Below are 50,962 nucleotides of genomic sequence, written 5' to 3'. Positions count from 1 at the left end.
GCCGCACCGCCGCACCGCCGCGCCAACTCATCACCTCATCACGACAAGGAGCACCCGTGACGACCACCTGGGTCGACATCCCGCAGGACAGCCCGTTCGGCCTCGACGCCCTCCCCTACGGCTCGATGGACACCGGCGACGACTTCGCGCACCTCGGGGTGCGCATCGGTGACCAGGCCCTCGACCTCACGGAGGCCGTGACCGAGCTGCCCGGCGAGTGGTCCGACGTCGTCGAGGAGGGCAACCTCGACGTCCTGCTCGCAGCGGGACCGGAGGCGTGGGAGCGGCTGCGCGCCGACATCCAGACGTGGCTGTCCGACGAGGCCCACCGACCCGTCGTCGAGAAGTACCTCGTCGACCTGGAGGGCGTCACGATGCTGATGCCGTTCACCGTCGGCGACTACGTCGACTTCTATGCCTCCGAGAACCACGCGTCCAACATCGGCCGGATCTTTCGCCCCGACTCCGAGCCCCTCACGCCCAACTGGAAGCACCTGCCGATCGGCTACCACGGCCGCTCGCAGACCGTGATCGTGTCGGGCTCGGACATACCACGGCCGCAGGGCCAGCGGCGGACGCCCGACGGCGACGTCGTCTTCGGCCCGTCGATCCGCCTCGACATCGAGGCCGAGCTGGGCTTCGTCGTCGGCGTGGGGTCAGAGCGCGGATCCTCCGTCGCCGTGAGCGAGTTCGACCAGCACGTCTTCGGCGTGACCCTTACCAACGACTGGTCCGCCCGCGACATCCAGGCGTGGGAGTACGTCCCCCTCGGTCCCTTCCTCGGCAAGTCCTTCGCCACGTCGATCAGCGGCTGGGTGCTGCCGCTCGCGGCCCTGAAGGACGCTCGCATCGAGCCGCCAGCGCGCGACGTGCCGCTGCAGGACTACCTCAAGGACGTCCCCGACCAGCCCTGGGGCCTCGACATCGACATCGAGGTGCAGCTCAACGGCGAGGTCGTCTCCCGCCCGCCGTACGCCCAGATGTACTGGACCGGTGCGCAGATGCTCGCCCACACCACCATCAACGGCGCCTCCGTGCGCACCGGGGACTTCTACGCCTCCGGCACCATCTCGGGCAAGGAGGTCGACCAGCGCGGCGCCCTCATCGAGATGACCTGGGGCGGGCGCGACCCGATCACCTTGTCCGACGGCTCCACGAGGACGTTCCTCGAGGACGGCGACGAGATCGTGCTGACGGCCACCGCACGCGGGCGCGACGGCCGCCGCATCGGCCTCGGCGAGTGCCGCGGCCGCATCACCCCTGCCCGCTGACCTCTCCACCCTGCGGGGGAGCCGTCCCACGGATCTCGTCCGCGAGACGGATCCCCCGCCCAGGGTGGGGCCCTAGGTTCGAGTCATGGACAACACGCCGACCAAGACCACCAGCAAGACCACCAAGCAGAACGCCATGACGATCGCCCTCGCAACGGCCATCGGTGTCGTCCTGGCGATGACCACGGACAACTGGAGCCTGCTGGCCATCGCCGTGGCCGTCGGCTGCGTCTTTGCCGGGCTGCCCCTCGTCGGGCGCCGCAAGGACCAGCCCACCGACGCGCCCACCGAGGGTCGGGACGACTCCACCCCCACCCCGCTGCGCAGCTGAACGCCGCCCTGCGCCCGCTGCCCGCCGCCTTACCCGCACCGGCCCAGGCTGCGGGCGCTCCGGCATACCGGCCGCTTGGCGTCAGGTCACGGTCAGGACACGCTCAGCCTCAGGTCCCACTCCGGACGAGACCATATGCGCGTCGTTGCATAGTGTGTGCCGACGTCGCGCCCGCGACCGCCCGTCATCACCACGGCGGCCCCGATCTCGCACGAACGGACCCCCATGAACGCGATCCACGACGGCATCCTCGTCGCCAACGACAAGCTGACCTGGCTGCTGATCGTCCTGCTGGCGGCCGCCGGCATCCTCTTCACCCTGTGGAGCAAGGGCGCCCAGTTCCGCCGCTTCGGGACGATGGTCAAGGTGGCCATCGGCTCGCGCAGCGGCGGCGGGGAGGGCATCTCCAGCTTTCAGGCCTTCTGCATCTCGCTGGCGTCCCGCGTCGGCACCGGCAACATCGTCGGCGTGGCCATCGCCCTCGCGCTGGGTGGTCCGGGCGCGATCTTCTGGATGTGGGTCATGGCCTTCCTTGGCATGGCCACCGCGTTCGTCGAGGCGACGCTCGCCCAGCTCTACAAGGTGCCCCACACCGACGGCACCTTCCGCGGCGGCCCGGCCTACTACATGCAGCGCGGGCTGAAGTCCCGCCCGATGGGCATCGCCTTCGCCATCTGCCTGATCTTCACCTTCGGCCTGGCGTTCAACATGGTGCAGGCCAACACGATCGCCGGCGTCGTCGAGGGCACGTGGGGCATCCCCACCTGGATCACCGCGATCGTCCTGGTCGTCATCACCGCGGCCATCGTCCTCGGCGGGCTCAAGTCCGTCGCCCGCGTGACGGAGTACATGGCGCCGCTGATGGCGCTCGCCTACTTCCTGCTCGCCCTCACCGTGCTGGTGCTCCGCATCGGCGAGGTCCCCGACGCCATCGGCGACATCTTCAAGGGCGCCTTCGGCCTCGACCAGGCGCTGGCCGGCACCGCCGGCGGCATCGTCGCGGCGATGCTCAACGGCGTGAAGCGCGGGATGTTCTCCAACGAGGCGGGCATGGGCTCGGCCCCGAACGCCGCGGCCGCCGCCACCACCTCGCACCCCGCCCACCAGGGCATGGTCCAGGCGCTCGGTGTCTTCATCGACACGATCATCGTCTGCACCTCGACCGCCGTGATGATCCTGCTGGCCGGCCCCGAGGTCTACACGCCCGGGGTCACCACGCGCGACCAGGCGGCGACGCTCACGCAGACCGCCCTGGCCAGCGAGCTCGGCTCGTGGGTCGCCCCTGTCATGGCCTTCCTGATCTTCGTCTTCGCGTTCAGCTCGGTCATCGGCAACGAGACCTACGCCGAGGTCAACATGGACTTCATGCGTGGCGGCAAGGTCGGCGCGTTCGCGATCCGACTGCTCACCATCGGTGCCGTGGCCTGGGGCGCGCTGCAGAGCCTGGCCTTCGTGTGGGACCTGGCGGACCTGGCCATGACCTTCATGGCGGTGCTCAACCTGGTCGCCCTCATGGCGCTCGGCAAGCACGCGATCGCCGCGCTGCGCGACCTCGAGTCCAACCCGGACCCGGTCAACGCGGGCTTCGACCTCGACGACAACCCCTACATGCCGGACGACGTCCCCGGCGAGGTGTGGCGCCTTCGCCCGGGTCACGCGCCCGGCCAGTGGTTCGCGCCCAACGACGTCCACGAGGACGCCGACGTCTGACGGCAGGGCCCGAGGCGGTCGTCAGCACGTCCCGTCCGGGAGCGCCCCCTTGACGAGGAAGGTCTTGCCCTCGTCGCGCGACTCCAGGTCGTAGACGATCGCCTCGCGGCTCTGCCCCCTGGGCTTCGGCTTGCGGTCGAGCCCCACGGTGACGTCCTTGCCCTTCTCGTCGAGCATGCGGACGTCACCGACGCTGCACACGCGCATGGAGGTCACCGGCCGGGGCCAGATGGAGTACTGCACGCGCTTTATCGACTCGAACCTGCGCTGGCCGACCATCCGGTTGCCGCCGGCCTCGATGCTGCGGCTCATGGCGTTGTGCTGCTCGAGATACTCCGGGGTGAGGAAGTCCGCCGAGGCCACCGGCCCGTCGACAGGGAGCTTCTCGAGCTTGCGCAGCGCGGCCTCGGAGGCGGTGAAGGCGTTCTGCAGGGCCTCCTCCGAGCCACCGGCGGCGGCCTTCTCGGTGCTGCACCCGGCGGCCCCGAGGGCGACGGCGGCGAGGACCCCGACGACGACGTCGGCGCGAGGGCGGCTGAGGCGGTGCGTCATGGCTGCGATCTCCCGGGGTGGAGGGCGGAGCGCTGGCCTGCAGCGCCCACGGGCACGGTGCGTCGTGACGCTATCGGCCCGCCCGCCGTCCCACTACCCGTGAGTAACTACGCCACCTGCCTGCACCACTCCAGTCGCTGTGCGTCGCCATACGACCACTTCCCGGCTCCAGGACCTCCCTCAGGTAGGCACATCCGCCCGGGTTGGCACGCCAGGCCGATGTGACGACCTGAGGTAGTCACACCAGCCCGGGTCCGGCAGATCGACCCGGCTTCGACACATCGACCGGCCTTGGGAACATCAGCCTGGGGGACTAAGGCGGGTCGATGTGACTACCTGAGGTAGGTCTAGATGTCGACGGTGAGCTCGTGGCGGGGGTTGAGGTCGTCGGGGCCGCCGTAGTCGCCTCCGGGCGTGACGATCGTGCCCGCCTCGCCCTCGATCATGGCGGCCACGTCCTGCAGCCGGCCGATGCCCGCGAGATCACCGGTGAGCTCCACGAACCGGCACACAGCCTCGACCTTGGGGCCCATCGACCCCGCGGGCAGGTCCATCGCCCGCAGCATCCCCGGCGTCGCGCGCGTGATCGGCCGCTCGTCGTCCGTGCCGAAGCCCTCGACCACGTGCGCCACGTCGGTGAGGATGAACAGCGCGTCCGCCTCGAGCGCCTCGGCGAGCCGCCCGGCGGTGAGGTCCTTGTCGACGACCGCCTCGACGCCCTTGAGCTTGCCCTTGTCGTCACGGATGACGGGTATGCCGCCACCGCCCGCACAGACCACCACCGCACCCGACGACAGCAGCAGCCGGATGATGCGGGTCTCGACGATGCGCTGCGGCGTCGGCGAGGCGACCACGCGGCGCCAGCCCTTGGTGTCCTGCTTGACCTCCCAGCCGCGCTCCTCGGCCTTGGCGCGCGCCTCGGCCTCGGTGTAGGTCTCGCCGACGAACTTGGTGGGGTCCTTGAACGCCGGGTCGTGCGCCATGACCAGGGTCTGGTTGACCATCGCGGCGACCTGGCGGCCGGGCAGGGCGTTCTGCAGGGACTGCAGCAGCCAGTAGCCGATCATCCCCTGCGTCTGCGCCCCCAGGGCGTCGAAGGGGAAGGGCTCGGACAGGTTGGGGTCGTTGGCGGACTCCAGCGCCAGCACCCCGACCTGCGGGCCGTTGCCGTGGGTGATCACCAGCTCGTGCTCCTCCGCGAGCGGCGCGAGGGCCCGGGCCGCGGCCTTGGCGCGCTCGAGCTGCGTGGACGCGTCGGGCTTCTCGCCCCGCTCGAGCAGGGCATTGCCGCCGAGGGCGACGACGATGCGCACGGGTCAGTCCCCCAGGGTGGCGACGAGGATCGCCTTGATCGTGTGCATGCGGTTCTCGGCCTGGTCGAAGACGATCGACGCGTCGGACTCGAAGACCTCGTCGGTGACCTCGAGGGCCTCCATGCCGGTGGCCTGGAAGATGTCCTCGCCGACCTTGGTCGCGCGGTCGTGGAAGGCCGGCAGGCAGTGCATGAACTTGACCTGCGGGTTGCCGGCCGCCTCCATCGTGGCCTGGTTGACCTGGTAGTCCTTGAGCAGCGCGATCCGCTCGTCCCAGACCTCCTTGGGCTCGCCCATCGACACCCACACGTCGGTGTAGAGGAAGTCCGCGCCCGCCACGCCCGCCTCGACGTCGTCGGTGATGGTGATGCGGGCGCCCGTCTTGTCCGCGATCCCGCGCGCCATGGCCACGACGTCGGAGGAGTTCTGCAGCGTCGTGGGCGCCACCATGCGCACGTCCATCCCGGCCAGCGCGCCCGACACCAGCAGCGAGTTGCCCACGTTGTTGCGCGCGTCGCCGAGATAGGCGAACGCGATCTGCGACAGCGGCTTGTCCGAGTGCTCCGTCATCGTCAGCTGGTCGGCGAGCATCTGGGTGGGGTGCCACTCGTCGGTCAGGCCGTTCCACACCGGGACGCCCGCGAACTCGCCGAGGGTCTCGACGAGGGCCTGCGCGGAGCCGCGGTACTCGATCCCGTCGTACATCCGGCCGAGGACGCGGGCGGTGTCCTTCATCGACTCCTTGTGCCCGATCTGCGAGCCGCTCGGCTCGAGGTAGGTGACGCCCGCACCCTGGTCGTGGGCCGCCACCTCGAACGCGCAGCGGGTGCGCGTCGAGGTCTTCTCGAAGATCAGGGCGATGTTCTTGCCCCGCAGGCGCGGCTGCTCGGTGCCGGCGTACTTGGCCGCCTTGAGGTCCGCCGACAGCTTCAGCAGGTGCCGCCACTCGGCGGGCGTGAAGTCGACCTCCTTCAGGAAGTTGCGGTGGCGCAGGGTGAACGACATCAGATGTCCTCTCGCTCGATCGGGCAGCTCATGCAGCGCGGGCCTCCACGGCCCCGGCCGAGCTCGCTCCCCTTGATGGTGACCACCTCGACACCGTTGTCGCGAAGGTGGTTGTTGCTCGTGACATTTCGCTCGTAGGCGATGACCACGCCGGGACGGACGGTGAGCACGTTGCACCCGTCGTCCCACTGCTCGCGCTCCGCGGCCGCCAGGTCCTGGTCAGCCGTCAGGGTGCGGATGTCGTCGAGGCCGATCGCTCCCGCGATCGCCTTGTGCATGTCCTCGGGCGCGTGCGACCGGACCTGCAGCCGGCCCGGCTCGTCCCCGGGGGTGAGCGTGTAGGCCGGGAGCATCCCCAGCCCGGCGTACTTGGTGAACGTCTCCTCGTCGACCATCGACATGACGGTGTCGAGGTGCATCATCGCCCGGCCCTGCGGCATGGCGATCGCGACGACGCTGGTGGCGGCGTGCGCGTTGAACAGCTGCTGCGCCAGGCGCTCCACCGCCTGCGGGGTCGTGCGCTCCGACATACCGACGAGGACCCCGCCTCGCCCCAGCACGTGCACGTCGCCGCCCTCCATCGAGGCGAGCCCGGTGCCGAGGCCGTCCGACCAGCGGGTGAGGGAGTGGTCGCCGCCGGACAGCTCCGGGTGCCAGTGATAGATCGCCTCGTAGTGCAGGGACTCGCGCACCCGCGCCGTCATGCGCATCGAGTTGATCGACACCCCGCCGTAGACCCAGCAGGTCGTGTCCCGCGTGAACAGGTGGTTGGGCAGCGGCGCCAGCACGAACTGGTCGCGCCCCATCGAGTGCAGGACCAGCGAGGCGGGCTCGTGCGGCATACGGCCGAGCATCTCCTGCTTGGTGATCCCGCCGATGAGCACCGAGGCGAGCTCCCCGGAGCCCATGCCGGACAGGACCTCGAGCATCGGGTCGATGGCCTGCGGCCCGAAGACCTCGTCGTCGAGGAGGTGGTCGAACAGGAACTGGCGCGCGGCCGGGTGCTCGAGCGTCTCGGTGAGGATGTCCTGCAGGTAGAGGACCTCGACATCGAGGTCGCGCAGCGCCTGGGCGAACTCGTCGTGCTCCTTCTGCGCCTCCTCGAACCACGGCAGGTCGTCGAAGAGCAGGGCCTCCTTGTTGCTCGGCGTGAGGCGCGCCAGCTCACGGTCCGGGCGGTGCAGCAGCACCCGGCGGAGCTGGCCGACCTCGGAGCCGACATAGGCTCTGCGCTCGCTCGTCATCTGGGTTCCCTCGCTCGCTGGTTCTGGGTGGGACGCCCCGGCTCGAAGGCTTGCCCGCCGTGGTCCGCCCCTATCAAAGCGCAGAGCGGGCCCTGGGCCTACACCGGGGAGGGTGCCGATCTCGCTGGTCAGAGCGGGTGGTGAGTGTTCATGCTGCACCGGGTCGAGCGGCATACGGTATGCCGCAGATAGGTATGCGCGGCAGCGAATCCCGCCAGATGACGGGCACCCGGACGTGAGTCGACCGCCAGGCAGGCATACGGTGTATGCCGTGCCTCACCCATCGGCACGCTGGCCCCCGACGGCGTGGGCCACCGCACGACCCATCAGAGAGGAAGGCCACGCATCATGGCCACGATCGACGAGACCACCCCAGCACCGAGCAGACCCTCGTCGAGGGACGACCGAGGATTCGTCGGGCACCCGAAGGGCCTGGCCTGGTTGTTCCAGGTCGAGTTCTGGGAGCGCTTCTCGTACTACGGGATGAAGGCCATCCTCTTGTACTTCATCGTCGACACGGTCGCCAAGGGCGGTCTCGGGATCAAGCCGACGACCGGTGAAGCCATCGTCGCGACCTACGGCGCCGCGGTCTACCTCCTGGCCATCCCCGGCGGTCTGGCCGCCGACCGGCTGCTGGGCGCCTGGAGGTCCACGCTCTACGGCGGCATCATCATCATGGTCGGCCACATCTGCCTGGCCCTGCCGACCGTCGCCACCGCGTGGCTCGGCATCTGCCTGGTCGCCATCGGCACCGGGTTCATCAAGCCCAACCTGTCGACCATGGTCGGTGAGCTCTACGACCGCGACGACCCCCGCCGCGACGGCGGCTTCCAGATCTTCTACATGTCGATCAACATCGGCGCCTTCCTGTCCCCCCTCATCGTCGGCTTCCTGCAGGGCCGCTGGGGCTACCACGTCGGCTTCTCCGCCGCGGCCGTCGGCATGGGCTTCGCGATCCTGTCCTTCATCGCCGGCAAGAAGGCCCTGCACGGCATCGGCTCCACCGTCCCCAACCCCCTGACTGGCAAGGACGGCGCCCGCGTCGGCGGCGTCGCCGTCGCCGTGGTGGTGGGCACCGCGGTGCTGTACCTCCTGTTCAACGCCCTCGAGGGCGGCGCGACCACCGCGGCCATCGTCGACACCGTCGCGGCGCTGTCGATCATCGCGGCCGTCGCCTACTTCGTGATGATGTTCCGCAGCCCCAAGGTCGACGCGACCGAGCGCAGCCACCTCGCGGCCTACATCCCGCTGTGGGTCGGCGGGGCGCTGTTCTTCATGATCTTCGAGCAGGCCGCCGTCAAGATGGCGAGCTTCGCCAAGAACAACACCCAGCTCGAGGTCGGCGGCCTCACCGTCAACCCGGCGTGGTACCAGTCGATCAACCCCTTCGCGATCGTCATCCTCGCCCCGATCGTGGGCTGGTTCTTCACCCGTCGCGCCGGCCGCTTCCCGCAGACGCCGGCCAAGTTCGCGCTGTCGGTCGCCCTCATCGGCCTGTCCGCCATGGTGATGGGCTGGGCCTTCGGCACCTGGACCGGCGGCTCCGCGCTGGCACCGTTCTACTTCCTCGGTCTCGTCTTCGTCATGCAGACGGTCGCCGAGCTGTTCCTGTCCCCGGTCGGTCTGTCGGCCACGACGATGCTGGCCCCCAAGGCCTTCGCCAGCCAGGCCATGGCGCTCTGGCTGCTGACCTCGGCCGTCGGCCAGGGCATCGCCGCGCTGCTCATCAAGGGGATGGCCGGCCTGTCCGACGCGGCCTTCTACTACACCCTCGGCGGCATGACGCTGGCCTGCGCGGTCATCCTGTTCGCGCTCGTGCCGTGGACGCAGCGCAAGATGAAGGACGTCGAGGACATGCGGCGCGAGGCCTCCGACGCGGCGCGCGCAGCCCGGGCGCACTGACGGCGCCCCACCCGCAGCGGCGCTCGCTAGAGTGCCGCCCATGCGCAGGCTGACCGAGCGGCAGGAGCACCTGGTCGAGGTGCTCCTGCTGCTCGGTCTGTCCCTGGGCTCCTCCGCGATCTACTCGATCCTGCGGATCATCGAGCGGACGACCCGCGAGGTCGCCCTCAACCAGCAGACCTCCACCCTCAACCAGTCGGTCACACCCGACCGCCCCTGGCTCGACCTCGCCTACCAGCTGACCGGGATCGCCCTCGGCGTGGTCGCCCCCGCGATGGCGGTCTTCCTCCTGCGCCACCGCCGCCCACCCGCCGACCCGCGCATCGGGTGGGACCGGCGTGAGCCGGGCCGCGACGCCGCGCACGGCGCCCTCCTGGCGGCGGGGATCGGCATACCAGGTCTGGGTCTGTATCTCCTCGGTCGCCACCTCGGGATCACCACCGAGGTGGTCGCGGCCGACCTCACCTCGACCTGGTGGACGATCCCGGTCCTCGTGCTGGCGGCCCTGCAGAACTCCGTGCTCGAGGAGGTCGTCGTCGTCGCCTACCTCCTCGGGCGACTGCGCCAGGCCGGTATGCCGGACCGCCTGGCGCTCGTGCTGTCCGCCCTCCTGCGCGGGAGCTACCACCTCTACCAGGGCTTCGGGGCGTTCCTCGGCAACGCCGTGATGGGCCTGGTGCTGGGCGCCTACTACCAGCGGCGCGGCCGGGTCATGCCGCTCGTCGTCGCGCACACGCTGCTCGACGTGGTCGCCTTCGTCGGCTACACGCTCGCCAAGGGCCGTCTCGGCTGGCTCTGACCCTCTCGGCACGCTCCTGGCTCGTCGCACGCCGGTAATCGATGCAGGACTAACGTCACATCACCCGAATGCCCTCCAATAGTTACGCTTCCGGCGCACCGCGACCTGTGCGTCACGGACGGCGTCGGGTGCAGAACCCGTCGCACGCCCGACGCCCGCAGTCCTGGGAGGTGTCCCGTGTCGCAGACCTACGGCCGTCACCGCGGCAGCTCCAGCGACCGGGTGGGCAACGTCGCCGCCGCCATCATCGCCCTCGCCGCCCTCGGCGGGGTGGGGGGTCGTGGCCGTGCAGGGGCGCGCCGGCTCGGGGACCGGGGACGGTCGGGGAGCCACGGCCGGGGGTGCAGGGGCCGACGGGTTCGCGGCAGGCCGAGGTCCGCACGTGCGACGACGCCACCACGATCTATGCCTCCCCCGCCCTGACCGACGCCCTCGCCCAGGTCGCCGACGACTATCGCGTCGCGCAGCGATCGGCCTGCGCCCGGGTGGCGGTGCAGCAGGCCGCGGGGCCCGCCGCACTCCCCGGGCTGCTCTCCTCGGACCGGGCCGCGCTGTGGCTCGCCCGGTCCGAGGGGGACGTCGCCGCCCTCCCCAGCTCCGTGAGGCGCACCGCCCCGCAGCTGGTCGCCAGCACCCCCGTCGTCCTCGCGATGCCCTCGGCCATGGCCGACACGGGCACCTGGGGCTGGCCACCCGGCCGCTCACCCCCGACGCCTGGCGTTCGTGGATGCTGGGGCGGTCGACCTGGGCCCAGACCGGGCACCCCGAGTGGGCGTCCTTCTCGATCCGTATGGCGGACCCGGCGACCAGTCCCACCGCTGCCATCGGGTTCGGAGCCATGATCACCCTCGCCAACGGCGGGCCGCTCGCCAAGGCGCCGGACTACGCGGAGCCGAGCGACAAGGACCTCGCCGTCATCAAGGTCGAGCACCGCATCACCTCGCTCGCCGGCAACGACGGGGACGTGCTCCCTGACCAGGACGACACCCTCTCCGAGGTGACCTCCCGCGCCTCGGCCTATGTCACCACCGAGAGGGCCGTCGCCGCGGACAACGCCGTGGACCCGACGGTGCCGCTGGCCGCCGTCCCCCTCGCCGGCGGCGCCGCCTCCGTGCCGCTGTCGGTGCTGGGGGTGGGAGCGACCGCCGACGACGCTCCGGGCGCTGCCTCGGCGCGGGGGTTCCGGGCCTACCTCACCTCGGCGTCCGGCCTGGCCGCCCTGCGCGCGGCCGGCCTGAGGGCGCCCGACGGCGCCGCGCCCACCGATCACCCCGCCGGCGTCGCCTATGCCGCGCCGCTGCGTCCCGCCGCCGTGCCGCTGCCCGTGCTGCAGCAGACCGTGCAGGCCTGGCGGGGCATGCACTCCCGCATCTCCTCGATGGTGCTCGTGGACGCCTCGGGGTCGATGAACCAGCACTTCGCCGGCGGGGCGACGAGCCGCATCGACCTGGTCCGCGGCCTCGCGGGCAACGTCTACCAGACCGCGTCGCCCCGGGCCCGCTCCGGCGTGTGCTTCTTTCACACCTGCAACGAACTCGGGACACCCCTGATCGAGCGCCCCACCGACCTCGCCGTCAACGAGAGCGCCGACGCCGGCCGCCAGCACATCGACGTCGTGGTGCAGGCCATGAGCAACGTCACCATCAAGGGTGGGACGCCCCTCTACCAGGCCGTCCGCGAGGCCTACGCCTACACCCTCGACGAGTACGACCCCGGCTACGTCAACCAGCTCGTGATCCTGTCCGACGGCGCAAACCGCGACACCACCAGCCCGGACACGCTCGGCCAGCTCCTCACCTACCTCAACGAGGCCAAGGACCCCCAGCGACCCGTCAGGATCATCTGCCTGGGCTACGGCGCCGAGGCAGACATGGGGGCGTTGCAGGCCATCGCCAGCGCCACCGGTGGCCGTGCGGCCCAGGTCAACAGCCCGTCCGAGATGAAGGCGGCCGTCAACCTGGCGCTCTTCTCGCTCTGACCCCCGCCGCGCGCCTCCGCACCCGTCACGGTGACGGCACAACCTGGCCCCCAGCTCACAGATGCGGGGCCCGGCGTCGGGCATGACGGAGGCCCGGCCCCCGCGTGGGGAGCCGGGCCTTCGTCGTGGCTACCTGTCGTCGAGCAGGGCTCGACGGGTCAGATCAGGCTGATCAGCGACCGACCTTGCCGTCGTTGTCGCGGTCCAGCTTGTCCTTGATCTTGTCGCCGAGGCCGACCTTGCCGTCGTTGTCGTTGCCGACCCCGTCACGCAGGCCACCCTCGCGGACGCCGCCCTCGCGCTCGACCTCGATCTCCTCCTTGCGGACGTCCTCGGTGACGCGCTGCTGCTCGGTCACCGTCTCCTTGCCCAGGGAGACCTGCTCCTTGGCCACGACGTCCTTGTCGACGACGACCTCGTCGGCCTTGAGGTGGACCTCGGCGGTCTCGTCGCCACCGATGCGGCCGCCCTCACCGTCACGGATGGGGGTGCGCTCGACGCGGACCTCCTCGTGGGTCACCGGGACCGTGACCGACTCGCGCTCGGTGCGGACGTGCTTGCGCAGGCGCACGCGGCCGGCCTCGCGCTCGCGGGTCCCGACCCGCAGCTCCTCCTCGGAGCGGGTCATCGTGTTGTCGCCCTGGGTGCGGTCGCGGTCGGCCAGGGGACGACCAGCGGTCGCGTCGGCGTCGCCGTCAGCGCCGTGGTCGTTGCGGCCGGCAGTGGCGTCCGCGTCGCCGTCAGCGCCGTGGTCGTTGCGGCCGGCAGTGGCGTCCGCGTCGCCGTCAGCGCCGTGGTCGCCGCCACGGGTGCCGGCAGCGGCGTAGCCCTCGTCGTAGTCGTGGCCGTAGTAGCGGTAGAGCTCGCGCTCCTCGTCGGCGTCCAGGTGACGGTCGGCGTCCACGCGGGGGGCGTCCTTGACCTTGTCCTTGGAGAACGGGACGCGGATGGTGTCGCCATCGACCTGCGCGTCGTCGAGCGGGATGAAGGTGTTGGACGTGCCGAACAGGCCGGTGTTGACGGTCACCCAGGACGGGTTGCCGGTGCGGTCGTCGTTGTAGACGTCGCCGACCTTGCCGATCTTGTCGCCGTTGTTGTCGACGACGGTGCCGTTGAGGACCTGCTCGATGTGCTCGTTGGAGAACATGGTGGGGTTCCGCCTTTCGTTGGTTACCAAGTGCCGGATGACGCCGTCGCCGTGGACGACGGTGCCCCGCTGCTCGTAACTTGCCCAGGCCCGTCAGGCGGCAAACCCCCGAGTCCAAAAAATCTCGATACGGTCACGTGGCCACGTCTGCGCAGGTCACTGGCCTGCGGACGGCGCCCGAGGCGCCGCGAGCACGGGCGGCGGCGGCTCCGAGACGGCGCGGACGACGGGCCTCAGGTCCAGCCACCACTGGTCCTTGGGACGACGGTGCGCCATGTCCATGAGCTCGAGCATCCGCGCCATGGGCGTGGCCTGCACCCGGCCCGCGACGAGGCCGACCAGCTGCGCCTCGCGGCCCCCTGCGGCGAGCTGCTCGGTCAGCAGGTCCACCGCGTGCGCCACGAGCCGCGTCGCCAGCACCCGGTCGAACGGCGAGGGGTCGCCGCCCTGCTGCAGGTGACCGAGGACCGCCTGGCGCACGTCATACCTCTCCTGCCCCTCCTGGTCGAGGAGACGGGCGAGGAAGTCCGTCGTGTACTGCTCGCTCGCGCGCTCGTTGCGGATGGCGAGGTAGAGGCGGCGTCCGGCGTCGAAGGAGGAGCGCAGGCGGTGCACGTCGTCCTGCAGGTCGTCGAGGGTGATGCCCTCCTCGTGCAGGTAGACGCGCTCGGCGCCGCTCGCCAGCCCGCTCATCAGCGCGAGGTAGCCGCAGTAGCGCCCCATCGTCTCGACCACGAAGCAGCGCCGTCGCGCGGAGGCGGACTGCTTGATCCGGTCGACGGCCTCGACGATCGCGTTGAGCGCGGTGTCGGTGCCGATGGCCAGCTCGGACCCCGGCAGGTTGTTGTCGATCGAGGCGGGGACGCACACCACCGGGATGCGGAAGGCCGGGTACCGGTCCCGCTCCTCCCACAGGCGGTGCGCCCCCTGGTAGCCGTTCCAGCCGCCGACGACCAGCAGCGCGTCGACGCGGGCGGCTTCCAGGCTGCGACCGATGGCATAGAGGTCCTCGATCTCGGGGACCGTGCGGCGGATCCCCAGCTCGGCACCCCCGATGGAGGTCCATCCCTCGACGTCGCCCCAGGTCAGCTCCTCCACCTGGCCGTCGCGCAGGCCGGGGAAGCCGCCGCGCACGCCGAGCATCGTGTGCCCGCGGTCGATCCCGAGGCGCACGGCGGCGCGGGCGGCGGTGTTCATGCCGGGGGCGAGCCCGCCGGCGTGCAGGATCGCGACGCGTCGGGGCGACTCGCCCTCAGCCAGGGCGGGGACCGGCGGTTCCGACATCTCGGTGAAGACCTGGGTCATCTCGGTGAACGACCCTCCCCGCAGCCGCATCGCCTCCGCGTAGTCGCCACCGGCGATGGCCGCCGGGACCTCCCGGGTGCGCTCGACGGCCTCCATGAGGGGGACCTTGGCGATGCGGTTGCCCCGTATGCCGACCACGTGGGCCACCGACCCCGGGGTCGCCGCCAGGACCTCCTCGGCCGCGGCGTAGCCCAGCCAGGTCGACGCCCACCGGTCGAAGGCGCTGGGCCGGCCACCCCGCTGCACGTGCCCGAGGATCGTCACGCGGGTGTCCTCGTCGAGGCGTTGCTCGATCGTGTCGCGCACGTACGCCGCCGTGATGGGGTTGCCCTCGCGGTCCTGGGCGCCCTCGGCCACCACGACGATCGAGTCCCGGCGACCGGCCGCGCGCCCGCGCCGCAGCTCGGCGCACATGCGGTCCTCCCAGCCGTCGGCGGGCGGGTTCTCGGGGATGAGGGCGTAGTCGCAGCCGCCCGCGATGGCGCTCATCAGCGTGAGGTAGCCGCAGTGCCGGCCCATCACCTCGACCACGAAGCTGCGCTGGTGGCTGGCCGCCGTGCTGGCGATGGCGTCGATGGCGTCGACGATCCTGTGCAGCGCGCTGTCCGCGCCGATGGTCATGTCGGTGCCCACCAGGTCGTTGTCGATGGAGCCGACGAGCCCGGCGATCATCAGGGCGGGGTGCGCGTCCGCGAGCGCCTGGTCGATGCGCCCGGTGTCGGCCAGCTCGGCGAGCAGCCCGGGCCACTCCTGGCGGAACAGGTCGAGCCCGCTCAGCGAGCCGTCCCCACCGATGACGATGAGCCGGTCGATGCCGCGCTCCACGAGGTTGGCGGCGGCGCGCAGCCGGCCCGCGCGCTCGCGGAAGTCCTTGCTGCGGTAGGTCCCGATCATGGTGCCGCCGCGGTGCAGGACGTTGCCGACGTCGTCCCAGCCGACCTGGCGGATGCCGTCGCCGCCGTCGACCATGCCCTGGTAGCCCTCGAAGATCGCGAAGACCTCGGCCCCGAGGTGAAGGGCGGTGCGGACGGCGCCGCGCACCGCGGCGTTCATGCCCTGCGCGTCACCGCCGCTCGTCAGGACGGCGATGCGGGGGACGGTCTCCACGGGGCTACCTCCGGCTGCGTGCGCGACTGGGCTGACGGTCCACGTCCACGACGGGGCGGACGGTCCTCGCCTCCATCCAACCGTGCCCGCCCGGGCGCCGCGCCCCGAGGGGGGTGATACGCGTTCGTCCGGGCTGGTGAGGCCCACTAACCTGGGACCCATGGTTGCCCCGATCGACGCCCTCGCCCCGGCCGTGCAGTCCGCCCTCGTCGCCGCGTTCGGCGAGGACGTGCGAGGGGCGGACCCCGTGGTGCGACCCAGCCAGTTCGCCGACGTGCAGGTCAACGCCGCCATGGCCCTGGCCAAGCGGCTCGGTCGCAAGCCGCGCGACGTCGCCGACGCCATCGTGGAGCACCTCGAGACGGGCGACCTCATCGCGTCCGCCGAGGTCAGCGGACCGGGCTTCATCAACGTGACCTTCAGCGACGCGTGGATCGCCCAGCAGGTGCAGGCCGCCCAGGCGGACCCGCGGCTCGGCGTGGCCACCCAGCCGGCCGAGATCATCCCCATCGACTACTCCGCGCCCAACGTCGCCAAGGAGATGCACGTCGGCCACCTGCGCACGACGATCATCGGCGACTCGCTCGCCCGCACCCTCGAGCACCTCGGCCACACCGTCATCCGGCAGAACCACGTCGGCGACTGGGGCACCCCCTTCGGGATGCTGGTCGAGCACCTCCTCGAGGTCGGCGAGGACTCCCCCGAGGCGCACGTCGTCGAGACCGACCCCAACGCGTTCTACCAGACAGCCCGCGCGAAGTTCGACGGGTCCGAGGACTTCGCGACGCGCGCCCGTGCCCGGGTCGTCCGGCTGCAGGCCGGCGACCCCGAGACGCTGCGGCTCTGGGGCAAGCTCTACGACCTGTCCAAGGTCTACTTCAACAGGGTCTACTCCACCCTCGGCGTGACCCTCACCGACGCCGACCTGGCCGGCGAGTCGTCGTACAACGAGGACCTCCCCGGCATCTGCGCCGACCTCGAGGCCAAGGGCATCGCGACCATGGACGACGGCGCGCTCGTCGTCTTCCTCCCCGGCTTCACCGGCCGCGAGGACAAGCCCGTCCCGCTGTTCATCCGCAAGTCCGACGGCGGCTACGGCTACGGCACCACCGACCTGGCGACGGTCAAGCACCGCGTGGAGGACCTGCACGCCGACCGGATCCTGTATGTCGTGGGCGTGACCCAGAGCCTGCACCTGCAGATGGTCTACGAGACCGCGCGGCAGGCGGGCTACCTGCCGAAGGACCCCGCCGAGGTGCAGGTCGAGCACGTCAAGATCGGCTCGGTCCTCGGCGAGGACCGCAAGATCCTCAAGACCCGGTCCGGCGCCCCCCTGCGCCTCATGTACCTCCTCGACGAGGCCGTGCAGCACGCCCGCGCCTACATCGACGAGGCGCGCCCCGAGCTCCCCGAGCAGGAGCGGGCCGACATCGCGCGGATGGTCGGCATCGGGGGCGTGAAGTATGCCGACCTGTCGGTCGCCCACGACTCGGACTACGTCTTCGACCTCGACCGGATGCTCGCGCTCACCGGCAACACCGGCCCCTACCTGCAGTACGCCACGGCCCGGCTGCGGTCCATCCTGCGCAGCGCCGGCGTGGACCCCGAGGCGCAGGACGCCCCCGTGCTCGTCACCGAGCCCGCCGAGCGCGAGCTGGCCCTCAAGCTCCTCGACCTCGACGGCGTCCTGGCGCAGGTCGGCGCGATCTACGAGCCGCACCGCCTGTGCACCTACCTCTTCGAGCTGGCCCAGACCTTCTCGTCGTTCTACGAGGCGTGCCCGGTGCTCAAGGCGGACGACGAGCAGACCCGGGCGTCGCGCCTGACGCTCTGCGCCCTCACGCTCCGCACCCTCGTGCAGGGCCTGGACCTGCTCGGCGTGGAGGCTCCCGAGCGCATGTGACCGACCCCACGTGGGGCGGGCTCTCGGCATACGGCCCAGTCCCCCGCAGGGGGCAGGGTGAGGTTAGCCTGTGTGCCATGGCTCACAAGCGCCCCCACGTGGTGATCATCGGATCCGGATTCGGCGGGCTCTTCGCCGCCCAGGAGCTCAAGGACGCCGACGTCGACGTGACGATCGTCGGCAAGACCGTCTACCACCTGTTCCAGCCCCTGCTGTACCAGGTCGCCACCGGCATCCTCAGCCCCGGCGAGATCGCTCCCAGCACGCGCGAGGTGCTCAAGGGCCAGCGCAACGCCAAGGTCATCATGAGCGAGGTCACCAGCATCGACGTCGACGCCCGCACGGTGACGGCCGAGGCGCTGCAGCACGAGACGACCCTGCACTACGACTACCTGATCGTGGCCGCCGGCGCCGGCCAGTCCTACTTCGGCAACGACCACTTCGCGGTCTACGCCCCCGGGATGAAGACCATCGACGACGCCCTCGAGCTGCGCGCCCGCATCTTCGGCGCCTTCGAGGTCGCCGAGCTGTCCGAGGACCCGGCCGAGCGCGAGCGGCTGATGACCTTCGTGGTCGTCGGGGCCGGACCGACCGGCGTCGAGATGGCCGGACAGATCAAGGACCTTGCGACCAACACCCTCAAGGGCAACTTCCGCTCCATCGACTCCACGCAGGCCCGCGTGATCCTCATCGACGGGGCCCCTGCCGTCCTCGGGGCGTTCGGCGACAAGCTGTCCAGCCGCGCCAAGGCCGAGCTCGAGCGCATCGGCGTGGAGGTCATCCTCGACGCCCTGGTCACCGACGTGAACTCGGAGTCCGTGACGTACAAGCGCAAGGACGGCTCGACCGAGCGCATCGGCGCCGTCTGCAAGGTGTGGGCGGCCGGCGTCCAGGCCAGCCCCCTCGGAGCCACCCTCGGCAAGCAGACCGGCGCCGAGGTGGACCGGGCCGGCCGCATCTCGGTCAACCCCGACCTGACGCTGCCGGGGCACCCCGAGATCTTCGTCGTCGGCGACATGATGAGCCTCGACAAGCTGCCCGGCGTCGCGCAGGTCGCGATCCAGGGTGGCCAGCACGCCGCGCGGACCATCGCCTCCGAGCTGGGCGGCACCCGCGACACCTCGCCGTTCCAGTACAAGGACCGCGGGTCGATGGCCGTGATCAGCAAGTTCGGCGCCATCGCGAGCATCGGCAAGATCAAGCTGACGGGCTTCCCGGCGTGGCTGGCCTGGCTGTTCGTGCACCTCATCAACATCGTGGGCTTCAAGCACCGGGTGACGACGCTGATGCACTGGGCCATCGCGTTCCTGTCCACGGGTCGGGCCGAGCGCACGACCACGCGCCAGCAGCTCGTCGGACGCCTCGCGGTGAGCCAGCTCGGCAGCCAGTTCCAGCCGACGATCGGCGGCGTGCGCCTGCCCCTCGAGCAGCCCTACGACCCCGAGGCCGCCGACCGCCGCACCCGCTGACCCGCCCCCGGCCGAGGCATCGACCGGCCTACGTCCCCCAGGCGGGTGTGACGGAGGCCGGTCGATCTGTCTGCGGCCCCGCCGGGCGCAACGGGCGGGCTCCAGCGCTCGTGGCGGGCTCCAGCGTTCGTGGCGTGCTGCAACGTGCCACCCACGCGGTAGATCGCCACCGACGCTGGAGGCCGCCACCCAGGAGGGTGTGGCCGAGGACCGTGGTCAGACGGGGCGCTCGGCGCCGCGGCGCTCCTCGAGGTGCTTCATGGCGGGCGTCGCCAGCACGCCGTGCACCATCACGCTCACCACGATCGCAAAGGTCACCGTCGCCCACAGCGCCTTCTGCTCCGGCCACTCGTGCTGAGCCGTCGCGAAGGCCATGTAGAACACGGAGCCGATGCCGCGGACGCCGAACATCGCGGTCACGACCTTCTCGCGCGAGCCCAGCTGCTTGGTGCCGATCAGCGAGACCCAGCCGCACAGGGGGCGGATGACGAGCACGAGGGCGACGGCGACGAGCATGCCCTGCCAGCTCAGCGCCGACAGCTGCCCCGACGACAGGGAGGCGCCGAGCAGCAGGAGGATCAGCAGCGTCAGCACGGACTCGACGTGCTCGATGGCGTCGTGGAGCCGGCCGTGGTACTCGTGGCCGCGCTCGGCAGCGCGCAGCGTCACCGCGCAGACGAACACGGCGAGGAAGCCGTAGCCGTGCAGGACCTCGGCCAGTCCGTAGACGGTGGCGACCAGCGCCAGCCCGAGCATCGGCTCACCGACGTCCGCGAGGCGCAGGTTGTCCCACTGCGCGCGGAACGCCACCTTGCCGAAGACCCAGCCGCCCGCCAGCCCGACGAGCGCGCCGATGGCGATCTTGCCGACCAGCTCCATCCCGATCCAGTGCCAGCCCCACTCCGCGACCGGCCCCTTGGTGGCGAGGAACAACGCGAACCACACGAACGGGAAGGCCAGGGCGTCGTTGAGCCCGGCCTCGGACGTGAGGGCGAAGCGCACCTCGTCGTCCTCCTCCTCGGGGCTCTCCTCCTCGCCGCTGACGCTCGGCCCGGCGACCTGCACGTCCGACGCGAGCACCGGGTCGGTGGGAGCGAGCACGGCGCCGAGCAGGATGGCGGCGGCCGGTGACAGCGCCAGCGCCCACCAGCCGAGCAGTGCCACGGCAGCGATGCACAACGGCATCGCTATCCCGAGCAAACGCCAGGTCGGTCGCCAGGCCCTCCAGGCGAACGGCCGGTCGATGGCCAGGCCGACGCCCATGAGGGAGACGAGGACGCAGACCTCGGCGACGTGCTGGGTGATGGTCTGCTGGAAGACGGGCGCGATCGGCTCGTCGCCGGGCAGGAACCAGCCGACGGCGATGCCGACGAACAGCACCACCATCGGGGCGGAGATGGCGCGCTCGCGCAGGAGCCTCGGCAGGAAGGCACCGAGCAGCAGGCCGATCCCCGCGACGAGATAGACGACCCCGGTGACCACCTCAGCCGCGCCAGGTCAGCGCGGGCAGGCCGGACACACCAGGCCGTATGGCGCACACCCCGCCGGCCAGGGGGTCGTCGCCATCGTCGAGGCCCTCTCTGGAGGTGGTGATGTAGAGGGTGCCGAGGTCGTCGCCGCCGAAGGTGCAGGCGGTGACCTGCCGGGCGGGGACCTGCACGACCTCGTCGAGCCGTCCCTGCGGGGTGTAGCGGCGCACCTCGCCGTCGCCGTTCATCGCCATCCAGACCCCACCCTCGGCATCGACGGTGAGCCCGTCGGGGCTGCCGTCCGGACCGAGGTCCACGAGCGTGCGGGGGGCCTCGATGGCGGCGGTCCCGTCATACGGGAAGGAGATGACCCGGTGGGTGGCGGTGTCGGCGTAGTAGCCGGTCGCGCCATCGGGGCTCCAGACGATGCCGTTGGAGACGGTGACGGGGTCGAGGGCCACGTGCGCGGACAGGTCCTCGTCCATGACGTAGAGGGTGGCGGCGTCGGGCTGCTGGTCGTAGGCCATCGACCCGACCCAGAACCGGCCGTCCGGGTCGCAGCCGCCCTCGTTGAGCCGGATGCCGTCGGGCACGAAGGTCGGGCCGACCGTGAGCTCGGTCAGGTCGTCGCGCCGGGTGCTGGCGACGGCCCGCTCGAGCGCCAGGACCGCGCCACCGCCCTCGCGTGGGCGCAGGCAGGCGACGACGGTGCCGACGTGGGTGCGGGTGGGCTCACCGTCGGGCCGCAGGGTCATGACGTCGCCGGCGAGCATGTCCACCCACCGCAGCCCCCACGAGGGCCACCAGACCGGCCCCTCGGCGTGGTAGCAGATGGGATCGGTCACGGGGTCGGCGCGCATGGGCCTCACCCTAGGCGAGCGCGTGCGGGCTGCGGGTCCTACGCTGGCGAGATGGTTGACCAGATCGCTGACAGCACGGCTGGCGAGGGGCACGAGCTGGCTGCGGAGGCCGCCGTCGAGCGGGCGCGGGAGCTCGCGGCGCGGCCCGGGCGCCGGGTCCTCGGCATCACCGGGGCCCCGGCCGCCGGCAAGTCGACGCTCGCGGAGCTGGTGGCGCAGGCCGTGCCGGGCGCCGTGGTGGTGGGGATGGACGGGTTCCACCTCGCGCACAGCGTGCTCGAGGCCCGCGGCGACGTCGCCGACAAGGGCGCACCGTGGACCTTCGACGCCGAGGGGTATGTCGCACTGCTGCGTCGCCTGGTCGCGGAGCCCCCGGTCGCGGTGTGGGCGCCGGAGTTCCGCCGCTCGGTGGAGGACGCCGTCGCGGGCGCCGTGCTGGTCCCGCCCGACTGCCCGTTGGTCGTGACGGAGGGCAACTACCTGCTGCTGCAAGAGGATCCGTGGACCGCCGTGCACGTGCTCTGCGACGAGGTGTGGTTCGTCGACGTGCCGGAGCGGCTGCGCGTCGAGCGGCTCGTCGACCGGCACGTGCAGTTCGGTCGGACCCGCGACGCGGCGCTGACCCGCGGGACGGAGGGCGTGGACGCCGCCAACGCGCGGCTGGTCGCGGCGACGCGCGGGCGCGCGGACGTGGTCGTGGTGCTCGAGTGAGTGATGGGGCGGGTCCACGCGTCATCTGCGTGGGGCTGACGACGCTCGACGTCGTGCAACGCGTCAGCGAGCCGGTCGTCCTGGGCGGCAAGTCCCGCTCGGACGCGGTCGAGCTCGTGGCTGGAGGTCCGGCGGCCAACGCCGCAGTGACGGCGGCGGCGTTGCTGCACCGTGGTGCTGTGACCCTGATCAGCGCGGTCGGGACAGGCGTGGCAGCCGACGTGGTGCGGGCGGACCTCACGGCGTGCGGGGTGCGCCTCGTGGACCTGGTGGCGCCGGATCACGGTGGGGCGGGCGGTGCGGCGCGTGGTCCGGCACGTGGTCCGGCACGTGGCGGGGTCGCCGGTGGGGACGGTGGCGCCTGGGCGCTTCCGGTGGCCACCTGCGTCGTCCACGCCGACGGGGAGCGGACGGTCGTCTCGCCGGGCGCGCAGAGTTCCACGTGGAACCTCTCCGACGAGGCGCGCGACGAGATCGCCCGCGCCGCAGCCGTGCTCGTCGACGGGCACCACCCGGTGGCCGGCGAGGCCGCGTTGCACCTGGCCCGGGCCGGACGCGTGACGACGGTGCTGGACGCGGGCAGCGTCAAGGCCCACGTCGAGGGCTGGCTGCGGCTGGTGGACGTGGCGGCGGCCTCCTCGGCATACGGCCGTCAGCTGGGACTGCACCCGTCCGGCACCCTGGACCACCTGCTCGAGTCGGGCTGCGGCACCGCGCTGGTCACCGACGGGCCACGAGCGGTGCGCTGGCGGTCCGCGCGAGGAGGGAGCGAGGGCGCGGTGACGCCGCCCGCGGTCACGGCCGTCGACTCCCTCGGGGCGGGGGACGCGTTCCACGGGGCGCTGGTGGCGGCGCTGGCGCAGGGGCAGGCGCTGCCCGGCGCGGTCGGGCTGGCCTGCCGGGTGGCCGCGGTCCGGGTGTCGCACGCGTCGTCCCGTGGCTGGCTCGCCGACATCCCGACAGCGCTGGGACCACGCCCCTGAGCGGACCTGCCGGCGGCGGGATCATCAGCCTGGGGAACGACGGCCGGTCGATGTGACCGCCGCCGGTAGGTTGGGGAGGACGTCCCGACCAACGAAGGAGCAGCCATGTTCACCGGCATCGTGGAGGAGCTCGGCTCCGTGGAGGCCGTCGAGCTCGGCGCGGACAGCGCCGTCCTGACGGTGCGCGGCCCCCTGGTCGTGAGCGACGCGACGCACGGCGCCTCGATCGCCGTCAACGGGGTGTGCCTGACGGTGGTGGCGCACGACGAGGCGACCTTCAGCGTGGACGTGATGCGCGAGACCCTCGACCGCTCGAGCCTCGGTGCGCTGCAGGCGGGCTCGCCCGTCAACCTCGAGCGCGCGATGCCCGCCGGGGGCAGGTTCGGGGGGCATGTGGTGCAGGGGCACGTGGACGGGACCGCCACGATCGTGCGCCGCGAGCCCGGGGACCGCTGGGAGGTCGTGACCTTCTCGCTGCCGCCGGAGCTTTCGCGCTATGTCGTCGAGAAGGGGTCGATCACGGTCGACGGCATCTCCCTCACGGTGAGCGCGGTGGACGACGCGACCTTCGCGGTGTCGCTGATCCCGACGACGCTCGAGCTGACCACGCTGGGCCGCAAGCAGGTCGGGGACCCGGTCAACCTCGAGGTGGACGTGATCGCCAAGTACGTCGAGCGCCTCATGACCCGCTAGCCGCTCGCCGCTACCTACGCGCCCCTCGCCACTCCCCGCTCGTCAACAGCCGCTAGCCCTCCTCGGCCAGCGTCGACGCGTTGAACCGCACGGCCTGAGCCCCCCCGATGGCCGCCTCGAGGCGCATCCGCAGCAGGGCCGTGTCGTTGGACGACAGCGCCCGCCACTCCGGCGCGTCCCGGTGCGGACCCACGGCGCTGAGGTGCCGCCACAGCTCGGTCGCGGACGCGAGCGCGGCGTCGACCCGGGCAGGAGCGGGTGCCGGCCCCTCGTCCGCCCACCGCTGGCGCGGGCCGAGCGCCTGCTGCAGACCCGCGATCCGGCCGCGGACCTGGCCGGGCACGGTGCACGCGAGGTCCTCGTCGTAGAAGCCCGCACCCTCCGACCGCGCGTGGTCGAACCCCTGGGCGAGCGCCTCGGCGTCGCGCTGGTCGTCGGCGTCCGGCACGACCAGCCCGCGGCGGGCGAGCTCGACCGCGATCAGCCGGTCCTGGTGGTCGTAGACGCTGCTGACCTCCGCCCCGTCCTCGCCCTGGCGGGGGGCGCCACGTCCGTCGAGGACCCACCCACGGGTGCCCGGCGCGTGCCGCAGCGTGACCGGTGACCCCGTGGGCGCCAGCCGCTCGAGCGCCTCGTGGGCCTCGTCCGCCAGGCACTGGACCCCGCCGTCGGACGTCCGGCGGGGTGCCTCGACCCCGGCGAGGCGCACCAACCGCCGGTTGCGCATCGTCGTCACGTCGAGGACGTCCCCGCTCTGGGCGCCCACCACCCGCAACCGCTCACCGTCCGGCGAGCTGGTGATCCCCCCGCTGACCAGGCCGTATGCCGTCGCCGACGCCAGGCCTAAGCCTGCGAGGACAGTGAGGACCCGCAGGCCCCATCGACGTCGGCGGCCGGGCCTGGTCATCTGGTCCCTCCATGGCGTGGGTCGGGGACGGGGACGGGGGTCAGACCTGGCGGACGGCCTCGAACGGCGCGCGCGACGGCATCCGGTGCAGGATCGCCTGACGGACGAAATCCTTGGCGGTGCGGGCGGCGTCGAGCGGCGACGCGCCCTTGGCCAGCTCGGCGGTGACGGCGGCGGCGAGGGTGCAGCCGGCGCCGCTGACGGCCAGGTCGCCGATCTTGGGCGCCCTCAGCACCTCGAGGGTGGTGCCGTCGTAGAACACGTCGATGGCGTCGGGCCCCGTGAGCCGGACGCCCCCCTTGGCGAGGACGACGGCGCCGGAGCGCTCGTGGATGGCGCGGGCGGCGGCGACGAGGTCGTCCTCGCTCTCGATGGAGTCCATCCCGGACAGGGCCATCGACTCGAAGTGGTTGGGCGTCACGAAGGTCGCGAGCGGCAGCACCTGCTCCTTGAGCGCGGTGTCGGTGTCGAGCGCCGCGCCGGGCTCCTGCCCCTTGCAGATGAGCACCGGGTCGAGGACCAGGTTGCGGGGCCGCGCCTCGCGCAGGACGCCGGCGACGGTCTCGATCGTGGCCGGCGTGCCCAGCATGCCCACCTTGATCGTGTCGATGTCGTATGCCGCCAGCTCGGCCTCCAGCTGGTCGGCGATCACGCCCGGGTCCACCGGCACGAACCGGTGCCCCCAGTCGGCCTTGGGGTCGAAGGACACGATGCACGTGAGGGCAGCGATGCCGAAGGTGCCGAGCGCCTGGAAGGTCTTGAGGTCGGCCTGGGCTCCAGCGCCGCCGGTCGCCTCGGACCCGGCGATGGTCAGCGCGATGGGAGCGGCCTCGGCCGCGGCGACAGCGTGAGGTGTGGTCATGCCCACAGTTTCTCACCGACCGGCGCCGCTGCGGGAGCTCAGCTCGCGTCGGCCTCGAAGCCGTTCTCGTGCTCCGGGTCGGCCGCGATCTCGACCAGCCGGGCGCGCAGGCCTCGGTCGAGGTCGTGCCAGCGCATCCCGCGCACCGCACCCTCGAGAGCCTGCAGGGACGTGGCGTCGTCGAACAGGCCCTGCTCGCGCATGTCACGCCACACGGCCTCCGACCCCCGCTCCCGCAGGGTCTCGGCGTCGGCGACCCCCACGGCCCGCAGTGCCGCGGCCAGCTTGGGACCGATGTTGGGCAGCGCCTCCACGCGCGTTCGGCTCCCGCTCACCATGTCCCCCATCGTTCCCGTGATTACTCTCAGCAGTCATCGTGCACAGACTCTGACCTGCGCCGATGGCTCTGACGTCGTCATCAAACTATCACTCTGCGTGATGTATGTGGTGCGTCGCCGCGCCCATCGGCCCCACCGCGCGGCCCTCGGTCGCTCCTGGCGCGCCACCCGCAGCCGGCCGCAGCGCGAGCTGCTGGCGCGATCCGCCCGTCGTGGAGCATTTCGGACAATTGACGTCCGGGACATCACTCAGGGTATCCGCGCGCATTCTTTGCGTCATTGTCAGGAGTGCATTGCTGGCCTTGTGTCCCAATTGCGCAGCCGCTGCGGCGCGCATTGTTCGAGGGGCGGGTCCGGGCTAGTCATTATCTCTACCAACACACGGTGACTGGACCATTACGTATTGCGACGGCCCCAGTCCTGGATCCTCCAGACGAGACGTTCATGCAGGTAGACGGCTTGTGAACGATGCCGGTCGCGGCCCGGGAGCGGTCACACAACGTGCTTGCTTCCTGACTAACCGCAATAGTTGATACCTGCTTCGGATCATTTGCCATTGATTTCTGAGATGCCTCGTGAATTCCCTCGTTGAATTGCTGTCAACGGGGGGAGCCGCACAGAACACCATCCGAGACCACGCTCGGCCCGGCGGCACAGCACATCAGACATCCAGGAGCGCCGACGCTCCGTCAGAAAGGAACGCACCATGAACCGCACGCTCACCACCGGCCGTATCGTCATCTCCGGCGCCTTCGCCCTGAGCGTCGCCCTCGGCAGCGCCGGCACGGCCATGGCCACCGGTCACGACGGGGCGACCCAGCCCACCAAGCAGAGCTCCGCCAAGCAGGACCAGCCCCAGCAGACCACCCCGCACGCCGAGGAGGCCGACGGCAGCGACCACGGCGCCACGGGCAAGCCGGCCAAGGACGACCCCAACCCCGACAAGGGCAAGGACTGCGTCCAGCACGGCAACCACGGTGGCATCAACGAGGACCACTGCGGTGCCGCGGACCGTCCGGACGGCCCCGGCACGGAGACGCCCACGCCGTCCGAGCCCAAGCCGGAGACCCCGAAGCCCGAGTCGCCCCAGCCGGAGACGCCCAAGCCCGGCGACACCACGCCCGAGACGCCCAAGCCCGGCGACACCACGCCCGAGACGCCCAAGCCCGAGGACACCACGCCCGAGACGCCCAAGCCCGAGGACACCACGCCCGGCGACGACTGCAACATCTGCAAGACCGTCACCCCGCCGGCCCCGGTCGTCGTCCCCGTCTGCGGTCCGGACAACGACCAGGTCACGCTCCCCGACGCCAAGGGCGTCGTCTGGGAGCCCGGCGAGTGGAGCAACGGCACCCTGGTGGTCAAGGCGGTCTCGGCCGACTGGTACACCTTCCCGACCGGCGACCTGATCGTGCACACCATCAAGGACGCCAACGTGCCGTGCGGCACCACGCCGACGACGCCTCCGGTCGAGGACTGCGACAACACCTGCCCGACCCCGACCACGCCGACCACGCCGGCCACGCCGACCCCGGAGAAGCCCGTCACCCAGACGCCTGCCCCGGTCAAGCCCACCCCCGTGACCCCGACCCCGGTGAAGGTGAAGCCGGTCGGCCACACGCCGGTCGTCGTCACGCCCGTCACCCCGTCCGGTGTCGTCGTGACCGAGACCCCCGCCAAGGCCACGGCCAACGGCGCGCCGGTCTTCAACTCCGGCGTCGAGGGTGACGAGTCCGGTCTCGGTGCCGGTGCGCTCGGTGCCGGCCTGGCCGTCGCGGCGGGCCTGATGATGGTCCCCGCCGTCCGTCGCCGCCAGAGCGCCTGAGCGCCTGAGCGCCTGAGCGCCTGAGACACGGCATACGGCACAGCACGCTGGGAGGCGACGTCGCGTCCCAGCCGGGTGGCGAGGCCCCCGGCTCCCCTGGGAGCGGGGGGCCTCGCCCCGTGCAGGCCACCGCGCCACCACTCGAACCACCCACTCTCGCAAGGGTGCACGACACCCATCGACCACGGACCAGGAGGACGGCATGACGGCCCGACGACCGCGGCTGGCCGCGACGGCCGCCGTCGCGCTCGGCCTGCTGCTGACGGGGTGCGGCGGCGAGGGAGGCCCCGCGGCCACCCACCACCGCACCGAGGTGGCGGCGAGCAGCCCGACCGCCGCGAGCTCGTCCTCCACCGCGTCGGCGACGGGGACGGCGGCCACGACCGGTGGAGCCGCGGTCACCACGAGCGCCGGCGCCGCGACCAGCACTCCCTCGGCCGGCTCGTCGTCAGCGGCCAGGTCGGCCGCGCCGGCCGGGACCTCCACGGGCCGCGGGACGTCCGCCTCGGGACAGCCCGGCGCGCGGACCGTCGACGACGGCTCCCGCACCCTGCGCATCCCCGTCCTCGGGGTCGACGCCCCGGTCACCGGGTGCGCCACCGAGGACAACACCGTCACCCCGCCCAGCGACATCGGCGCCGTGTGCCGGTGGACCGGCAGCCCGGACTTCGGGGCGACGCGGGGCACGACGATCGTCGTCGGCCACTCCACGCGCAGCGACGCCACGGTCGGCGCGCTGGAGTACGTCCGCGAGCTCAAGACCGGTGACACCCTCACCGTCGCCGGGCAGGCCTGGCGGGTCGTCGAGGTCGTGCCGGGTGTCGACAAGCACAGCCTTCCGGCATGGATCGTGGACCGTGCCGGACCCCGCCAGCTCGGTCTCGTCACGTGCGAGACCACCAGCCGCACCCGCAACGACCTCGCGAGGCTCGTCCCGGTCGGCTGACTGGCGGACGCGCGCGCCCCGGGTTCCTTTCCCCGGGGCGCGCACTCGTCCTACACCCGGTCCGGTGCTGCGCCACAGCCCGTCCACAGTCCGCTGCCCTAGCGTGATCCGGTCGAGAGGACCCGCATGACCAGCCCTTCCCCCCGCGCCCTGAGCTCCACCGCCCTCGTGCGCGCCCGCCTCGCCGGCATGACCGGCCTGGCTGCGGCGTGCGCTGCCCTGACGAGCCTGTATGCCGTGGCCGTGTGCACCGTGCGCGGCCAGGCCTGGGACCACCGCATCTGGTGGCACCTGCACGAGCTGTCCCCCGTCGGCGCCCGACGCGTCGCCGAAGCGCTCGGGGTGATCACCCCGCTGTCCTGCGCCGCGGCGCTGGGCGCGATCGTGCTGCTGGCGGTGGCGCAGCGGCGCGTGGTGCCGGCGGTCGTAGGGATGGTGTGCGCGGCGGGGACGTTCGTGTCGGCCGAGGTGCTCAAGTACACCTTGGAGCGGCCGGACCTCGGGATCTCGCACTACGGCAACTCGTTCCCGAGCGGCCACACGGGGGCCGTGGCGGCGCTCGCGGTGGCGGCGGTCGTGGCGCTGGGCGGCGGCCTGCGCGCGGTGTGGGCCACGCTGGCCACCCTCGCCACCGCGCTCACGGGGCTCGGCGTGGTCCTGGCGGGGTGGCACCGGCCGAGCGACCCGGTGGCCTCCGCGCTGGTGGCCGTCGCGTGGGCCGTGGTCGGCCTGCTGGTGGTGCACGAGCACCGCGCCCGCATCCCCCTCCCAGGATCGTGAGGGTCTCGTCCAGCCTTCTTGGACGAGACGCTCACGATCGTGGTGGGGCGGGGCGGGTCAGGGCGCCGTGTAGGACGCCGTGAGCGTCACCCCGGAGTAGGCCGAGCAGCCGCGCAGCCCGACGTAGTGCGTGCCGGCGACCGGCGCCGGGACCGTGCAGGTCTCGGTGTGGCCCGACCGGTAGGGGCAGCAGTCGTAGCTCGAGGTGGTCGGCGCGCTGCCCGCCTTGAGGTAGAGGTCGACGTCGCCCGTGCCGCCCGACGTGCTGACCACGAGGTTGGTGGCGCCGGCGGGCACGGCGATGCTGTATCCCGTCATGACGCCGGCGGCGCCATACAGCCCGGTGCGGGGCACCCCGTTGACCAGGACCGATCCGGTCGGGGTGGGGGCTCGGCGTGGGCGTCGGGGTGGGGGTGGGGGTGGTGGAGCCCGCCGTCTCGGCGACCTCCCCGACGAAGGCGAGCCCGAGCTTGGCGAACCTGGCGGACGGCTCGGCGGCGCCGCCCAGGTTGGTGAGGGTGTCGCCGCTCGTGTGCAGCTGCGGGAAGATCTCGGGCTCGGCCGCCATCATCGACGGGTAGCCCGCGCTCGTCCACGATGCGTGGTCCGAGCAGGCGTAGCCGCAGGTCATGTCGCCGCGCACGAGCCTGGTGGGCTTGAGGTAGGTGTCGAGCGAGGGGCGGGCGCGAGGGGTCAGAGGGCGAGGTAGTCGCTGTCGCGCGCGTCCGTGATCAGCATGTGGCCCGGCGCGTGCGTGATCGCCAACGACGGACGCGAGGCCATGACCATCGCCTGCGGCGTCACCCCGCACGCCCAGAAGACCGGGATCTCGCCGGGCTCGCTGCGCACCGGGTCACCGAAGTCGGGCCGGTCGAGGTCACCGATCCCCAGCGCCGCCGGGTCACCGACGTGCACCGGCGCACCGTGCACGCCCGGGTAGCGGCCGCTGATCCGGACGGCGTCGGCGACGCGGTCGGCGGGGATCGGCCGCATCGACACGACCATCGGCCCGGTGAGGTCGCCGGCGGGGCGGCAGGGGCGATCGGTGAAGTACATCGGGACGTTGCTGCCGTCGACGATGTGGCGGACCTCGATCCCGGCCGCGATCAGCGGGTGCTCGAAGGTGAAGCTGCACCCCACCAGGAAGCTCACGAGGTCGTCCCGCCAGTGCTCGCGCACGTCGGGCACCTCGGCCTCGAGCTCGCCGTCCCGCCACACCCGATAGAGCGGCAGGTCGGTGCGGACGTCGCCGTCGAGGATCGGGCCGGAGGTCGCGCCGGGCTCGAGCACGTCCAGGACGGGACACGGCTTGGGGTTGCGTTGCGCGAACAGCAGCATGTCGAAGGCGAGCTCGCGCGGCACGCACACGAGGTTGGCCTGGGCGTGGCCGCGGCACCAGCCGGCCGTCGGCGTGACCAGGCCGCTGCGGAAGAGGGCGCGAGCCTCGCCTGGAGTCAGGGACGCGGGATCGGTGGCCCGGGTCATGTCGTCTCCGATCCTGGAGCGGGAGGAGAGGTGGCAGGACGAGAGGTGGGGTGCCAGGCGAGGCGCAGCCGGTCGCCGGGGCGCAGCTGGGCGGCCAGGTCGACGTCGTCGTCGACCACGACCGCGGCGACCGGGTAGCCGCCGGTGACAGGGTGGTCCGCGAGGAAGAGCACGGGCTCGCCCCCCGGAGGCACCTGGACCGAGCCGCGGACGACGCCTTCGCTCAGCAGCTCCTCGCCCTCGTGGTCGGGGTGCCGCACCAGGGTCTCGCCGACGAGACGGGCGCCGATCCGGTCGCTGCGGGCCGACACCTCCCACGGCGTCGCGACGAGGACCTCGCGGTCGGCGAGCCAGTCCACGCGCGGCCCCGGGACGACGCGCAGCACGATCCGGGCGGGAGGGCCGCCGGGCAGGGGCGCCTGCTCCGTCGTCGGGAGGGCGCGGGCGGCGTCACCGATGGGCAGCACGTCTCCGTCCTCGAGCGGGTCCGGACCGAGCCCGGCGAGCGTGTCGGTCGATCGCGAGCCGAGCACCGGCGGCACGTCGATCCCTCCACGCACCGACAGATAGCTGCGCAGGCCGTATGCCGGCGCGCCCAGCCGCAGCACCTGACCGATCACGAGGCGCAGCACCGCCGCATGGCCGACCGGGCGATCGTCGATGTGGGCAGGTGCGGGTGCTCCGGTCACGGTCACCAGGCAGTCGGCCTCGGCACGCACCGCCAGGCCGCCGAGCGTGACCTCCACGGCGGCGCAGTCGAGCTCGTTGCCGAGCAGGCGCTGGCCGAGGGCGTGGGCGGCCCGGTCCGCGGCGCCCGAGCGACCGACGCCGAGGTGCGCGAGCCCGGGTCGGCCCTGGTCCTGCAGGAGGGCGCGCGGGCCGGTCGCCAGGACGGTCAGCGAGCCGCGATCGTGCGAGAGGCCCTGGTCTGCAGCGGATCTCGTGGCCGAGCGCGATGGCGTGACTGGACGACCTTCGGCGGCGGCGTCGGGGGATGCGCCGGGGGCGGCGGATTCCCCTGGGGCATAGCTAGGTCCGGCTGGGGCCGCAGACTCAGCTGGGGTCGTGGACTCGGCTGGGGTCGCGGACTCGGCTGGGGCGGCCGGTGCCGCGGCGAAGCGGACGTGCTGCCCGGGCCGCAGCAGCGCCGGCGGGTCGCGCTCGACGTCCCACAGCGCCTCGTCCACGTGACCGAGCAGCTGCCACCCGCCGGGCGAGGCGCGCGGATAGATGCCGCTGAACTCCCCTGCCAGCCCGACGGATCCGGGCGGCACGGCGGTGCGGGGCTCGCTGCGTCGCGGGACGGTCAGGCGCGGGTCCCCGTCGACGAGATAGAAGAAGCCGGGCGCGAAGCCGCCGAAGGCCACCCGCCACGGCGTGCCGGTGTGAGCCTCGACGACCTCGGTGATGGACAGGCCTGTCAGAGAGGCGATCTCGTCGAGGTCAGGGCCGTCGTAGTGCACCGCGATCTCGACCTCGTCGACCTCGCCGGTGGCCGCGTCCGCACCCGGATCGCCTGCCAGGGCGAGGATCTCGTCGGCCACGCGCCCGAGGTCCGTGCCCGCCGGGACCGTCACGGCGAGGGTGCGCGCCGCGGGCAGCACGTCCATCACTACCGCGAGCCCCGTTGACCCGCGCGACATCTCCGCGCGCACGGCGGCGTCGAGCGCGAGCACCTCGTCCAGGCCTGCCAGCTCGACGAGCACGCCGGTGTCGCCGAGACGCCGCCACGCCGTCACCGCGTCACGCCCTCATCGCAGGAAGGGCCGGATCTCGACGCCGGCCGCCTCCAGGGCGGTCCGCGTGGCGCGGGCCATCTGCACCGCGCCGGGCGAGTCCCCGTGCGTGCACACCGAGTCCGCCGAGAGCCGGACGTCGGACCCGTCCACGGCCTCGACGACGCCCTCGGTCACGAGCCGCACCATGCGGGCGGCCACGGCGTCCGCGTCGTGCAGGACGGCGCCGGGCTGGGAGCGCGGCGTCAGCGTGCCGTCGGGCTGGTAGCCACGGTCCGCGAACGCCTCGACCACGAACGGCAGCCCGGCCTCGTCGGCCAGCCGCTGCACCGCGCTGCCGGGCAGCCCCATGATCGGGAGGGCGTCGTCATACGACTTGACGGCCGTGACCACGGCCCGGGCCTGCGCCTCGTGGTGGACGATCGTGTTGTAGAGCGCGCCGTGCGGCTTGACGTAGGCGACGCGCGTGCCAGCGAGCCGGCACATCCCGTCGAGCGCGGCGAGCTGGTAGACGACGTCCGCGACGAGCTCGTGCGGCGCCACGTTCAGGAAGCGACGCCCGAAGCCGGCCAGGTCGCGGTAGGCCACGTGCGCGCCCACGACGACACCGCGCTCGCCGGCCGCCGCCACCGTGCGCTGCATGACGAGCGGGTCGCCGGCGTGGAAGCCGCAGGCGACGTTGGCGCTGGTCACGACGTCGAGCATGGCCTCGTCGTCACCCATGGACCACGAGCCGAAGGACTCACCGAGGTCGGAGTTGAGGTCGATGCGCACGGGATTCTCCTATCCCCAGAGCTTGGCGAGACCGCCGAGGGACTGGTAGCCGAGGTAGAGGGTCAGCAGCCACGCCAGCACCCCGACGACGATCAGCCACCGCGGGTAGACGTAGCCGTGCAGCAGGTCCCGCCGCCAGATCGCGACGATCAGGATGATCGTGAAGCCCAGCGGCAGGATCAGCCCGTTGAAGGCGCCGGCGAAGACGAGGAGGGTGACCGGGGCCTTCTTGAGCAGCAGGAACAGCACCGTGCAGACCACGATGAACGCGACCGTCATCAGGTTGCGGGTGCGGTCGCTGGTGCGCGAGCTCGTCAGGAACGAGACGGACGTGTATGACGCGCCGACGACGCTGGTGATCGCCGCGGCCCACAGGATCACCCCGAACGCGTGCAGGCCGAACGACCCGGCCGCCTGCTCGAAGGCGCTGGCCGCGGGGTTGGCCTTGGCGAGCGTGGCGCCACCCGCGACGACCCCCAGGATCGCGAGGAACAGGACGACCCGCATGATCGCGGTGACGATGATGCCCTGCACCGACGACCGCCCGATCTCGCGGGCGTGCTCGGGCCCCGTGAGGCCGGAGTCGAGGAGGCGGTGGGCGCCGGCATACGTGATGTAGCCGCCGACGGTGCCGCCGATCAGGGTCGTGATGGCGACGACGTCGAGGGTGTCGGGCAGCACGGCGTTGCGCAGGGCCGTGCCGACCGGCGGCTTGGACGTGATGGCTATCCAGGTCGTCAGGCCGATCATCAGCAGGCCGAGGAAGACGACCATCCGGTCGAGCAGCATCCCCGCCCGCTTGACCAGGAAGATCGCGATGGCGATGACCGCCGACACGACCGCCCCGATGATCGGGTCGACGCCCATCATCGCGTCCAGGCCGAGCCCGGTGCCGGCGATGTTGCCGATGTTGAATACCAGGCCGCCGAGCAGCACGAGCGCCGCGAGCACCCAGCCGAGCCCGGGGACGACCCGGTTGGCGAGCTCCTGGGCGCGCAGGCCGCTGACGCCGACGGCGCGCCAGACGTTCATCTGCACGGCGATGTCGACCAGGATCGAGATGACGATCGCGAAGGCGAACGCGGCGCCGAGGGTGACCGTGAAGGTCGTGGTCTGGGTGATGAAGCCCGGCCCGATGGCGCTCGTGGCCATCAGGAACATCGCACCGAGGATGGCGCTGCGGCCGCTCGTGCGGGTCTCGGGGGTGCTGCTGGGCGGGGTGTCGGCCATGACGGTCATCCCACCACACCCCCAGCCAGGCACAACCCCCTCAGCGCCGGCGGCTGCGGACAGAGTGGTCGCAGATCCGACGTCAGGGCACCCCAGATGTCGCATCTGCGACCATTCTGGCCCTCGCGCTCCCACGACACATGTCTCATAACGCGGGATTATCGGTCGAGTTACTTCCGATGATGGGTTGCCCGTGGTCTCCTAGATGTCATGACCTCTCGCAGCCACCGAATGTGCCGCCTCGCCGCGGCCGACCGGTGTCGTCGCGGCATGCGCTGAGCCCCAGCCCCCGCCCGACCTTGGCCGACGACGACCGTCCGCCCCGCCCCGAGAGAGACCCGCGATGAACGACACCACCGCCCAGACCCAGCTGTTCGCCTCACCCGCCACTACCGCCTCGGTCGTCGGGCACGTGTCCGCCCGGGCCGCCTACCAGTTCGCGCTCTATGCCCGGGCCGCCCTGGTGGACGCGCGCCGCGACCGCAGCACCGGCGCGATCCACCCCGACCTCGCGCCGCGCCTGGCCGCAGACCTCGCCGTCGCGCCGGCGCCGCAGCGGGTCTTTGTCCTCGCGGACACCGACGACGAGGCCGCAACGCTCGCGGAGCAGCTGCGCGCGGCCGTGCGGGCCCCCGTCGCCGCGGTCACCGGTGGCTTCGGGGCGTGGCTCGAGGCGGGGTTGCCCGTGGCGGCGGCCACCGCCTGATGCCCGGGCCCGTCGTGCGGCGGGCGGGTCGGCATACGGGCTGATCTGCGGGACTCGACGGCCCGGCCGTGATGAGGTGGGGCATGACCACCGAGCTCGTCGGCTATCTCGCGTCCGCCCTCATCGTCACGTCGCTGGCGATGACCTCGGTCGTGCGGCTGCGGGTGATCTCGTTCGTGGGGTCGGTGACCTTCGTGGTCTATGGCGCCTTGATCGGGGCGTGGCCGGTCATCGTGTCCAACGCGATCATCGCGCTGATCAACGTCTGGCACCTGCGCCGCGAGCTCGGCCCGCGCCAGGACCTCGGGATGGTGGAGGTGCACCACGAGGACCCCTACCTCACGGACTTCCTGCGCACCCACCTCGACGACATCCACCGCAGCCAGCCAGGATTCACGAGCGCGCACCTCGACGACGTGGCCTTCGTCCTGACGCGCGAGGGCCTGCCCGCGGGGGCGCTGCTGGGGCGCAAGGACGGTCGCGACCTGCACGTCGACCTCGACTACGTCATGCACGCCTATCGAGACTCGCGCATCGGGCGATGGCTGTATGCCGACCGCGCCGGCACCTTGCGGGGCAAGGGGATCCGCCGCGTGGTCGCCACGGCCGAGACCGACGTCCACCGCAGATACCTGCAGGCCATGGGTTTTGCGCCAGACGGTGACCGCTGGGTGCGCGAGCTCTAGGGGTCGGACGGCTCCATCGCCATCTCGAAGCGCACCGGCGCGCCTCGTCTCGGGATGGTCAGCGCGCACACGCACGCCACGACGCACAGCCCCGCGGCCACGATCCAGGCGCCGTGATAGCTGCCCGTCGCCTCACGGATGCCTCCGGCGACGCTGGCCCCGACGCCGGCGCCGATCATGTGCGAGGCATAGGTCCAGCCGAACACCACGCCGGAGTCCTCGATCCCGAAGAACTGCCGGCACAGCGCCACGGTGGGTGGGACGGTCGCGACCCAGTCGAGGCCGTAGAACACGATGAACACCCACAGCGCCGGCTGCACGGTCGAGGCGAGCAGCTCGTGGACCGTCAGCAGCGACAGCCCGCGCAGGCCGTAGTAGGCGGCGAGCAGGTAGCGGGAGTCCATCCGGTCGGTGAGCCACCCGGACGCGACGGTCCCGGCCATGTCGAAGATCCCGACCACCGCGAGCAGCCCCGCGGCGGTCGTCGCCGGCATCCCGTGGTCGTGCGCCGCCGACACGAAGTGCGTCTGCACGAGGCCGTTGGTCGACCACCCGCACACGAAGAAGGTCAGCATCAGCGCCCAGAACGGCCACGACCGGCTCGCGCGACGCAGCACGGTGAGGGCATGCGTCGCGGGGTTGGCGTAGCGGCGGACCTCGGGTGGCGGGGGCTCGGTCGCGCCGTACGGCAGGGCCCCGATGTCGGCCGGACGGTCGCGCAGGAACACGGCGACGAGTCCGGCCATGAGCACGGCGAGCACGGCCGTCACCCCGGCGGCGTAGCGCCAGCCCGGACCCTCGGCGGCGGCCGCGATGAGCGGCAGGAAGATCAGCTGGCCGGTCGCGTTGGCCGCGGAGAACAGGCCGGTGACCAGGCCGCGGCGCTCGTCGAACCAGCGGTTGGCGACGATCGCGCCGAGCACCAGCGCCATCGCCCCCGTGCCGGTCCCGATCAGCAGACCCCACAGCAGCCACAGCTGCCACGGCTCGGTCATGACGGTGGTCAGGCCGCTCGCGACGCCGACGACGGCGAGCGCGATCGTGACGGTCTTGCGGACGCCCCAGCTCTCCATCAGCGCGGCGGCGAACGGCGCGACGATGCCGTAGAGCACGAGGTTGAGGCTCACCGCGCCCGACGTCGTGGCCCGGCTCCAGCCGAACTCGCGCTCGATCGGCTCGAGCAGCACGCCCGTGGAGGAGCGGAAGGCCGCGCCCGCGACCAGCGCGCCCAGCGTGACCGCGGCGACGATCCACGCGGGGTGCAACCGTCGCCGCGGGGGGACGGTCTGAGCGGTCATCGCGACCTCCGGGGTGGGTCGCCGAGGGCTCGGCGGGATGCCAGCGAGACTAGGGAGCGGCCCGTATGCCGGGAAGGCCCGCCCACATCGCGAACGTCGTCACCGCGCTGCCCCCGCCGATCACGAGGGGCGGCGAGTCAGCCCTCGACGCGGAGGCGGCTCGCGAGGTCGGCGATCGCGCGCTCGGCGGCGCTCGTGTCGCCCGCCCTGGCCTTGGTGAACGCCTCCACGTGGACCGGCGACTGCCCCTCGATCAGCCATGCCACGAGCACGACGGGCATGACCCCACCGCGGTCCACCCACGAGTAGCCCTGCGCCCGCCCCTCGTCCGTGTCCCGCGGCTCAGGTCCCTCGCCGCCTCGGGTCGCCTTGAGCCGCGCCAGGGCGTCGGCATACGGCCCGGGCATCTCGAGCAGCGAGCTCGCGGTCACCGTGACGAGCCGCTTGGCCACGAACGACCCGAGCCACCCGCCCCGCTCGGTCACCCCGGTGAGCGACTGGTCGAGCAGGGACTCGGCGAAGGCCTCGGTGAGGAAGGGATTCATGGGGCCAGCCTAGGCAGCCGACGGACATGCGCCCATCCCCCTGTGGACGACGCCGGCTGCCGGCCGGGTGCAGGCCGGGAGGATGCAGGGGAACAGGCGCGGGCGTCGTGGGGTTGCCGCCCCCATGACCTCTTTGTTCGAGCCGATCACCCTGCGCAGCCTCACGATCCGCAACCGCGTCTGGCTGGCGCCGATGTGCCAGTACTCCGTGGAGAAGCGGGACGGTGTCCCCACCGACTGGCACCTGGTGCACCTGGGGGCGCGGGCGCAGGGCGGCTTCGGGCTGATCCTGACCGAGGCGACGGCGGTGTCCCCGGAGGGGCGCATCAGCCCCGAGGACACGGGCCTGTGGAACGACGAGCAGCGCGACGCCTGGTCGCGCATCACGGAGTTCGTGCACGGGCAGGGCGCGGCGATCGGCGTGCAGCTGGCGCACGCGGGACGCAAGGCGTCGACCTACCGCTGGTGGGAGGGCGAGCCCGAGGGCACCGTCCCCGCCGACGAGGGCGGCTGGCCGACCGTGGCCCCCTCCCCGACGGCGGGCGACGGCCTGGCCGTCCCGCACGAGCTGACGACCGACGAGATCGCCCAGGTGGTGCGGGACTTCGCGGACGCCGCACGCCGCGCCGACGAGGCGGGCTTCGACACGGTCGAGATCCACGCGGCCCACGGCTACCTCCTGCACCAGTTCCTCTCGCCGCTGTCCAACCAGCGCACCGACGCCTATGGCGGTGACCTGCAGGGACGTTCGCGCATCGTGGTCGAGGTGCTCGACGCCATCCGCGCCGTCTGGCCGCAGGACAAGCCGGTGCTCGTGCGCCTGTCTGGCACCGACTGGATCGAGGGCGCCTGGGACATCGAGCAGACGACCGCGCTGTCGCGCACGCTGCGCGAGCACGGCGCCGACCTGATCGACGTGTCCAGCGGCGGCGTGACCCAGGCGGCCATCCCCGTGGGGCCGGGCTACCAGGTGCCGCTGGCCGCCGAGGTGCGCGAGGGAGCCGAGATCCCCACGGCCGCGGTGGGACTGGTCACGGAGCCGCGTCAGGCCCAGGAGATCCTCGACGCGGGCCTCGCCGACGCCGTGCTCCTGGCCCGGGCCGCGCTGCGCGACCCGTCCTGGCCGCTGCGCGCCGCCCACGAGCTGGGCGTCGACCAGCACGACGCGCCCTACCCGCCGGCCTACTGGCGGGGCGCCTGGCGCTGACCGGAGCGCCCCCCGGAGCAACCCGGGAGCGCCCCCGGAGCACGTCCGGACGGTCGTGGGTCCGGCAGGTTAACGACGCCTCGCGGATCGGGACATCCGTTGACGTCACTGCAACACAGGGGCAACAGCCTGCGCCGGCGGGCTCCCTAGCGTCGATCGTGAGCAGCCCTCACACGACCGGGAGCCCCGATGAGCAGCACGACGAGCAGCACCTCCACCAGCGCCGCGGGCGCCCCCGCCAGCGCCGCGGGAACGTCCACGACATACACGCCGTCCCCCGGCGAGCTGGCCCCCGGACTCACCCGAGCCTCCGGCCGCACCCTCGTGGGCTGGGACCCCGAGTCCGCTGGTCAGTGGGACCACGGCGGGCGCACCATCGCCCGCCGCAACCTGGTCCTGTCCGTCTTCGCGGAGTTCCTGGGCTTCGCGGTGTGGGCGGTCTGGTCGATCGTCGTGCCGCAGCTGCCGCGGGCCGGGTTCACGCTCACCGTGGACCAGATGTTCTGGCTCGTGTCCGTGCCGTCCCTGGTCGGGGCGACGCTGCGCGTGCCCTACACCTTCGCCGTGCCGGCGTTCGGCGGGCGCACGTGGACGACGATCTCGGCGCTGCTGCTCCTCCTGCCGACCCTCGGCCTCGCGTGGGCCGTGCAGCACCCGGAGACGCCGTTCGGCGTGCTGCTGCTGATCGCGGCGCTGGCCGGCGTGGGTGGCGGCAACTTCAGCTCCTCGATGGCCAACATCTCGTTCTTCTACCCCGAGCGCGAGAAGGGCGCCGCCCTCGGCCTCAACGCCGCCGGCGGCAACCTCGGCACGGCCGCCGTGCAGCTCGCCGTCCCCCTCGTGATCGTCACGGCGTCCGGCGTCGCGCTGGACCGGGCCGGCCTGATGTTCATCCCGCTCGTGCTGCTCGCCGCCGTGCTCGCGTGGCGCTGCATGGACAACATCGCCGGCACCCGGTCCGACCGACGGTCCTACGCCCGCGCCGCGCGGCACCCGCACACCTGGCTGCTGTCGGTCATCTACATCGGCACCTTCGGGTCGTTCATCGGCTACTCCGGCGCCTTCCCCACGCTGCTCAAGGCGCAGTTCCCCGAGATGAGCCTCAACCTCGCCTTCCTCGGCGCGCTGGTCGGGTCGCTGTCCCGCCCGCTCGGCGGCCGCCTGGCCGACCGCTTCGGCGGGGCCACGATCACCTGCATCTCGTTCGTGGTCATGGCAATCGGCGCCGTCGGCGCCGTGATGGGCCTGCGGGCGCACAGCTTCGCGCTGTTCTTCGGCGCGTTCCTGCTGCTCTTCGTGGTCTCGGGGCTGGGCAACGGCTCCGTCTACCGGATGATCCCCGCGGTCTTCACCGCCACCTCCGAGGGCGGCGCCGACGCCCTGCTCCGCGCCAAGAAGGCCGCCGCCGGCTGCATCGGCATCGCCGGCGCGGTAGGTGCCTTCGGCGGCTTCCTGATCCCGCGCGGCTTCGCCCTGTCCACGTCGTTGACCGGCTCGCTGCAGGCCGCGCTGTGGGCCTTCGTCTGCGCCTACCTGCTGCTGCTCGGCCTCACCTGGGCGGTCTACCTGCGGCGCGGGTCCAGCGTCGCCGCGCACCGCATCTGACGAGAGCGTCCCTGCCACGAGAGGAGATTGCCGGTATGGCGACCCCCGCCGCCTCGACCGCCACCCCTCTCGCGGGGGCCGCCGCCGACACGCACTGCCCGTACTGCGCGCTGCAGTGCGCGATGACGCTGACGCCCGCCCTGACTCCTGATCTGACTCCTGACCCGACTCCCGACCCGACTCCCGAGAAGGCCGCACTGCCCACGGTGGGGCCGCGGGACTTCCCCACCAACCGGGGCGGCCTCTGTCAGAAGGGGTGGACCAGCGCCTCCGTCCTCGGTGCCGCCGACCGCCTCACGACCCCGCTCACCCGCTCTGCCGCAGGCGAGCTCGAGCCGGCGACCTGGGACGAGGCGCTCGACCTGATCGCCACCCGGCTCCTGGCCCTGCAGGACGAGCACGGCCGGGACTGCGTCGGGGTGTTCGGCGGCGGCGGCCTCACCAACGAGAAGGCTTACACCCTAGGCAAGTTCGCCCGCGTCGCCCTCGGCACGCCGTTCGTCGACTACAACGGCCGGTTCTGCATGTCCTCGGCGGCGGCCGGCACCAACCGCGCCTTCGGCCTGGACCGCGGCCTGCCCTTTCCCCTCGCCGACCTCGGTGGGGCGCAGGCGATCCTGCTGCTGGGCTCCAACCCCTCCGAGACGATGCCGCCCTTCGTGCAGCACCTCGCGGGCGCGCGCTCGCGCGGCGGCCTCGTCGTCGTGGACCCCCGCCACTCGCCGACGGCGGCGCTCACCGATGACGGGGGCGGCCTGCACCTGCAGCCACTCCCCGGCACCGACATCGTCGTGCTCCTCGGCCTGCTGCACCTCGTCTGGGCGACGGGTCGCGCCGACACCCCCTATCTGGCCGAGCGGGTCACCGGGGCCGAGGACGTGCGGGCCTCCGTCTCCGAGTGGTGGCCCGAGCGGGTCGAGCGCGTCACGGGCGTCCCCGCCGACGACCTGCGCGGCGCCGCCGAGATCCTCGCGGCCGCAGCACCGCTCGCGTGCGGCTCCGGCGCCTACGTGCTCACCGGCCGCGGCGTGGAGCAGCACGCGCACGGCACCGACACCGTCACCGCGGCGATCAACCTCGCTCTGGCGTTGGGCCTGCCGGGACGCGTCGGCTCGGGCTACGGCTGCCTGACCGGTCAGGGCAACGGGCAGGGCGGGCGCGAGCACGGCCAGAAGGCCGACCAGCTGCCCGGCTACCGCTCCATCAGCGACCCCGCCGCGCGGGCGCACGTCGCCGCGGTGTGGAGCGTCGACCCGGACACCCTCCCGGGGCCCGGTGTCCCCGCGATGCAGCTCCTCGGGCGGCTGGGCGAGCCGGGCGGCATACGGGCCCTGCTGGTCCACGGCTCCAACCTCGTCGTCAGCGCCCCCGGCGCGGTGCAGGTCACCGAGCGCCTGCGCGCCCTGAACCTGCTCGTCGTCTGCGACTTCGTGCCGTCCGAGACCGCGCTGCTCGCCGACGTCGTGCTCCCCGTGACGCAGTGGGCCGAGGAGGAGGGCACGATGACCAGCCTGGAGGGTCGAGTCATCCGGCGCCGCAAGGTGATCGACCCGCCACCCGGGGTGCGCAGCGAGCTCGATGTGTGGGCCGCCCTGGCCGGACGCCTCGGCGCACCAGCGCGGTTCGAGACCGATCCCGCGCTCGTGATGGACGAGCTCGCGCGGGCCAGCGCGGGCGGGATCGCGGACTACGGCGGCGTCAGCCACGAGCGCCTCGACCGCGGCGACGAGATCCACTGGCCCTGCCCGGATCCCGCGCACCCGGGGACCCCGCGCGCCCTGCTCGACCGCTTCGCCACGCCGGACGGCCGGGCCCGCATGCTGCCCGTCGAGCCTCGCGGCGTGGACGACGAGCTGCGTTCCGGCGCGCCGTACTACGCCATCACCGGTCGCGTGCTGCAGCACTACCAGTCGGGGGCGCAGACCCGGCGGGTTCGCGAGCTGGTGGCCGGCGAGCCGCGGGCGTTCGTGCAGCTGCACCCGCGGACGGCCGCCACCCTCGGGATCGAGGAGGGTCAGGACGTGACCCTCACCTCCGCGCGCGGGTCGTGCACGGCGCCGGCCCGGCTGTCGCGCGAGATCCGGCCCGAGACGGTGTTCGTTCCGTTCCACTTCCCCGGGGCCGAGCGCGCCAACGCCCTCACCAACCCCGCCACCGACCCCGTCAGCGGCATGCCGGAGTTCAAGGTCACGGCCGTGAGCATCCGCCCCGCCCAAGGAGATCCCCGTGCCTGACCGCACCCGCATCGTCGTCGTCGGCCACGGCATGGTGGCGGCGCGACTGATCGACGACCTGGACCGGTATGCCGACCCCGCCGCCCTCGACGTCACCGTCATCGGCGCGGAGCCCGAGGGGGCCTACAACCGGCTCATGCTGTCCGAGGTCATCGGCGGACGCGCGGCCGTCGACGGGCTCGCGATGCCGCACCGCGCCACCTGGGTGCGGGTGCTGGACGGCGTCGCAGCCGTGCGCCTGGACCGCGAGCGCCAGCTGGTCGTGGACGAGCACGGCGACGAGCACCCCTACGACCAGGTCGTGCTCGCGACCGGTGCCGACCCGCGCGTGCCGCCGCTCGCCGGCCTGGAGGACGCGTCGCGGTGGCCCTCGGGCGTCCACGCCCTGCGGACGCTCGCGGACTGCCGGGCGATTCTCGCACGCGTGGGATCCGTGGGGCGGGCGATCGTCCTCGGCGGCGGCCTGCTCGGCGTCGAGGCGGCAGTGGGGCTGCGCGCCCACGCCGTGCCGGTCACCGTGGTGCACTCCGGCGCCGGACCGCTGGACCGCCAGCTGGACGCGGCCTCGGCGACCGTACTGCGGCACGCGTTGCGCGACAACGGGATCGACGTCGTCACGGGCGGCCGGGCGGCCGAGGTGGTCGTCCACGACGGTGCGGTGGCGGGGCTGCGGCTCGCCGACGGCTCCGTCGTCGAGGGCGGTCTGCTCGTCGTCGCGACCGGTGTGCGGCCACGCTCCGACCTGGCGGCCGACGCCGGGCTGCCCTGCGCCGCGGGCGTCCTCGTCGACTCCGACCTGAGATCCCTGGCAGACCCACGGGTCTCGGCGATCGGCGACTGCGCCGAACCCCCCGGAGGGTGCAGCGGGCTGCTCGCGCCCGGCTGGGACCAGGCGGCGGCCGTCGCGAGACGCCTGGCGCGACAGGGCGACTCGCGCTCGACGGGTCCGACCGACGGGGCCGCTGCGCCGACGGGCTCCACCCCCGAGGCGGCGGGCGGAGACGTCATACGGCTCAAGGCCAAGGACCTCACGGTCGTCGCGCTCGGCACCCTGCCCGACGACGACCTGGCCGACACCGACGTGCACGTCGTGACCGTCACCGACCTGCGCTCCCGGCGCCGGGTCCGGGTGGGCGTGCGCGACGGCGTGCTCGTGGGGGCGAGCGTGGTCGGCGACGCGCAGCTGGCGGCGGACCTGACGGCGGCCTACGAGCGCGGGCTGCCCGTGCCGGCCGACCCCGCCCAGCTGCTGCTGCGGGCGAGCGAGGGCGGTGGTGGGCTGCCGACCGCCCAGTCCCCGGCCCTGATCCCGGGGCGGGCGACCGTGTGCCGCTGCAACGGCGTCGCCAAGTCCCACATCGTCGCGGCCCACGCCGCGGGCGACCGCACGGTCGACGACGTCGCCTGCCGCACGCGCGCCACGACGGGCTGCGGCACGTGCACCGCCACCGTGCAGGGGCTGCTGGAGTGGCTGGCCGAGGTCGACGGCGACCCCGCGAGGACCGCGTCCGACACCGATGACGCTGGGTTGTTACCGGGCGTAGCACGCCCGAAACATCGCGCCCGCCTCGGCGTAACAACCCCTTCCTAGCGTCGAGGAACGCACCAGCACAGGAGGACCGATGACCGGCAGCACCCAGCGCCACCTCGTCGTCGTGGGCGGCGGCATGGTCGCCCAACGACTCGTCGAGGCCCTGCGCGCCCGCGACACCGACGCGTCCTGGCGCGTCACCCTGCTCGCGGAGGAGCCCCGCGCCCCCTACGACCGGGTGGCACTGACCAGCTACTTCAGCGGCCGCGACGCGGACGACCTCGCGCTCGGCGACCAGTCCCTGTGGCGTGACGAGCAGGTCACGCTGCGGCGCGGCGTCGCGGTCACGGAGATCGACCGTGAGGCGCGGCGCGTGGCCTGCAGCGACGGCCGGACCCTCGCCTACGACGCGCTGGTCCTCGCCACCGGGTCGTTCGCGACCGTGCCGCCCGTCGAGGGCAAGGACGTGACCGGCACCTTCGTCTACCGCACCATCGACGACGTGGCGGCCCTGCGGCAGTACGTCGAGGACGCCCGCCCCCAGCACCGCCGCCGCCTGCGCGGTGCGGTGATCGGCGGTGGCCTGCTCGGCCTGGAGGCGGCGGGCGCGCTGACCGCCCTCGACGTGGACACCACCGTCGTGGAGTTCGCGCCGCGGCTCATGCCGCTGCAGGTCGACGCGGGTGGCGGCGAGTCGCTGCGGCGGCTCATCGAGGCGCTCGGCGTGGAGGTGCGCACCGGCACGGCGACGCAGCGGATCAAGGCCCGCCGCGGCGTCGTCGCCCGCATGGACTTCGCGGACGGCGGTGGGATCGACACGGACGTCGTGGTGTTCGCGACGGGTGTGCGTCCCCGTGACGAGCTGGGCCGCGCCTGCGGTCTGGAGATCGGCGAGCGCGGCGGCGTCGTCGTCGACGAGGCCTGCGTCACCAGCGACCCCGCCGTCTACGCGATCGGGGAGGTCGCATGCATCGACGGTCGCGTCTGGGGCCTGGTCGCGCCCGGCAACACCATGGCCGAGATCGTCGCCGACCGGCTGCTGGGCGGCACCGCGACCTTCCCGGGCGCCGACACGTCCACCAAGCTCAAGCTGCTCGGCGTCGACGTCGCGAGCTTCGGCGACGCCTTCGCCACCGCGGACGGCGCCCTCGAGGTGACCTATGCCGACCCGGTGGCCGGCGTCTACAAGAAGCTCGTGATGAGCGACGACGCCCGCACCCTGCTCGGCGGGATGCTGGTGGGCGATGCCAGTGCCTACGCCTCGCTCCGGCCGATGGTGGGGCGCCGGCTCGGGGCCGACCCCTCGTCATACCTCGTCCCGGAGGGCCTGCAGGCCGACCCGCACGCCACGGCCGAGCTGCCGGACGACGTGGGCGTCTGCTCCTGCAACAACGTCACGGCGGGCACGATCCGCTCGGCCATCACCGAGCACGGCTGCACCGACCTCGCCGAGGTCAAGGCGTGCACCAAGGCCGGCACCAGCTGCGGCTCCTGCCTCCCGCTGGTCAAGAAGATCGTCACCTCCGAGCAGGAGAAGGCCGGCCTCGAGGTCAACCGGTCGCTGTGCGAGCACGTCGAGCTGTCCCGCGCCGACCTGTTCAACGCCGTGCGCGTCACCGGGGAGCGGAGCTTCAGCGAGATCATCGCCCGGCACGGCAAGGGCCGCGGCTGCGAGATCTGCAAGCCGGTCGTCGGCTCGATCCTGGCCAGCCTGGAGACCGGGCACATCCTCGAGGGCGAGCAGGCGGCCCTGCAGGACACCAACGACCACGTGCTCGCCAACATGCAGAAGGACGGCACCTACTCGGTCGTCCCCCGCATCGCGGGCGGCGAGGTCACCCCCGAGGGGCTCATCGTCATCGGCGAGATCGCCCGCGACTTCGGGCTCTACACCAAGATCACGGGCGGCCAGCGGATCGACCTGTTCGGGGCGCGCATGGACCAGCTGCCGGCGATCTGGCGGCGGCTGATCGACGCGGGCTTCGAGTCGGGGCACGCCTACGGCAAGTCGCTGCGCACCGTGAAGTCCTGCGTCGGCTCCACGTGGTGCCGCTTCGGCGTGCAGGACTCGGTCAAGCTGGCGATCGACCTGGAGCTGCGCTATCGCGGCCTCCGGGCGCCGCACAAGATCAAGCTCGGCGTCTCCGGGTGCGCCCGGGAGTGCGCCGAGGCGCGCAGCAAGGACGTCGGGATCATCGCGACCGAGAACGGCTGGAACGTCTACGTCGGCGGCAACGGCGGCTTCACCCCGCGCCACGCCGTGCTGCTCGCCGAGGACCTCGACACCGAGACGCTCGTCCGCACCGTGGACCGGTTCTTCATGTACTACATCCGCACCGCCGACCGCCTGCAGCGCACCGCGCCCTGGCTCGAGGAGATCGAGGGCGGCCTGGACCACGTGCGCGAGGTGATCCTCGAGGACAGCCTCGGCATCGGCGCGGACCTGGACCGGGCGATGGAGCGCCACGTCGAGTCCTACTCCGACGAGTGGCGCGACGTGCTCGAGGACCCGGTCAAGCTGGCCCGGTTCACCTCCTTCGTCAACGCCCCCGACCAGGCCGACGGCGACCTCGTGTATGTCGTCGAGCGCGGCCAGCGTCGTCCGGCGACCCGTGAGGAGCGCGAGGCCGCCCGTCGCGGCGACGGCGACATCGAGGTCGTCACCTCGCAGGGCCACCCCGTCGAGCCGGGCAGCAACCAGCCGGGAGCCCCCGTGCTGATCGGTGGGACCACCCTGGAGGTGCGGCGATGAGCGTGACCTGGACCGACGTGTGCGCCCTCGGTGACCTGCAGCCCGAGCGGGCGGTCCCGGCGCTGGTGCAGGGCTGGCAGGTGGCGATCGTGCGGCTGCACGACGACACCGTGCACGCCGTGGGGCAGCGCGACCCCTACTGCGACGCCAACGTCATGTCGCGTGGCCTCGTCGGCTCGGTGACGGTCGAGGGGCGGGAGGTCCCCGTGATCTTCTCCCCGATGTACAAGCAGGCCTTCGACGTCCGCAGCGGTCGCGCCGTCGCGGAGCCGAGCGTGGGCCTGGGCTCGTGGGCCGTGCAGGTCATTGCGGGACGGGTGCAGGTCGGGCCGTGCGTGACCGAGCCTGCGGGCGTGGCGCCGGCGGAGCAGGCCGAGGTGGCGGCGGCCTCCTCCGAGCGGGCCCGCCAGACCGTGGAGGGATGGGCCGTATGACGCGCCCGCCCGTTCCCCTGTCGACGCCCTTCGGCACCCTGGTGCTCCCGCACCGCCCCTCCGGCTCCGGGTCCACCGGCACGTCCGGCTCCGGCTCCGGCTCCGGCTCCGGCTCCGGCTCCGGCCACGTTTCCAGGTCGAGCGGTTCGGCCGCCTCTGACAGCTCGCCCGGGGGCGCCCCGTCCGTGGGCGAGGTGTGGCTCGTCGGTGGCGGACCCGGCGACCCGGACCTGCTGACGGTGCGCGCCCGACGGCTGCTCGACGAGGCCGACGTCGTCGTCCACGACCGGCTCGGACCGGTCTCCGTGCTCACCGAGCTCCCCGAATCCGTCCAGCTGGTCGACGTCGGCAAGCGTCCGCACCACCACCCGGTGCCGCAGGAGGAGATCAACCAGCTCCTGGTCGACCACGCCAAGCGGGGACGAAAGGTCGTGCGGCTCAAGGGCGGTGACCCCTTCGTCCTCGGTCGCGGCGGCGAGGAGCTGGCGGCCTGCCACGAGGCGGGCGTCGCCTGCCACGTCGTCCCCGGCATCAGCAGCGCGGTGGCTGCCCCGGCGGCGGCCGGCATACCGGTCACGCACCGCGGCCTGTCGACCGGGGTGGTGACCGTCTCCGGGCACGACGAGCTCGACCTGCCCGCGCTGGCCACGACCCCGCACACCGTCGTCGTGCTGATGGGGATGGGGCGGCTGCACGAGATCACGGCGGGGCTCGTCCGGCACGGCCGTGATCCGCAGACCCCCGCGGCCGTCATACAGCAGGCGTGGACGCCCTGGCAGCGCGAGGTGCGGGCCCCGCTGTCCGAGCTGGCCGGCGCCGTCGCCCGGGAGGGGCTGACCAACCCGGCCGTCATCGTGGTCGGCGCCGTCGCCGGGCTCCCCGCCCAGGTCTCGGGCGTGCAGGTCTCCGGCGCCCAGGTCTCCGGCGTGCAGGTCACCGGCGCGCCGGACCAGGGCGCGGGCGCATCCGCCGCGGCCGGGGCCCCAGCGGGGAGACTGTCGGCATGAGTCTCGTCGCGCCCCGCACGACCCTCGCCGAGCCGGAGCCGGTGCTGCTGCTGACCGCGCACGGCACCCGCAGCCCCGAGGGTCAGCGCACCGTCACCGGCATCGCCGAGCGGCTGAGGCGGCGTCGGCCTGACCTGCGGGTCGAGCTGGCCTACGTCGACGTGCAGGAGCCTCACGTCGCCGACAGCGTCGCCGCCCTCACCGGGGCGGGCCTGCGGGTCGTCGTCGTGCCGATCCTGCTGTCGCTCGGCTATCACGTCGAGGTCGACATCGCCCGGGCCGTCGCCGGTCGCGAGAGCGCTTGCGCGACGGGGGCGCTCGGCCCCGACCCGATCCTCGCCGACATCCTCGTGCGCCGTGCCGAGGGCGCCGGCGGCGGGCCCGGCGACGCCCTCGTCGTCGCCGCCGCCGGGTCCAGCCGCGAGCGCGCCCAGGCCGACGTCGACGCCCTGCTCGACGCCGTGCGCTGCCGGTGGGCCGGACCCGTGACCGTGGGATACGGCTCGGCGGCATCCCCCACCATCGCTGACGCCGTGGCCGCGGCCCGTGACGGCAGCCCCCGCAGGGTCATCGCGGCGTCATACCTGATCGGCCCCGGCCACTTCGCCGACGTGATCGCCCGCGCCGGCGCCGACCTCACGACCCGCCCCCTCGGCACCCACCCCGAGCTGCTGACGCTGGTCGAGCGCCGGTATGCCGAGGGCCTCCAGCGCCTCGCCCGCGTCGCCAACCCCCTCTGACCGCGCCTCACCACGAACGAGCGTGTGATCGCGCCGGCCGCCGATGCCGCGCGGGGGATCACGATCGGGGAGACTGGAGCCATGGCCAGCGCATACCCGCACATGATCTTTGCCACCGAGGCTGCCGGGCTCGACAAGGACCGCCTCGTGGCGCTGCTCGACGAGTCCGCGCCCGGCGGCACCACCGAGCAGACCGCCCTCAAGCTGACGTGGACGCGTGACGGCTACGCCTACACCTACTGGTTCGAGGACGCGGACCGCGTCGGCGAGATGTACGCCGACTACCTCCCCGAGGGCGCCCGCCGCCGGCCCGTGATCAACGCGACCACCGTCATCGACATGTCGGGCGCTGCGGACGCGAGCGGCGAGCACGCCGGCGAGGCCCGCGGGATCGTCGAGCACCTCGCCGCGCAGGACGGGGTCCACGTCTTCGCCGAGGCCACCAAGCGCTTCGTCGGGATGTCGTATGGCGACGAGCCCACCCCCACCGCGACGGCTGCGCCAGAGGCCGCCTCCGTCACGCCCGAGACGGTCCAGCCCGAGCCGGCCCAGCCCGAGCCGGTCGTCGAGGTGGCCGAGCCGACGACGGGCGACTTCGGCGAGCCCGGCGTCCGCGTGGACGAGCCCTCCGAGGACGAGGTGGTCGCTCAGCCGACCGTCCCCGAGCCCGCGGCCGCGGCTGAGCACCAGCCGGGTGACTTCGGCGAGCCGGGCATCCGCGTGGACGAGCCCTCCGAGGACCTCGTGGACACTCACCCGGCGGCCCCGGAGCCTGCCGCCGCGTCCGCCCCCGCCCCGTCGCCGGAGCCGCAGCCCGCGCCCACGCCCGTCGAGCCCATAGCGCCGGAGCCCCAGGTCGCCCCCGAGCCGGTCGCCCCCGAGCCCGTGCTGCCGGAGCCCGAGATCGCCCCTGAGCCTCCGGTCCAGCCGGAGCGCATCCCTGGGCAGCTCCCCACGACCCCGGAGCCGGCCCCTACCCCGCAGCCCCTCCCGGACGAGGAGCCTGCACCCACGCCCGAGCCCGAGCCGATGCGCGAGCCTGCACCGTCTCCGGAGCCTGCGCCCACGCCCGAGCCGACCCCTTCACCGGAGCCCGAGCCCGAGCCGCAGCCCCTGCCGCGGGCGGAGCCCATCGCCCAGCCCGAGCCCATCCCCGCTCCGGAGCCGGTGCCCGAGAAGGGCTTCCTCAAGAAGCTGTTCGGCCGCCGCTGACGACAGCAAGTGACCCGACAGGGCGCCTCGCACCGCCAAACCGGCCGTTAGCCAGCTCAAAGTGCCCCGTCGGGTCACCCCCAGCACCCAATAGGGCGCTCGCGGGTCATCGCCACCACCAACGGGTGGAGAACACCACCCATGACGGTGGCTAAACCCACCCGTTCACGCCTCCGCGCCCTCGGCCCGCCCCAGCACCACCCCGCGGCCGCCGACGGCGACACGAAGTGACCCGGCGGGACGCGTCGCGCCGCCAAACCGGCCGTTAGCCAGCTCAAAGTGCCCCGTCGGGTCAACCCCGTCGACCAATGGGGCGCTCACGGCTCACCGCCACCACCAACGGGTGGAGAACACCACCCATGACGGTGGC

At 72.7% G+C, this 50,962-nt stretch carries 43 protein-coding genes; 25 read left to right on the top strand and 18 right to left on the bottom strand.

Features of this window, described 5'->3' with window-relative positions:
• Positions 1–56 precede the first annotated feature (56 nt).
• From fahA to B2P18_RS14945, 3 genes are all read left to right on the top strand, one after another.
• A complete protein-coding gene (fahA, locus tag B2P18_RS14955) occupies positions 57–1,271 on the top strand; it encodes a fumarylacetoacetase (protein WP_286961430.1) in 1,215 nt (404 codons plus the stop codon).
• 85 nt (positions 1,272–1,356) lie between these two features.
• Entirely contained in the window at positions 1,357–1,602 is a 246-nt protein-coding gene (locus B2P18_RS14950) for a hypothetical protein (protein WP_286959136.1), read from the top strand.
• Positions 1,603–1,827: 225 nt separating this feature from the next.
• Positions 1,828–3,312 (top strand): alanine/glycine:cation symporter family protein, encoded by a 1,485-nt coding sequence (locus B2P18_RS14945; protein WP_029212443.1) that lies wholly within the window; start codon positions 1,828–1,830, stop codon positions 3,310–3,312.
• 21 nt (positions 3,313–3,333) lie between these two features.
• Here B2P18_RS14945 and B2P18_RS14940 read toward each other — a convergent pair whose 3' ends face one another.
• The 4 genes from B2P18_RS14940 to B2P18_RS14925 form a co-directional block, all read right to left on the bottom strand.
• Positions 3,334–3,864, bottom strand: a complete 531-nt coding sequence (locus B2P18_RS14940) for a hypothetical protein (protein ID WP_019287446.1) — start codon at positions 3,862–3,864, stop codon at positions 3,334–3,336.
• A gap of 347 nt (positions 3,865–4,211) precedes the next feature.
• Entirely contained in the window at positions 4,212–5,177 is a 966-nt protein-coding gene (locus B2P18_RS14935; protein WP_286961429.1) for a carbamate kinase, read from the bottom strand.
• 3 nt (positions 5,178–5,180) lie between these two features.
• Positions 5,181–6,182 carry an ornithine carbamoyltransferase gene (gene argF / locus B2P18_RS14930; RefSeq protein WP_239265649.1) on the bottom strand — a complete coding sequence of 334 codons (1,002 nt, stop codon included), beginning with the start codon at positions 6,180–6,182 and terminating at the stop codon, positions 5,181–5,183.
• Positions 6,182–7,426, bottom strand: coding sequence for an arginine deiminase (locus B2P18_RS14925; RefSeq protein ID WP_286961427.1), 1,245 nt, complete (start codon positions 7,424–7,426; stop codon positions 6,182–6,184). Before B2P18_RS14925 ends, argF begins: the two co-directional genes overlap by 1 nt.
• A gap of 348 nt (positions 7,427–7,774) precedes the next feature.
• Here B2P18_RS14925 and B2P18_RS14920 point away from each other — a divergent pair, with 348 nt between their 5' ends.
• The 3 genes from B2P18_RS14920 to B2P18_RS14910 all read left to right on the top strand — a co-directional run bounded on the left by B2P18_RS14920 (position 7,775) and on the right by B2P18_RS14910 (position 12,105).
• Positions 7,775–9,328: a peptide MFS transporter gene (locus B2P18_RS14920; RefSeq protein WP_286961425.1), complete on the top strand. Its 1,554-nt coding sequence runs from the start codon at positions 7,775–7,777 to the stop codon at positions 9,326–9,328.
• Positions 9,329–9,368: 40 nt separating this feature from the next.
• Complete coding sequence (locus B2P18_RS14915) at positions 9,369–10,127, top strand: CPBP family intramembrane glutamic endopeptidase (protein ID WP_286961423.1); 759 nt, start codon at positions 9,369–9,371, stop codon at positions 10,125–10,127.
• 280 nt (positions 10,128–10,407) lie between these two features.
• Positions 10,408–12,105 (top strand): substrate-binding domain-containing protein, encoded by a 1,698-nt coding sequence (locus B2P18_RS14910; protein WP_349677490.1) that lies wholly within the window; start codon positions 10,408–10,410, stop codon positions 12,103–12,105.
• Positions 12,106–12,277: 172 nt separating this feature from the next.
• On the opposite strand, the gene B2P18_RS14905 is transcribed toward B2P18_RS14910, so the two are convergent.
• Together B2P18_RS14905 and B2P18_RS14900 are read right to left on the bottom strand one after the other, a co-directional pair.
• Positions 12,278–13,252 (bottom strand): PRC and DUF2382 domain-containing protein, encoded by a 975-nt coding sequence (locus tag B2P18_RS14905; RefSeq protein WP_286961421.1) that lies wholly within the window; start codon positions 13,250–13,252, stop codon positions 12,278–12,280.
• 156 nt (positions 13,253–13,408) lie between these two features.
• Positions 13,409–15,664 carry a 6-phosphofructokinase gene (locus B2P18_RS14900; protein ID WP_286961420.1) on the bottom strand — a complete coding sequence of 752 codons (2,256 nt, stop codon included), beginning with the start codon at positions 15,662–15,664 and terminating at the stop codon, positions 13,409–13,411.
• Between the two features lie 160 nt (positions 15,665–15,824).
• Here B2P18_RS14900 and argS point away from each other — a divergent pair, with 160 nt between their 5' ends.
• Positions 15,825–17,567 carry an arginine--tRNA ligase gene (gene argS / locus B2P18_RS14895; RefSeq protein WP_286961418.1) on the top strand — a complete coding sequence of 581 codons (1,743 nt, stop codon included), beginning with the start codon at positions 15,825–15,827 and terminating at the stop codon, positions 17,565–17,567.
• Positions 17,568–17,644: 77 nt separating this feature from the next.
• Entirely contained in the window at positions 17,645–19,036 is a 1,392-nt protein-coding gene (locus B2P18_RS14890; protein WP_239265666.1) for an NAD(P)/FAD-dependent oxidoreductase, read from the top strand.
• 216 nt (positions 19,037–19,252) lie between these two features.
• Here B2P18_RS14890 and B2P18_RS14885 read toward each other — a convergent pair whose 3' ends face one another.
• Entirely contained in the window at positions 19,253–20,518 is a 1,266-nt protein-coding gene (locus B2P18_RS14885) for a cation:proton antiporter (RefSeq protein WP_286958826.1), read from the bottom strand.
• A gap of 1 nt (position 20,519) precedes the next feature.
• Positions 20,520–21,365: an SMP-30/gluconolactonase/LRE family protein gene (locus B2P18_RS14880; protein WP_019287463.1), complete on the bottom strand. Its 846-nt coding sequence runs from the start codon at positions 21,363–21,365 to the stop codon at positions 20,520–20,522.
• Positions 21,366–21,416: 51 nt separating this feature from the next.
• On the opposite strand from B2P18_RS14880, the gene B2P18_RS14875 reads away from it, so the two are divergent.
• The 3 genes from B2P18_RS14875 (at position 21,417) to B2P18_RS14865 (ending at position 23,752) form a co-directional block, all read left to right on the top strand.
• Positions 21,417–22,076: a nucleoside/nucleotide kinase family protein gene (locus tag B2P18_RS14875; protein WP_286961415.1), complete on the top strand. Its 660-nt coding sequence runs from the start codon at positions 21,417–21,419 to the stop codon at positions 22,074–22,076.
• Positions 22,073–23,059: a PfkB family carbohydrate kinase gene (locus B2P18_RS14870; RefSeq protein ID WP_349677489.1), complete on the top strand. Its 987-nt coding sequence runs from the start codon at positions 22,073–22,075 to the stop codon at positions 23,057–23,059. The genes B2P18_RS14875 and B2P18_RS14870 overlap by 4 nt, the downstream gene beginning before the upstream one ends.
• Positions 23,060–23,164: 105 nt before the next feature.
• Entirely contained in the window at positions 23,165–23,752 is a 588-nt protein-coding gene (locus tag B2P18_RS14865; protein WP_286958829.1) for a riboflavin synthase, read from the top strand.
• A 52-nt stretch (positions 23,753–23,804) separates the two neighbouring features.
• On the opposite strand, the gene B2P18_RS14860 is transcribed toward B2P18_RS14865, so the two are convergent.
• From B2P18_RS14860 to B2P18_RS14850, 3 genes are read right to left on the bottom strand one after another with little or no spacing between them, the layout of a single operon-like run.
• The gene (locus B2P18_RS14860; RefSeq protein WP_286961413.1) at positions 23,805–24,659 is read right to left on the bottom strand and encodes a thermonuclease family protein; all 855 of its coding nucleotides are present in this window, start codon (positions 24,657–24,659) and stop codon (positions 23,805–23,807) included.
• 40 nt (positions 24,660–24,699) lie between these two features.
• Entirely contained in the window at positions 24,700–25,521 is an 822-nt protein-coding gene (locus B2P18_RS14855; protein ID WP_286958831.1) for a hydroxymethylpyrimidine/phosphomethylpyrimidine kinase, read from the bottom strand.
• Between the two features lie 38 nt (positions 25,522–25,559).
• Positions 25,560–25,859 carry a TfoX/Sxy family DNA transformation protein gene (locus B2P18_RS14850; protein WP_286958832.1) on the bottom strand — a complete coding sequence of 100 codons (300 nt, stop codon included), beginning with the start codon at positions 25,857–25,859 and terminating at the stop codon, positions 25,560–25,562.
• Positions 25,860–26,565: 706 nt separating this feature from the next.
• Between B2P18_RS14850 and B2P18_RS14845 the strand changes: the two genes are divergently transcribed.
• From B2P18_RS14845 to B2P18_RS14835, 3 genes are all read left to right on the top strand, one after another.
• Positions 26,566–27,684 carry a hypothetical protein gene (locus B2P18_RS14845; RefSeq protein WP_286961411.1) on the top strand — a complete coding sequence of 373 codons (1,119 nt, stop codon included), beginning with the start codon at positions 26,566–26,568 and terminating at the stop codon, positions 27,682–27,684.
• A gap of 202 nt (positions 27,685–27,886) precedes the next feature.
• Positions 27,887–28,630 carry a class F sortase gene (locus B2P18_RS14840; RefSeq protein ID WP_239266709.1) on the top strand — a complete coding sequence of 248 codons (744 nt, stop codon included), beginning with the start codon at positions 27,887–27,889 and terminating at the stop codon, positions 28,628–28,630.
• 126 nt (positions 28,631–28,756) lie between these two features.
• Positions 28,757–29,410, top strand: a complete 654-nt coding sequence (locus tag B2P18_RS14835) for a phosphatase PAP2 family protein (RefSeq protein WP_286958834.1) — start codon at positions 28,757–28,759, stop codon at positions 29,408–29,410.
• Between the two features lie 57 nt (positions 29,411–29,467).
• On the opposite strand, the gene B2P18_RS14830 is transcribed toward B2P18_RS14835, so the two are convergent.
• The 5 genes from B2P18_RS14830 to B2P18_RS14810 form a co-directional block, all read right to left on the bottom strand.
• Positions 29,468–29,764: a PPC domain-containing protein gene (locus tag B2P18_RS14830; RefSeq protein WP_286961410.1), complete on the bottom strand. Its 297-nt coding sequence runs from the start codon at positions 29,762–29,764 to the stop codon at positions 29,468–29,470.
• 339 nt (positions 29,765–30,103) lie between these two features.
• The gene (locus B2P18_RS14825) at positions 30,104–30,895 is read right to left on the bottom strand and encodes a putative hydro-lyase (protein WP_286961408.1); all 792 of its coding nucleotides are present in this window, start codon (positions 30,893–30,895) and stop codon (positions 30,104–30,106) included.
• Complete coding sequence (locus B2P18_RS14820; protein WP_286961406.1) at positions 30,892–32,634, bottom strand: 5-oxoprolinase/urea amidolyase family protein; 1,743 nt, start codon at positions 32,632–32,634, stop codon at positions 30,892–30,894. Before B2P18_RS14820 ends, B2P18_RS14825 begins: the two co-directional genes overlap by 4 nt.
• A 12-nt stretch (positions 32,635–32,646) precedes the next feature.
• On the bottom strand, positions 32,647–33,405 hold the full coding sequence (locus B2P18_RS14815) for a LamB/YcsF family protein (protein WP_286958838.1): 759 nt from the start codon (positions 33,403–33,405) through the stop codon (positions 32,647–32,649).
• Positions 33,406–33,414: 9 nt separating this feature from the next.
• A complete protein-coding gene (locus B2P18_RS14810; RefSeq protein WP_286958839.1) occupies positions 33,415–34,635 on the bottom strand; it encodes an NRAMP family divalent metal transporter in 1,221 nt (406 codons plus the stop codon).
• A gap of 343 nt (positions 34,636–34,978) precedes the next feature.
• Between B2P18_RS14810 and B2P18_RS14805 the strand changes: the two genes are divergently transcribed.
• Positions 34,979–35,341 (top strand): hypothetical protein, encoded by a 363-nt coding sequence (locus B2P18_RS14805; RefSeq protein ID WP_019287479.1) that lies wholly within the window; start codon positions 34,979–34,981, stop codon positions 35,339–35,341.
• Positions 35,342–35,424: 83 nt separating this feature from the next.
• Positions 35,425–36,027, top strand: a complete 603-nt coding sequence (locus tag B2P18_RS14800) for a hypothetical protein (RefSeq protein ID WP_019287480.1) — start codon at positions 35,425–35,427, stop codon at positions 36,025–36,027.
• Here B2P18_RS14800 and B2P18_RS14795 read toward each other — a convergent pair.
• Positions 36,024–37,325 carry an MFS transporter gene (locus tag B2P18_RS14795; protein ID WP_286961403.1) on the bottom strand — a complete coding sequence of 434 codons (1,302 nt, stop codon included), beginning with the start codon at positions 37,323–37,325 and terminating at the stop codon, positions 36,024–36,026. The two genes, B2P18_RS14800 and B2P18_RS14795, sit on opposite strands and share 4 nt — an antisense overlap.
• Before the next feature lie 137 nt (positions 37,326–37,462).
• Complete coding sequence (locus B2P18_RS14790) at positions 37,463–37,870, bottom strand: hypothetical protein (protein ID WP_029212576.1); 408 nt, start codon at positions 37,868–37,870, stop codon at positions 37,463–37,465.
• A 124-nt stretch (positions 37,871–37,994) separates the two neighbouring features.
• Here B2P18_RS14790 and B2P18_RS14785 point away from each other — a divergent pair, with 124 nt between their 5' ends.
• The 9 genes from B2P18_RS14785 to B2P18_RS14745 all read left to right on the top strand — a co-directional run bounded on the left by B2P18_RS14785 (position 37,995) and on the right by B2P18_RS14745 (position 50,592).
• Positions 37,995–39,077 (top strand): NADH:flavin oxidoreductase/NADH oxidase, encoded by a 1,083-nt coding sequence (locus B2P18_RS14785; RefSeq protein ID WP_286961400.1) that lies wholly within the window; start codon positions 37,995–37,997, stop codon positions 39,075–39,077.
• Between the two features lie 189 nt (positions 39,078–39,266).
• Entirely contained in the window at positions 39,267–40,682 is a 1,416-nt protein-coding gene (locus B2P18_RS14780; protein ID WP_286958843.1) for an MFS transporter, read from the top strand.
• 35 nt (positions 40,683–40,717) lie between these two features.
• Entirely contained in the window at positions 40,718–42,916 is a 2,199-nt protein-coding gene (locus B2P18_RS14775) for a molybdopterin oxidoreductase family protein (RefSeq protein ID WP_286961399.1), read from the top strand.
• Entirely contained in the window at positions 42,909–44,507 is a 1,599-nt protein-coding gene (locus B2P18_RS14770; protein ID WP_286961398.1) for an NAD(P)/FAD-dependent oxidoreductase, read from the top strand. Before B2P18_RS14775 ends, B2P18_RS14770 begins: the two co-directional genes overlap by 8 nt.
• Before the next feature lie 31 nt (positions 44,508–44,538).
• Positions 44,539–47,199, top strand: coding sequence for a nitrite reductase large subunit NirB (gene nirB, locus B2P18_RS14765; protein ID WP_286958846.1), 2,661 nt, complete (start codon positions 44,539–44,541; stop codon positions 47,197–47,199).
• Positions 47,196–47,633, top strand: coding sequence for a nitrite reductase (NAD(P)H) small subunit (locus B2P18_RS14760; protein WP_286958848.1), 438 nt, complete (start codon positions 47,196–47,198; stop codon positions 47,631–47,633). Before nirB ends, B2P18_RS14760 begins: the two co-directional genes overlap by 4 nt.
• On the top strand, positions 47,630–48,640 hold the full coding sequence (gene cobA / locus B2P18_RS14755; RefSeq protein WP_286961397.1) for a uroporphyrinogen-III C-methyltransferase: 1,011 nt from the start codon (positions 47,630–47,632) through the stop codon (positions 48,638–48,640). Before B2P18_RS14760 ends, cobA begins: the two co-directional genes overlap by 4 nt.
• Positions 48,637–49,380 (top strand): sirohydrochlorin chelatase, encoded by a 744-nt coding sequence (locus tag B2P18_RS14750; protein WP_286961396.1) that lies wholly within the window; start codon positions 48,637–48,639, stop codon positions 49,378–49,380. Before cobA ends, B2P18_RS14750 begins: the two co-directional genes overlap by 4 nt.
• Before the next feature lie 81 nt (positions 49,381–49,461).
• Positions 49,462–50,592, top strand: coding sequence for a hypothetical protein (locus B2P18_RS14745; protein ID WP_286961395.1), 1,131 nt, complete (start codon positions 49,462–49,464; stop codon positions 50,590–50,592).
• Positions 50,593–50,962 lie beyond the last annotated feature (370 nt).

The organism is Arsenicicoccus sp. UBA2120, from assembly GCF_002330965.1.
In the GTDB taxonomy this organism is placed as follows: Bacteria; Actinomycetota; Actinomycetes; order Actinomycetales; family Dermatophilaceae; genus Arsenicicoccus; species Arsenicicoccus bolidensis.
The sequence above is the reverse complement of the archived record's forward strand: the minus strand, read 5'-3'. Positions and strand labels throughout refer to the sequence as shown.

Excerpts from the sequence above, each read along its gene's own strand:
- B2P18_RS14825 (WP_286961408.1), bottom strand. The coding sequence starts at position 30,895 with ATGACCCGGGCCACCGATCCCGCGTCCCTGACTCCAGGCGAGGCTCGC.
- B2P18_RS14865 (WP_286958829.1), top strand. The coding sequence starts at position 23,165 with ATGTTCACCGGCATCGTGGAGGAGCTCGGCTCCGTGGAGGCCGTCGAG.
- B2P18_RS14775 (WP_286961399.1), top strand. The coding sequence starts at position 40,718 with ATGGCGACCCCCGCCGCCTCGACCGCCACCCCTCTCGCGGGGGCCGCC.
- B2P18_RS14940 (WP_019287446.1), bottom strand. The coding sequence starts at position 3,864 with ATGACGCACCGCCTCAGCCGCCCTCGCGCCGACGTCGTCGTCGGGGTC.
- B2P18_RS14800 (WP_019287480.1), top strand. The coding sequence starts at position 35,425 with ATGACCACCGAGCTCGTCGGCTATCTCGCGTCCGCCCTCATCGTCACG.
- B2P18_RS14835 (WP_286958834.1), top strand. The coding sequence starts at position 28,757 with ATGACCAGCCCTTCCCCCCGCGCCCTGAGCTCCACCGCCCTCGTGCGC.
- B2P18_RS14880 (WP_019287463.1), bottom strand. The coding sequence starts at position 21,365 with ATGCGCGCCGACCCCGTGACCGATCCCATCTGCTACCACGCCGAGGGG.
- B2P18_RS14920 (WP_286961425.1), top strand. The coding sequence starts at position 7,775 with ATGGCCACGATCGACGAGACCACCCCAGCACCGAGCAGACCCTCGTCG.
- B2P18_RS14915 (WP_286961423.1), top strand. The coding sequence starts at position 9,369 with ATGCGCAGGCTGACCGAGCGGCAGGAGCACCTGGTCGAGGTGCTCCTG.
- B2P18_RS14945 (WP_029212443.1), top strand. The coding sequence starts at position 1,828 with ATGAACGCGATCCACGACGGCATCCTCGTCGCCAACGACAAGCTGACC.
- B2P18_RS14750 (WP_286961396.1), top strand. The coding sequence starts at position 48,637 with ATGAGTCTCGTCGCGCCCCGCACGACCCTCGCCGAGCCGGAGCCGGTG.
- B2P18_RS14745 (WP_286961395.1), top strand. The coding sequence starts at position 49,462 with ATGGCCAGCGCATACCCGCACATGATCTTTGCCACCGAGGCTGCCGGG.
- cobA (WP_286961397.1), top strand. The coding sequence starts at position 47,630 with ATGACGCGCCCGCCCGTTCCCCTGTCGACGCCCTTCGGCACCCTGGTG.
- B2P18_RS14925 (WP_286961427.1), bottom strand. The coding sequence starts at position 7,426 with ATGACGAGCGAGCGCAGAGCCTATGTCGGCTCCGAGGTCGGCCAGCTC.
- B2P18_RS14810 (WP_286958839.1), bottom strand. The coding sequence starts at position 34,635 with ATGGCCGACACCCCGCCCAGCAGCACCCCCGAGACCCGCACGAGCGGC.
- B2P18_RS14855 (WP_286958831.1), bottom strand. The coding sequence starts at position 25,521 with ATGACCACACCTCACGCTGTCGCCGCGGCCGAGGCCGCTCCCATCGCG.
- B2P18_RS14795 (WP_286961403.1), bottom strand. The coding sequence starts at position 37,325 with ATGACCGCTCAGACCGTCCCCCCGCGGCGACGGTTGCACCCCGCGTGG.
- B2P18_RS14875 (WP_286961415.1), top strand. The coding sequence starts at position 21,417 with ATGGTTGACCAGATCGCTGACAGCACGGCTGGCGAGGGGCACGAGCTG.
- B2P18_RS14905 (WP_286961421.1), bottom strand. The coding sequence starts at position 13,252 with ATGTTCTCCAACGAGCACATCGAGCAGGTCCTCAACGGCACCGTCGTC.
- B2P18_RS14850 (WP_286958832.1), bottom strand. The coding sequence starts at position 25,859 with ATGGTGAGCGGGAGCCGAACGCGCGTGGAGGCGCTGCCCAACATCGGT.
- B2P18_RS14845 (WP_286961411.1), top strand. The coding sequence starts at position 26,566 with ATGAACCGCACGCTCACCACCGGCCGTATCGTCATCTCCGGCGCCTTC.
- B2P18_RS14840 (WP_239266709.1), top strand. The coding sequence starts at position 27,887 with ATGACGGCCCGACGACCGCGGCTGGCCGCGACGGCCGCCGTCGCGCTC.
- B2P18_RS14950 (WP_286959136.1), top strand. The coding sequence starts at position 1,357 with ATGGACAACACGCCGACCAAGACCACCAGCAAGACCACCAAGCAGAAC.
- argS (WP_286961418.1), top strand. The coding sequence starts at position 15,825 with ATGGTTGCCCCGATCGACGCCCTCGCCCCGGCCGTGCAGTCCGCCCTC.
- B2P18_RS14790 (WP_029212576.1), bottom strand. The coding sequence starts at position 37,870 with ATGAATCCCTTCCTCACCGAGGCCTTCGCCGAGTCCCTGCTCGACCAG.
- B2P18_RS14890 (WP_239265666.1), top strand. The coding sequence starts at position 17,645 with ATGGCTCACAAGCGCCCCCACGTGGTGATCATCGGATCCGGATTCGGC.
- B2P18_RS14785 (WP_286961400.1), top strand. The coding sequence starts at position 37,995 with ATGACCTCTTTGTTCGAGCCGATCACCCTGCGCAGCCTCACGATCCGC.
- B2P18_RS14805 (WP_019287479.1), top strand. The coding sequence starts at position 34,979 with ATGAACGACACCACCGCCCAGACCCAGCTGTTCGCCTCACCCGCCACT.
- B2P18_RS14760 (WP_286958848.1), top strand. The coding sequence starts at position 47,196 with ATGAGCGTGACCTGGACCGACGTGTGCGCCCTCGGTGACCTGCAGCCC.
- B2P18_RS14860 (WP_286961413.1), bottom strand. The coding sequence starts at position 24,659 with ATGACCAGGCCCGGCCGCCGACGTCGATGGGGCCTGCGGGTCCTCACT.
- nirB (WP_286958846.1), top strand. The coding sequence starts at position 44,539 with ATGACCGGCAGCACCCAGCGCCACCTCGTCGTCGTGGGCGGCGGCATG.
- B2P18_RS14780 (WP_286958843.1), top strand. The coding sequence starts at position 39,267 with ATGAGCAGCACGACGAGCAGCACCTCCACCAGCGCCGCGGGCGCCCCC.
- argF (WP_239265649.1), bottom strand. The coding sequence starts at position 6,182 with ATGTCGTTCACCCTGCGCCACCGCAACTTCCTGAAGGAGGTCGACTTC.